48 protein-coding genes, 1 other RNA gene and 1 riboswitch (2 of these 50 running past the window's edge) are annotated in these 57,671 nt (G+C 63.3%); of the genes, 34 read left to right on the forward strand and 15 right to left on the reverse strand.

Translation table 11 applies throughout. From position 1 onward, the window contains the following. A protein-coding gene (secA, locus tag ACH488_RS03515; protein ID WP_397322302.1) for a preprotein translocase subunit SecA crosses the window boundary here: on the forward strand, positions 1-1,417 show its 3' portion. 1,325 nt of this gene lie to the left of the window's left edge; only the last 1,417 of its 2,742 coding nucleotides appear in the window; its start codon lies off the left edge, out of view; the stop codon is at positions 1,415-1,417. 90 nt (positions 1,418-1,507) lie between these two features. On the opposite strand, the gene ACH488_RS03520 is transcribed toward secA, so the two are convergent. After that, positions 1,508-1,930 carry an Rv3235 family protein gene (locus ACH488_RS03520; protein WP_397322303.1) on the reverse strand — a complete coding sequence of 141 codons (423 nt, stop codon included), beginning with the start codon at positions 1,928-1,930 and terminating at the stop codon, positions 1,508-1,510. A 131-nt stretch (positions 1,931-2,061) separates the two neighbouring features. Next, positions 2,062-2,727 (reverse strand): LysM peptidoglycan-binding domain-containing protein, encoded by a 666-nt coding sequence (locus ACH488_RS03525; protein WP_397322305.1) that lies wholly within the window; start codon positions 2,725-2,727, stop codon positions 2,062-2,064. Between the two features lie 265 nt (positions 2,728-2,992). On the opposite strand from ACH488_RS03525, the gene ACH488_RS03530 reads away from it, so the two are divergent. Then, positions 2,993-3,502, forward strand: coding sequence for a hypothetical protein (locus ACH488_RS03530; protein ID WP_397322306.1), 510 nt, complete (start codon positions 2,993-2,995; stop codon positions 3,500-3,502). Between the two features lie 41 nt (positions 3,503-3,543). On the opposite strand, the gene ACH488_RS03535 is transcribed toward ACH488_RS03530, so the two are convergent. Continuing rightward, on the reverse strand, positions 3,544-3,759 hold the full coding sequence (locus tag ACH488_RS03535) for a helix-turn-helix domain-containing protein (RefSeq protein ID WP_397322307.1): 216 nt from the start codon (positions 3,757-3,759) through the stop codon (positions 3,544-3,546). Between the two features lie 149 nt (positions 3,760-3,908). On the opposite strand from ACH488_RS03535, the gene ACH488_RS03540 reads away from it, so the two are divergent. Genes ACH488_RS03540 through ACH488_RS03555 form a run of 4 tightly spaced genes read left to right on the forward strand, consistent with a single transcriptional unit; the run spans position 3,909 to position 12,271 of the window. Next, positions 3,909-4,553, forward strand: coding sequence for an SAF domain-containing protein (locus ACH488_RS03540; protein ID WP_397322308.1), 645 nt, complete (start codon positions 3,909-3,911; stop codon positions 4,551-4,553). After that, entirely contained in the window at positions 4,550-5,857 is a 1,308-nt protein-coding gene (locus ACH488_RS03545; protein ID WP_397322309.1) for a CpaE family protein, read from the forward strand. The genes ACH488_RS03540 and ACH488_RS03545 overlap by 4 nt, the downstream gene beginning before the upstream one ends. A gap of 57 nt (positions 5,858-5,914) precedes the next feature. Continuing rightward, complete coding sequence (locus ACH488_RS03550; RefSeq protein ID WP_397322310.1) at positions 5,915-10,771, forward strand: NAD-glutamate dehydrogenase; 4,857 nt, start codon at positions 5,915-5,917, stop codon at positions 10,769-10,771. Between the two features lie 30 nt (positions 10,772-10,801). Further along, a complete protein-coding gene (locus tag ACH488_RS03555; protein ID WP_397322312.1) occupies positions 10,802-12,271 on the forward strand; it encodes a sensor histidine kinase in 1,470 nt (489 codons plus the stop codon). Positions 12,272-12,346: 75 nt separating this feature from the next. On the opposite strand, the gene ACH488_RS03560 is transcribed toward ACH488_RS03555, so the two are convergent. Then, positions 12,347-12,595: a WhiB family transcriptional regulator gene (locus ACH488_RS03560; protein ID WP_003804966.1), complete on the reverse strand. Its 249-nt coding sequence runs from the start codon at positions 12,593-12,595 to the stop codon at positions 12,347-12,349. 242 nt (positions 12,596-12,837) lie between these two features. Between ACH488_RS03560 and ACH488_RS03565 the strand changes: the two genes are divergently transcribed. Continuing rightward, entirely contained in the window at positions 12,838-13,347 is a 510-nt protein-coding gene (locus ACH488_RS03565; protein WP_397322313.1) for a hypothetical protein, read from the forward strand. On the opposite strand, the gene ACH488_RS03570 is transcribed toward ACH488_RS03565, so the two are convergent. Beyond that, positions 13,344-17,429, reverse strand: coding sequence for an FtsK/SpoIIIE domain-containing protein (locus tag ACH488_RS03570; protein WP_397322314.1), 4,086 nt, complete (start codon positions 17,427-17,429; stop codon positions 13,344-13,346). The two genes, ACH488_RS03565 and ACH488_RS03570, sit on opposite strands and share 4 nt — an antisense overlap. Before the next feature lie 185 nt (positions 17,430-17,614). Here ACH488_RS03570 and ACH488_RS03575 point away from each other — a divergent pair, with 185 nt between their 5' ends. The 10 genes from ACH488_RS03575 (at position 17,615) to ACH488_RS03620 (ending at position 28,900) form a co-directional block, all read left to right on the forward strand. Then, the gene (locus tag ACH488_RS03575) at positions 17,615-18,232 is read left to right on the forward strand and encodes an acyltransferase (RefSeq protein WP_397322315.1); all 618 of its coding nucleotides are present in this window, start codon (positions 17,615-17,617) and stop codon (positions 18,230-18,232) included. Beyond that, positions 18,229-19,320 (forward strand): DegT/DnrJ/EryC1/StrS family aminotransferase, encoded by a 1,092-nt coding sequence (locus ACH488_RS03580; protein ID WP_397322316.1) that lies wholly within the window; start codon positions 18,229-18,231, stop codon positions 19,318-19,320. Before ACH488_RS03575 ends, ACH488_RS03580 begins: the two co-directional genes overlap by 4 nt. Further along, entirely contained in the window at positions 19,320-20,306 is a 987-nt protein-coding gene (locus tag ACH488_RS03585; protein ID WP_397322318.1) for a Gfo/Idh/MocA family oxidoreductase, read from the forward strand. Before ACH488_RS03580 ends, ACH488_RS03585 begins: the two co-directional genes overlap by 1 nt. A gap of 184 nt (positions 20,307-20,490) precedes the next feature. Beyond that, complete coding sequence (glf, locus tag ACH488_RS03590) at positions 20,491-21,675, forward strand: UDP-galactopyranose mutase (protein ID WP_397322319.1); 1,185 nt, start codon at positions 20,491-20,493, stop codon at positions 21,673-21,675. Next, positions 21,672-23,672 (forward strand): glycosyltransferase, encoded by a 2,001-nt coding sequence (locus ACH488_RS03595; protein WP_397322321.1) that lies wholly within the window; start codon positions 21,672-21,674, stop codon positions 23,670-23,672. Before glf ends, ACH488_RS03595 begins: the two co-directional genes overlap by 4 nt. A gap of 2 nt (positions 23,673-23,674) precedes the next feature. Further along, entirely contained in the window at positions 23,675-24,532 is an 858-nt protein-coding gene (locus tag ACH488_RS03600) for an ABC transporter permease (protein ID WP_397322322.1), read from the forward strand. Beyond that, entirely contained in the window at positions 24,533-25,264 is a 732-nt protein-coding gene (locus tag ACH488_RS03605; RefSeq protein WP_397322323.1) for an ABC transporter ATP-binding protein, read from the forward strand. A 73-nt stretch (positions 25,265-25,337) separates the two neighbouring features. Further along, positions 25,338-27,452, forward strand: coding sequence for a DUF6541 family protein (locus tag ACH488_RS03610; protein WP_397322325.1), 2,115 nt, complete (start codon positions 25,338-25,340; stop codon positions 27,450-27,452). A 2-nt stretch (positions 27,453-27,454) separates the two neighbouring features. Next, a complete protein-coding gene (locus ACH488_RS03615; protein ID WP_397322326.1) occupies positions 27,455-27,940 on the forward strand; it encodes a GtrA family protein in 486 nt (161 codons plus the stop codon). A 3-nt stretch (positions 27,941-27,943) separates the two neighbouring features. Then, positions 27,944-28,900: a glycosyltransferase family 2 protein gene (locus tag ACH488_RS03620; RefSeq protein ID WP_397322327.1), complete on the forward strand. Its 957-nt coding sequence runs from the start codon at positions 27,944-27,946 to the stop codon at positions 28,898-28,900. 98 nt (positions 28,901-28,998) lie between these two features. On the opposite strand, the gene ACH488_RS03625 is transcribed toward ACH488_RS03620, so the two are convergent. Beyond that, entirely contained in the window at positions 28,999-32,343 is a 3,345-nt protein-coding gene (locus ACH488_RS03625; protein WP_397322329.1) for a chitobiase/beta-hexosaminidase C-terminal domain-containing protein, read from the reverse strand. Between the two features lie 321 nt (positions 32,344-32,664). On the opposite strand from ACH488_RS03625, the gene ACH488_RS03630 reads away from it, so the two are divergent. Both ACH488_RS03630 and ACH488_RS03635 read left to right on the forward strand, forming a co-directional pair. After that, a complete protein-coding gene (locus ACH488_RS03630; RefSeq protein ID WP_397322330.1) occupies positions 32,665-33,459 on the forward strand; it encodes a hypothetical protein in 795 nt (264 codons plus the stop codon). 116 nt (positions 33,460-33,575) lie between these two features. Then, entirely contained in the window at positions 33,576-34,082 is a 507-nt protein-coding gene (locus tag ACH488_RS03635; protein WP_397322331.1) for a hypothetical protein, read from the forward strand. A gap of 71 nt (positions 34,083-34,153) precedes the next feature. Here ACH488_RS03635 and ACH488_RS03640 read toward each other — a convergent pair whose 3' ends face one another. Together ACH488_RS03640 and ACH488_RS03645 are read right to left on the reverse strand one after the other, a co-directional pair. Next, the gene (locus tag ACH488_RS03640) at positions 34,154-35,500 is read right to left on the reverse strand and encodes a neutral/alkaline non-lysosomal ceramidase N-terminal domain-containing protein (RefSeq protein WP_397322332.1); all 1,347 of its coding nucleotides are present in this window, start codon (positions 35,498-35,500) and stop codon (positions 34,154-34,156) included. A gap of 249 nt (positions 35,501-35,749) precedes the next feature. Next, positions 35,750-38,473 carry a GH25 family lysozyme gene (locus tag ACH488_RS03645; RefSeq protein ID WP_397322334.1) on the reverse strand — a complete coding sequence of 908 codons (2,724 nt, stop codon included), beginning with the start codon at positions 38,471-38,473 and terminating at the stop codon, positions 35,750-35,752. Positions 38,474-38,762: 289 nt separating this feature from the next. Here ACH488_RS03645 and ACH488_RS03650 point away from each other — a divergent pair, with 289 nt between their 5' ends. The 14 genes from ACH488_RS03650 to ACH488_RS03715 all read left to right on the forward strand — a co-directional run bounded on the left by ACH488_RS03650 (position 38,763) and on the right by ACH488_RS03715 (position 50,089). Further along, on the forward strand, positions 38,763-39,986 hold the full coding sequence (locus ACH488_RS03650; RefSeq protein ID WP_397322335.1) for a CpaF family protein: 1,224 nt from the start codon (positions 38,763-38,765) through the stop codon (positions 39,984-39,986). Beyond that, positions 39,986-40,843 (forward strand): type II secretion system F family protein, encoded by an 858-nt coding sequence (locus ACH488_RS03655; protein WP_397322336.1) that lies wholly within the window; start codon positions 39,986-39,988, stop codon positions 40,841-40,843. Before ACH488_RS03650 ends, ACH488_RS03655 begins: the two co-directional genes overlap by 1 nt. After that, positions 40,840-41,781 carry a type II secretion system F family protein gene (locus ACH488_RS03660; RefSeq protein ID WP_397322337.1) on the forward strand — a complete coding sequence of 314 codons (942 nt, stop codon included), beginning with the start codon at positions 40,840-40,842 and terminating at the stop codon, positions 41,779-41,781. The genes ACH488_RS03655 and ACH488_RS03660 overlap by 4 nt, the downstream gene beginning before the upstream one ends. Before the next feature lie 66 nt (positions 41,782-41,847). Next, the gene (locus ACH488_RS03665) at positions 41,848-42,087 is read left to right on the forward strand and encodes a hypothetical protein (RefSeq protein ID WP_397322530.1); all 240 of its coding nucleotides are present in this window, start codon (positions 41,848-41,850) and stop codon (positions 42,085-42,087) included. 98 nt (positions 42,088-42,185) lie between these two features. After that, the gene (locus ACH488_RS03670) at positions 42,186-42,530 is read left to right on the forward strand and encodes a TadE/TadG family type IV pilus assembly protein (protein ID WP_397322521.1); all 345 of its coding nucleotides are present in this window, start codon (positions 42,186-42,188) and stop codon (positions 42,528-42,530) included. 22 nt (positions 42,531-42,552) lie between these two features. Continuing rightward, complete coding sequence (locus ACH488_RS03675) at positions 42,553-42,942, forward strand: hypothetical protein (protein ID WP_397322338.1); 390 nt, start codon at positions 42,553-42,555, stop codon at positions 42,940-42,942. Continuing rightward, a complete protein-coding gene (locus ACH488_RS03680; protein ID WP_397322340.1) occupies positions 42,939-43,427 on the forward strand; it encodes a pilus assembly protein TadG-related protein in 489 nt (162 codons plus the stop codon). Before ACH488_RS03675 ends, ACH488_RS03680 begins: the two co-directional genes overlap by 4 nt. Positions 43,428-43,475: 48 nt before the next feature. Further along, complete coding sequence (gene prfB / locus ACH488_RS03685; RefSeq protein WP_397322342.1) at positions 43,476-44,591, forward strand: peptide chain release factor 2; 1,116 nt, start codon at positions 43,476-43,478, stop codon at positions 44,589-44,591. 173 nt (positions 44,592-44,764) lie between these two features. Beyond that, positions 44,765-45,529, forward strand: a complete 765-nt coding sequence (ftsE, locus tag ACH488_RS03690) for a cell division ATP-binding protein FtsE (protein ID WP_397322344.1) — start codon at positions 44,765-44,767, stop codon at positions 45,527-45,529. Then, entirely contained in the window at positions 45,526-46,440 is a 915-nt protein-coding gene (gene ftsX, locus ACH488_RS03695; protein ID WP_397322345.1) for a permease-like cell division protein FtsX, read from the forward strand. Before ftsE ends, ftsX begins: the two co-directional genes overlap by 4 nt. 55 nt (positions 46,441-46,495) lie before the next feature. Continuing rightward, a complete protein-coding gene (locus ACH488_RS03700; RefSeq protein WP_397322522.1) occupies positions 46,496-47,908 on the forward strand; it encodes a peptidoglycan DD-metalloendopeptidase family protein in 1,413 nt (470 codons plus the stop codon). 99 nt (positions 47,909-48,007) lie between these two features. Further along, on the forward strand, positions 48,008-48,478 hold the full coding sequence (smpB, locus tag ACH488_RS03705) for an SsrA-binding protein SmpB (protein WP_364158310.1): 471 nt from the start codon (positions 48,008-48,010) through the stop codon (positions 48,476-48,478). 99 nt (positions 48,479-48,577) lie between these two features. After that, positions 48,578-48,945, forward strand: a transfer-messenger RNA (tmRNA) gene (gene ssrA / locus ACH488_RS03710). 154 nt (positions 48,946-49,099) lie between these two features. Continuing rightward, entirely contained in the window at positions 49,100-50,089 is a 990-nt protein-coding gene (locus ACH488_RS03715; RefSeq protein ID WP_397322346.1) for a S1C family serine protease, read from the forward strand. Here ACH488_RS03715 and ACH488_RS03720 read toward each other — a convergent pair. Beyond that, positions 50,086-50,412: a hypothetical protein gene (locus tag ACH488_RS03720; protein WP_397322523.1), complete on the reverse strand. Its 327-nt coding sequence runs from the start codon at positions 50,410-50,412 to the stop codon at positions 50,086-50,088. The genes ACH488_RS03715 and ACH488_RS03720 overlap by 4 nt on opposite strands. A gap of 75 nt (positions 50,413-50,487) precedes the next feature. Between ACH488_RS03720 and ACH488_RS03725 the strand changes: the two genes are divergently transcribed. After that, positions 50,488-51,930, forward strand: a complete 1,443-nt coding sequence (locus ACH488_RS03725; protein WP_397322347.1) for an MFS transporter — start codon at positions 50,488-50,490, stop codon at positions 51,928-51,930. Positions 51,931-51,948: 18 nt separating this feature from the next. On the opposite strand, the gene ACH488_RS03730 is transcribed toward ACH488_RS03725, so the two are convergent. The 6 genes from ACH488_RS03730 to aroA all read right to left on the reverse strand — a co-directional run. Next, positions 51,949-52,662 carry a metal-dependent transcriptional regulator gene (locus ACH488_RS03730; protein ID WP_397322348.1) on the reverse strand — a complete coding sequence of 238 codons (714 nt, stop codon included), beginning with the start codon at positions 52,660-52,662 and terminating at the stop codon, positions 51,949-51,951. A 27-nt stretch (positions 52,663-52,689) separates the two neighbouring features. After that, positions 52,690-53,478, reverse strand: a complete 789-nt coding sequence (locus ACH488_RS03735) for a class I SAM-dependent methyltransferase (protein ID WP_397322349.1) — start codon at positions 53,476-53,478, stop codon at positions 52,690-52,692. A gap of 89 nt (positions 53,479-53,567) precedes the next feature. Next, on the reverse strand, positions 53,568-54,962 hold the full coding sequence (locus ACH488_RS03740; protein WP_397322350.1) for an aminotransferase class V-fold PLP-dependent enzyme: 1,395 nt from the start codon (positions 54,960-54,962) through the stop codon (positions 53,568-53,570). 33 nt (positions 54,963-54,995) lie between these two features. Then, a riboswitch (SAM riboswitch) is annotated at positions 54,996-55,109 on the reverse strand. Positions 55,110-55,254: 145 nt separating this feature from the next. Further along, complete coding sequence (gene hisN / locus ACH488_RS03745) at positions 55,255-56,067, reverse strand: histidinol-phosphatase (RefSeq protein ID WP_397322351.1); 813 nt, start codon at positions 56,065-56,067, stop codon at positions 55,255-55,257. Positions 56,068-56,121: 54 nt separating this feature from the next. Continuing rightward, the gene (locus ACH488_RS03750; RefSeq protein WP_397322352.1) at positions 56,122-57,237 is read right to left on the reverse strand and encodes a ribosome small subunit-dependent GTPase A; all 1,116 of its coding nucleotides are present in this window, start codon (positions 57,235-57,237) and stop codon (positions 56,122-56,124) included. A gap of 2 nt (positions 57,238-57,239) precedes the next feature. Next, a protein-coding gene (gene aroA / locus ACH488_RS03755) for a 3-phosphoshikimate 1-carboxyvinyltransferase (protein WP_397322353.1) crosses the window boundary here: on the reverse strand, positions 57,240-57,671 show its final stretch. 948 nt of this gene lie beyond the right edge of the window; 432 of the gene's 1,380 nt are visible here — the last part of the coding sequence; the start codon falls outside the window, past its right edge; it ends in the stop codon at positions 57,240-57,242.

A 57,671-nucleotide genomic window follows, 5' to 3' on the forward strand; every position in this document is an offset into this window, starting at 1 on the left:
AAAGAGTGAGTACCTCTCCAAGCTCCTGGCCAAGGAGGGCATCCGCCACGAGGTCCTCAATGCGAAAAACCACGCGCGGGAAGCTTCCATTGTGGCGCAAGCCGGCCGCAAGGGCGCCGTCACCGTGGCAACCAACATGGCCGGCCGCGGTACGGACATCATGCTGGGCGGCAACGCGGAATTCACCGCCATCGCCGAACTGGCTAAGAGGGGCCTCGACCCGGAGGAAAACTCGGAGGCCTATGAGGCCGCCTGGCCTGAGGCGCTGTCCGCCGCCAAGCAGGCTGTCAAGGACGAGCACGAGGAAGTCCTGGACCTCGGGGGCCTGTACGTCCTGGGCACGGAACGCCACGAATCCCGGCGCATCGACAACCAGTTGCGTGGACGTTCCGGCCGCCAGGGCGACCCCGGCGAGTCGCGGTTCTATCTCTCCCTCACGGACGACCTCATGCGGTTGTTCAACTCCGGCGCCGCCGAGAGGCTGATGAACAGTTCGGTTCCGGACGACGTCGCGTTGGAGTCCAAACTGGTGTCCCGTGCCATTGCGTCGGCCCAGGGCCAGGTGGAAGCCCGCAATGCTGAACAGCGCAAGAACGTCCTCAAATACGACGACGTCCTGAACCGGCAGCGTGAGGCCATCTACGGGGACCGCCGCAGGATCCTTGAAGGTGACGACCTCCACGAGAAGGTCCAGTACTTCCTGGAAGACACCATCAATTCCCTCATCGACGCTGCCACAGCAGAGGGAACGGGCGACGATTGGGACTTCAACCAGCTGTGGTCCAACCTGAAGACGCTGTACCCGGCAACGGTCACTGCCCAGGAGATCATTGACGAGGCCGGTGGCAAGTCGAAGGTCACACCGGAGTTCCTTCGTGAAGAGATCCTTTCCGACGCACGGCTGGTCTACCAGGCACGCGAAGAAGCCATCGGCGCCGAGAGCATGCGCGAGCTGGAACGTCGCGTGGTGCTTTCCGTGTTGGGCCGCAAGTGGCAGGAACACCTCTACGAGATGGATTACCTCAAGGAGGGCATCGGCTTGAGGGCGATGGCACAGCGTGACCCGTTGGTGGAGTACCAGCGTGAGGGCTTCACCATGTTCCAAGGCATGATGGAAGCCATCCGCGAGGAGAGCATTGGCTTCCTGTACAACCTGGAGGTGGAAGTCACCCCGGCCGAAGACGTCGTAGTGGCGGACGACACCGCCGCAGGCGCCCACACGGAACACCACGATCCGCAGATCCGCGCGGCTGGGTTGCAAGCGCCCGAACGCCCCGCGCAGCTGCAGTACACCGCGCCCGGTGAAGACGGAGCTACCCAGACGCGCATCGAGGCCAGGTCCTCCGGACGTTCTGGAAATCCTGCCAAGGCAGCTGCCCAGGAGCAGCGTAAGCCTGCAAAGAAGAAGCGCCGGTAGCTTTTCACAAGCGCCTTGCGTGAAAACAGGAGGCCCGTAGCCGTCCAGGTTGGACGGTCACGGGCCTTCCTTCCGTCAATCGAGCGTGCCTCAGCCGATCTCCAGCGCTGTTACTTGCCACGCGCTGGCGGAGAGCTCCAGCCTCATGGCTATCGCCCGGCACCGCAGATCCTCTGCAACCACGATTGTGGCCTCGTGGATCTCGTCAGATATGCGGCAAACACGGACGGAACGGACCATTGGACTCAGGTGGATCCGTTGCGGGGCCCGGGACCGGACGACGAAGTCCCTTGTCAGGCCAGCCCTGTGCTGGAGCGCAAGATAGCAGTCGGCATCCAGGAATCGTGCGAGTTGTTGCACGGGCCGGGTGCCGGCCAGGACTTCGACCGCTGCTTGTGCGATGCTGCGTGCCACCAAGCGGACATCGACATTTGCCGCACCGGCGCCTTGCGTGGCGGCCGTTCGTGCCGGCGTCGGGACAGCCGTGAGACGGCGAGCCGTGGTTGCAGTCATGGTCAATCCTCAGGAGTAGGCATTCAGAGCCCGGCGTGGGGATTGCCTGGCTCAAGTGGCTTCTTCTGGGATTGGCTTTGGATGCGTGAACGGTGTCCCTGAGCGGACAGTCTTCAGCTGATGACGGTGGCTCAGCCCATTGGCGGTGGCTGCAGCACTTGGCCCGGACGGAGGACAGCGGGATCATCGCCGATGGTGGACCGGTTGGCCTCGTACCAGCGGGGCCATTCCCTTGCGATTTCCACGTCAGTTGCCAGCGGTCCGGAGCGGTGGGCTGCGATGGACCAGAGGGTATCTCCGTCCATGACAACGATGCCGGCCTTCCGGGGAGTGCTTGAGGCGTTGTCCCGGGAAGCCGAGCGGCTCAGTAGTCCAGGTTCGACGATTTGCGGACTTGGCATCCACTGCGGGGTGGGCTGACCTTCGGAACGTTGCCATTCGGGCGCTCCGTGTGCTGGTGTGCTTGAGATGCCGGGATGCCAGCCGGGTTCCGGTGGTGTGTCGGAGTGAGCTGCTGCCACGCCGAGCAAGTTGACGCTCAGCAAAGCAAACGTGAGGCGCAGCATGAACCCGGGGCTGTACTTCGCTACGACCCTGGCCTTGGATCTCCGACCCGACCTTTGCAATGTGGCGGCCAGGAAAGCAAGCACGAAGGTCAAGAGCCACCAGGCCACAACGACCAGTCCAAGGACGTTGGCCGTGAGGCCAAGAAGTTGTTCCACACTGAGGGCTTGCGGTGCGCCAGCATGGCCGCGGTCCGTCAGGAGCTGCCCCGCAAGTACCAAGAGGACGCCCAAGACGAGAATTGTCCCGGCGACAGCAACGTCGTTCCGTTGTGGAGCTTTACCCTTGCCCATTCAGTCCCTGCCCGTATCATGCGTTTTGATGATGTTTGATGCATTTAGGCCATTCTTGACATGTTTGGTTGCTTTGTCCAATCGCCATGTCAGGCTTTTGGGCGTCGCCTTGGTGCGGGCCTGGTGTAGAGCCTACTCTGGGCAGATGAGATGGGACTCTCTATTTGAGGACTTGGAAGCACAATTTTCCGGGGAACACACGCGGATGCAGGAAGCGGAAATCACCGAACGGGCCCGCGTTGAACTGGCACAGCTTGCGCTCGGAGACCGGCTGCGAGGTGCTGTTGGCCACGAATTGGTGTTGGTACTTGTTAGTGGCGAGCGCATTGCGGGAGTCCTTGGACATTTGGGCAAGGACTGGTTGGTTATTTCCCAGGGCACCCGGCAATGGCTGGTGCCTTGGTGGTCTGTCAGCTTTCTCGAAGGCTTGGGTCGGTTGGTCCGGAAGCCGTCCCCGGGTGTCGGAGGAAGCCTGGTTATGGCCAGTGCCCTCAGGGGCCTGGCCAGGAACCGGGCGGAGGTTGCTGTGCATGTCGCTTCGGCAGGTCAGGTCAGCCGCGTCTTTGAGGGTGTCATTGACAGGGTTGGGTCGGACCATCTTGATGTGGCTGTGACCAGGGGCGAGGCGCGGCGGGCGGGTGCCGTGGTCTCGGTTGTCACCGTGCCCTTCGCAGCTTTGGTGGCGGTCCGTTCCCTGGGAGGACAGGACTACTAAGGCTGCCTGCCGGCCGTCAGGCAGCCACGAGCGACTAATGCCTAAGCGCTTTTGGTCTTGGATCTTTCGATCATCCGGCTGGCTTCGGCGTATCGCTCCTCAATGTACTGCTCAAGCATCTTCTCTTCGATGCGCCATTGGCCGCGGCCTCCCACTTGGATGGCCTTCAATTCTCCGCTGCGCACCAGCGCATACGCCTGGGGTGAGTTGATCTGCAATTGTTCGGCGACATCCGCCAGAGTCAGGAAACGGGGCATGGGTATATTTTGCCACTGGTTGGCTGGTTTGGTGCAGTTATCCACAATTTCCGGCACTTTGCCCCCATTGGCTTTGGTGCTCCCGATCGGCCCGGCAAGAATGGGTAGGCCCGACGACATCCTGCATGAGCTGACTGGGAGCGCCACGAATGGACCAAGACAACACGAGCGCCGGCGGAAGGCTGAAGAAGCCCTCGTGGAAGGATCCGCGCCTCCTTATTGGACTCCTGCTGGTTCTTGTATCGGTATCGGGGGTGGTCGCGGTTGTCGGTTCGGCGGACAAGACCACGCCGATGTTTTCCGCGCGGGAACCAATCGCCGTGGGCCAGCTGGTCACCCGCGATGACCTCAAGGTAGTCAATGTGCGCCTGGACGAGGTAGAGCCGGAGTATATGACCGTTGCGGATGGACTGACGGAAGGCAAGGTAGCGCTTCAGCGGGTAGAGAAGGATCAGCTCGTTCCACGCAGGAGCCTCGGGCAGCCGGAGTCCCTGAACCGTAAACCGGTAGCCATTTCAGTGGAGGAACCGCTGCCTGTGCAGGTGGTCGCCGGTGCCCGGGTGGACGTCTGGGTGGCGATGCCGGGTTCCAAACGGGCTTACGACCAGCCAACCCTGTTGCTGCCTGGGGCCGAGATATCGCAGGTAACTCCGGGCTCTACTACTCTGGGCGGTTCAAAGGCCACCGTTGTCCTGGTGCTCGTGACAGACCAGCAGATGCCCGCGTTGTTGGGGGCGCAAGCCAATGCCGCCAAGGTGTCGGTGGTGTGGAACCCCTCGGGTGTTGGCCGATGAGTATTGCAGTTGTCACTTTTGGACAGGCGACCGAAGCCCTGGTGGGCGGACTTGAACGCTTGCACGGACCAGTCACGGTTGTTCGGCGCTGCTCCGAATTGGCTGAGCTCATGGCGGCCTGCCAGAGCGGGCTGGCCCAGGCCGCTGTGGTGTCGGAAGGCTCGGGAGATCTGACTGCTTCCTTGGTGGCCCGGATGGATATTGTCGGGGTTTCCATAGTTGCGCTGACCGACGATCCAGCCGAGGCTGCGCGCCTGCAGTCCTTTGGCGTCACTCCGGCGGCGGTGGGTATCGGGCCAAGCGAGTTGGCCGGGAAGATATCCGAAGCAGTGGAGATGCACCGGGAGCGGGGCTGGCAGGGGTCCGTCATGGATGCCGGATTCGCCGAACTGTCTGTCCACCCGTCGGGTCCGGCGGAGCCGGCCGTTCCGGAGGATGGGTCGGAGCCTGGCCGGGTTATCGCGGTGTGGGGGCCTGTGGGAGCGCCAGGGCGTACCACCGTTGCCATCAACATTGCTGCCGAACTTTCTGCGGCAGGAGACACCGTGATCTTGATTGATGCTGACAGCTATGGAGCGAGCGCGGCGGCAATGCTTGGCCTCCTCGACGAATCGGCCGGGCTCGCCCAGGCCTGTCGTTTCGCGGACCAGGGAATCCTGGATGGGGCGGCCTTCGACCGCGCGGCCACCCATGTCCACACCTCGGCCGGGAGCTTCCGGATCCTCAGTGGCATTACGCGCTCGGATCGCTGGACGGAACTGAGGGCCCCGGCCTTGTCCGTCGTCCTCGAACGTGCAAGGCACGCGGCAAGCGTGGTGGTGGTGGACGTGGGATTCTGTCTTGAAGCAGACGAGGAGTTGAGCTTTGACACGATGGCGCCGCGCAGGAATGGGGCGACCCTCCGGTGCCTGGAGTTGGCCGATGAGGTTATAGCCGTTGGTGCGGCCGACGCTGTGGGCGTCCCCAGGCTGGTCCGTGGCCTCGCCGATCTGGAGATGGCCGCTCCGCACCTCTCACCGAGGATCGTCCTGAACAAGGTTCGGCAGGCGTCGGTGGGGAGGTCGCCCCGTCGACAATTGGCTGAGGCGTGGCAGCGCTTTGGGCCGCTGCGGGGCATCGAGGCGTATCTCCCGGCGGACTTTCCTGCTTGTGATGCTGCCTTGCTCTCCGGGACCGTCCTGCTGGAGTCTGCTCCCGGTTCCTCCCTGCGGTTGGCCATCGCTGGACTGGTCTGTGCACCCAACCAGCAAAATCGCAAATCTGCTGGACGATCTACCAGAGCCATACACCTGCTTAAGCGCTAGGCTCACCATGTGGGCTGCAGAGTCGCAGCAATCGACAGGTAATGGAGGCGTTTGTAGATGTCGTCAGGGTCCAGCGTGGAGGATCGGTCCGATGCAGCAGTTGTCCGGGAAGGGTTCTTCGGTGACTACTACGAGCACCTCGCCGAAGATGACTCCCGGGGTTATTCCCCCGAACTGCTGATTGCCCGGGCCAACAAGCACAAGAAGATCGCGGAGTCCCGCCGGCCCGGCAGCCCGATTGTCGAAGTGGACAGCGAAGCCGACCGAAGTGTCGTTTACATCGTCACCGACGACATGCCTTTCCTGGTGGACTCAGTCAACGCCGAACTGGTACGTCAGAACTGCGCCATCCGCCTGGTGATGCACCCCCTCTTCGTGGTGACGCGCGACCGCGTGTCCGGTGCTTTGAGCAAGGTCTCGCGGGTGCCGTCCAACATTGGCATTTCCAGTGGCGACACTGCCGCCCTGCCCAGCGTTGCCCACCTGCTTGGCGACGGTGACAACGCTTCCCACATGGAGTCGTGGATTGCAGTGGAAATCGACCGGGTCAGCGACGATGCCCGCAGTGAGCTGGTCGCCGGGCTGGTAAGGGTCCTGGGAGACGTCAGGGCCGCCGTCGAAGACTGGCCAAAGATGCGGAGCAAGGCCCGTGAGTTGGCTGAAGCGTTGGGGACAGTCGCCCACCCCGAACAAATCGCCGAACTCCGGCAGGCGCAGGACCTGCTGCGGTGGTTGGACAACGGGAACTTTACCTTTCTCGGTTACCGGGAGTATGACCTCATTGACGACAATGGCGAGGATGTCCTGGAACTTCGGGAAGACAGCGGCCTCGGCCTGCTCCGCGCTGGCGACAACACCCGTCAAATCCAACACCTGACGGACGCCGGCCGCAAGCGGGCACGCGAAAAGCGTGCCCTGGTGATCACCAAGGCAAACTCGCGGTCAACCGTTCATCGCCCGGCCTACCTTGACTACATCGGCGTCAAGAGCTTCGATGCCGCGGGCAACGTGAACGGCGAACGCAGGTTCATTGGTTTGTTCGCCACCAGTGCCTACACAGGATCGGTCCGCAGCATCCCTATTGTCCGGGACAAGGTGGACGCCGTGCTTCGCAATGCGGGGTTCCCCACCGATTCGCACTCGGGCAAGGACCTCCTGGGCATCCTGGAAACGTACCCCCGCGACGAGTTGTTCCAAATCGAGATCCCCGACCTCGCGGCGACCGCAACGGGAATCCAGAGGCTCCAGGAACGGCGCCGGACCAAGCTCTTCCTCCGGCCCGACATCTACGGCCGGTTCATGTCCGCCGTCGTTTATTTGCCACGTGACAGGTACACCACCAGCGTTCGGCTCAGGATCGAGCAGGAGCTTCGGGAGACCTTCCACGCAGAAAGCATCGACTACGAGGCCAGGATTACGGAGTCAGCCCTCGCCCGCGTGTTCTTCCGCATCCGGCTGCCCCGCACCGCCGAACTCGCCGACGTTAACGTCCAGGAGCTGGAGCACAGGCTGATGCGTGCATCCCGTTCCTGGAGCGAGGGCATCGCCGAGGTCCTCAGGGAAAACCGGCCCGGCGACGAAGCTGAAGTGTTGTCAACGTTGTGGGCGGAAGCTTTCCCGGCGGGTTACCGCGTGGACTACGAGGTGGAAGACGCTCTTGAGGATATTGAGCGTTTCGAAAACTATGGAGCCCAGGCCAAACGCACAGGCGCGGCTGACGCCGGGATCCGTCCAGGCGTGCACGTCTACCTCCCGGAAGGGGCAGGGGAGTCCCTCGAGGAAGACGCCCGGGTAAAGCTCTACCTCATGGAGCCCAAGAGCCTGAGCCAAATCCTTCCCTACTTCCACAACCTGGGCCTGGAAGTCCTGGACGAGCGTCCGTTTGAGATCGAAACAGCCGACCACCGCGACTTCTTCCTTTACGACCTCGGCTTGAAGTACCCGGCGGGGATCGATCCGCTCGCAACGGGTGACCTCCTTGCCGACTCCTTCGGTGCTGCGGTGACGGGCTCGGTCGAATCGGACAACTTTGACCGGCTGGTGCTGCGCGAAGGCATTCACTGGCGGCAGGTGACGGTGCTGCGTGCTTATGCCAAGTACATGCGGCAGATGGGCAACACCAACTCGTTTGGGTTCATCGCCGACACGCTCCTGGCCAATCCGGACGTCGCCCGCGGACTGATGGTGTTGTTCGCGGCCCGGTTTGACCCGGCCGTGGAAGACGGGCAGCGCTCCGCCCGCCAGGCCGCCGCCCGCCTGGCGCTCGCCGAGGCAATCGAGGAGGTCGCCACGCTTGACGCAGACCGGGTGCTGCGCACGTTCGTCAACCTGATCGAATCGACGCTGCGGACCAACTACTTCCAGGACAAGGGCTACCTGAGCTTCAAGCTCGATCCCACCACCATCGATGGGCTGCCCTTCCCGCGTCCCATGTACGAGATTTGGGTTTACTCGCCCCGCGTCGAAGGCGTCCACCTTCGTTTTGGCAAGGTGGCCCGTGGCGGCTTGCGGTGGTCGGACCGCCGGGAAGACTTCCGGACCGAAATCCTGGGCCTCGTGAAGGCGCAGACCGTCAAGAACGCAGTGATCGTTCCGACAGGAGCGAAGGGCGGGTTCTTCGCCAAGAAACTGCCCAACCCGGCCGTCGACCGTGCGGCCTGGATGGCCGAGGGCATCGAAAGCTACAAGACGTTCATCCGTGGGCTGCTGGACATTACGGACAACCTCGTGACGTCCTCCGACGGCGAGCGGCTTGTCCCGCCGTCGGACGTTGTCCGTCACGACGGCGACGATTCCTACCTGGTGGTCGCGGCGGACAAGGGAACGGCAACGTTCTCCGACACAGCCAACGGGCTCGCCGCCGAGTACGGTTTCTGGCTTGGTGACGCTTTTGCGTCCGGCGGCTCGGTGGGTTACGACCACAAGGCCATGGGCATCACAGCCCGCGGTGCGTGGGAATCCGTCAAGCGACACTTCAGTGAACTTGACCTTGATACCCAGACCGAAGAATTCACTGTGGTGGGCGTAGGCGACATGTCAGGCGATGTCTTCGGCAATGGCATGCTGTTGTCACGCCACATCCGGCTCGTGGCTGCCTTCGATCACCGGCACATCTTCCTCGACCCTGCCCCTGATGCAGCCTCCTCGTTTGCCGAGAGGCAGCGCTTGTTTGAACTGCCGCGCTCATCATGGGATGACTACGACCGTTCGCTCATCAGCGAAGGCGGCGGTGTCTACGCGCGCCAGGCCAAGACCATCCCTGTTTCCGAGCAGGTCCGCCAGGCGCTGGGACTGCCCGAAGGCACCACCCAACTGAGCCCGCCGGAGTTGCTCCGGGCGATCCTCCTGGCCCCGGCAGACCTGCTGTACAACGGCGGGATCGGCACCTACGTCAAGGCCAGCACCGAAACCAATGCCGTGGTGGGCGACAAGGCCAACGACTCCATCCGGGTGGACGGCAAGGACCTGCGTGTCAAGGTTGTCGGCGAGGGCGGAAACCTGGGCTTGACCCAGCGGGGACGCATCGAGGCCGCCTTGCAGGGCGTCATCCTCAACACCGACGCGATCGACAACTCTGCCGGAGTGGACTGCTCGGACCATGAGGTCAACATCAAGATCTTCGTGGACCGCATGGTTTCGGCCGGCAAGCTGGACGCGTCCGAAAGGGCTGCGTTCCTGGCCGACATGACCGACGAGGTGGGCCGCCTGGTCCTGCAGGACAACATCGACCAGAACATCCTGTTGCTCAACGACCGGACCCGTGTTGCCGAATGGAGCCCCAGTTATGAGCGGCTCATGGACTGGCTCGAGAAGTCGGCCGACCTTAAGCGCGACCTTGAGGCACTGCCGTCCACCGAGACGCTGCGGCAGCGGCTCGAACAAGGCCAAGGACTGACGTCTCCGGAACTGTCCGTCCTGGCGGCCTACGCCAAGATCGAACTCGGAGCGGCGCTCCGCGACAGCAACCTCGCGGATGATCCTTGGTTCAAGGACACCATCCGCTCGTATTTCCCCAAGCAGCTTCGCGACAAATTCGACGCCGAACTGGACACCCATCCGCTGCGCCGGGAAATCATCGCCACTGTGGTGGCGAACGACATCATCAACCTGGGCGGAATCACCTTCGCCTTCCGGGCCATCGAGGAGACCTCGGCAAACGAGGTGGCTGTTGCCAAGGCGTTCGTGGCCTTGCGCGAGATCTACGACCTTGACTCGATGATTGACGAACTGAATGCCCTCCCGGCCTCGTTCCCCACCGAGCACTGGAGCGAAGTCCACTTGGACATCCGGCGCCTCCTGGACCGTGCCGTCCGTTGGGTACTGGGCCAGAGCATCGCTTCGCAGCCGATTGCCGAGGTGGTGGAGTCCTTCAAACCGATGATGGCGCCGTTGCGGGGCCGGTTGCTGGATTACCTGCGCGGTGAGGATAAGGAACGCATTTCCGGTTGGCTGGACAAAGCCCATGGCTGGGAACTTCCGGATCACTTGGCTCACAGGTGGGCGGAACTCTTCGAAAGCTACGCGCTTCTGGACATCGCAAGGATTGCCCAGGCCCGCGGCACCAGCGTCGAGGACGTGGCACAGGTCTACTACACCGTGTTCAACCGGTTCCACGCCGACTCGCTGCTGGAACGCATCAGCGCCTTGCCCCGTGATGACCGGTGGCAGGCGTTGGCCCGCGCTGCCTTGCGTGACGACCTCTACTCCACCGTGGCGGATATGACGACGTCGGTCCTCGAGTCGAGCGACGCGGCAACCGCCGCCGAGGATCGCCTCAAGTCGTGGGAGGGACAGAACGCCGAGCAACTTGGACGCGCGAAGACCATGTTCGATGAGGTGAATGCCCTCGAAGCCGACGACATGGCCTCACTGTCGGTAGCATTAAGGCTCTTGAGGTCAATCGTCCGACGCTAGCGTTGTGCCCGCGTCGTAACTGGAGGTGCAGTGGCAATCTTTACGGACCCCATCAGGGAACATGCTGATTTCGGGCCGGGAGATGCTGAATGGCTGCACCTCCTGGTCGGCGACTGGCAAATGGTCGCCGACTTGGCGTTCGCGGACCTCGCTTTGTGGTTTCCGCATCCCGAGCTCGGTTACATAGCCCTCGCCCACGTCCGTCCGTCGACATCCCACACGGTGTTCCACGCGGACTTCGTTGGCGAGGGCATCCGCTCCGACCTGCGTCCCTTGGTGGACAAGGCTTGGAACAGCCGCTCGATCGAGCGCTCCAGCGAGACAAGCTGGAGCAGCGAAATGGCCTTGCGCGTTGAGGCCGTTCCGATGGTCCGCAACGGCCGGACCCTCGCTGTGGTGACCTCGCACATGGATTTGTCGAGCTCCCGTATGCCGTCGCGGCTCGAACTGACCTATCGCCAGTGTGCCTACGACCTCCTCCGCATGGGAACCCTTGGGCTCTGGCCGGACTTCGCCTCGCCCACGGGTTCCCGCCGTGGCGCCCCGCGCGTGGGTGACGGCTTGATTCGGCTCGATGCTGACGGCGTGGTGCAGTACGCGAGCCCCAATGGAGTCTCCGCTTTCCGCCGGCTTGGCGAAGTGGAATCGCTGGAGGGCAGGTCCCTGGCCGAGGTTACCGCCGGGCTGCTGAAGGACCGCCGGATGGTCGATGAGACGTTGCCCTTGGTGGTCACTGGACGCATGCCTTGGCGCAGCGAAATTGAGTCCCGCGGCGTCAGCCTCTCACTGAGGGCCATTCCCTTGCGGGACGAGCAGCATCGCTTTGGCGCCCTGGTCCTGTGCCGTGACGTCTCGGAACTGCGGCGGCGGGAAATGGAGCTGGTGACCAAGGACGCCACCATCCGCGAAATCCATCACCGGGTGAAGAACAACCTCCAGACGGTGGCTGCCCTCCTCCGGATGCAATCCCGACGCATGGTCAGCGACGAGGCAAAACAGGGGTTGGAGCAAGCGATGCGCCGCGTGGCGACCATTGCGCTGGTCCACGAGACGCTGTCCCAGGGGTTGACGCAGAGTGTGGACTTCGATGAGCTCATTGGCCGGCAGTTCAGGCTCTCGGCAGAGGTTGCTTCACCGTCGCAGCATGTCCGCACTGAGCGGTCCGGCCTGTTCGGTGAATTGCCCAGCGATTTTGCCACGCCTTTGGCGCTGGTCATCAATGAACTTGTGACCAACGCCGTTGAGCATGGCCTGGAAGGGCGGACCGGGACTGTTTGGCTGTTGGCCGACCGTACGGCCGGCGATGGAAATGACGAATTCCTGACCGTAACCGTCGCCGACGATGGCGTGGGGCTTCCGGACGGACAGTATGCCGAAGGCCTGGGTCTCCAGATCGTGCGAACCCTCGTCACCAGCGAACTGGGGGGCACCATCCAGTGGAGCCCGCGCGACGGTGGGGGTACCGCCGTCGACATTGTCCTCAACCTGGCCCGGGGTTAGGCCCGGCGCAGTTGCCTTAATGCGAAAGACCGCGGACCAGTTTGGTCCGCGGTCTTTCTTTGTTTGTTCGAGTGCCTAGGAAGCCCGGCGTGCGCGGGCTGCGCGGCGCTTGAGGGCGCGGCGCTCGTCTTCGCTCATGCCGCCCCAGACGCCGGCATCCTGTCCGGACTCGAGGGCCCACTGCAAGCAGGTGTCCACAACGGGGCAGCGGCGGCAAACACTCTTGGCTTCTTCTATCTGGAGAAGTGCAGGCCCCGTGTTTCCGACTGGGAAGAAGAGTTCCGGGTCCTTGTCGAGGCAGGCTGCGCGATTACGCCAATCCATGCTGATCAGTCACTCCATTCGTGTGAGAACTAGGTGAGCGGCTCTTGTGAAAACATTCACGAGAGGCTCCAAAGGAAAGGGGCCCGCATGGGCCCCCTTGGTCGTCTGAGTCAAGCGTTTCATGTTAACGCCTTGTAAACAAGGGGTTTTAGTTGTTGAAATGCCCGGAATCCGTGAGCGATGCATCACATCAGCTGCCAGTGCCCTCACTGCTCAATGACTATCTCGGGTAGTGTGCCAGTGTGTCAAGACCTCCCGCCAACCCTGCCCAGCCATCCTCAGGCCACGATGGAAACGACGATTCAACCCGCCCTCCGGCCACGGCAAAATCCGCAGGTCCAGAACAGGGCCGGGGCGGCCGGCCCGCAGGCATCGTGGTCATCTCCCTGGTGGTGGTGCTTGAGGCACTTGCCCTCTTGGGAGCTGCGGCCTGGTATGCCTTTGAACTGCTGAGCGGTGCGCCCGTCCTTACCTTCTGGGGGGCTGTCTTCACGTTGGGGCTGCTGCTGGCTTTCTCTGCCTGGTTGTTCGCGGTGGGACACTTCCTCTTCCGCGGGTACAGATGGACCAGGGCAGCTGCACTGGTTGCGCAGTTGTTCGTCCTGACCATCGGATTCCCGACGATGTCCGGCGGGTTGCTCCTCCCCGGCCTGGCCATGATTGTTCCGGCGCTTGCCGCGCTGGTGTTCCTGTTCCAGCGCCCAGTGATTTCCTACGCGTCACGGACCGGCGGTTCGCAAGGCGCCATTTAGCCCTGCCGGCTGTGGTCGAAGACTGCTTGGAAGGGCAGCAGCTCGTTGCCGCTGATCCGGAGTCCGCGGCCGGGGATGGCCTGGCCTTCCACCGGCAACCGGACGCCGAGAATATCGGCGTCCAGGGGAGACCCCGGTGCCAGGACAATCCCCATCCGGCTGGCTTGCACGTCATCAATAAGGGGCAACCTTCGGTGTAGAGCCGGGCTTGTGGTCGCGGTCAGGATGATGCCGCGCGTCTGTCCCATGAGGCTGGCTAGTGCTTGGCGTGCCTCCGGGTCCAAGGTGTCCGCGTCGTCAACCAGCAACAGGCATTCCGGATCGCAGCTTTCGGACTGGAAATCCGTGGCTGCCTTGGCCCAGAAAGGTCCGGGTTGTTCTCCGGGCCCGGGACGGATCCACCGAGCGTGAGGGTTGAGGGCCTGAAGGGTGTTGAGGATGGATGTCTTTCCTGAACCGGGAGCGCCGAGCACAAGGCTCAGGCCCTTTGGCTTGAGTGGCAGTGCCACCGGAACTGCCTCGTCTCCGCCCAGTCCGATCCAGAGGTTCCGGGGATCAAGCGAAGCAGTGTTGGAAACCTTGAGCTCAAACAGCGCCCGATCGAGCCGGCGCGGAAGGGCCCGGACGCGGAACGGTGGTTCTGATGTGCTGGTCCGTTGTTGAAGTGGCCCTGTGGGTCCGGTCGGGGCATCGCGGAATTGGGCGGTGGAGGGTTCACCATGGGCGATGGCTCCGAAGACCACGGCCCTTCCGGGGACCTGTTGTGTCTCCGGGAGCCGGGGCCAATGAAACCGTGATTCGTCTGTTGATGCGGTGGGAAAGAAGGCACGGCTTGGAATTGCGGCAAAGAAGCGGGAGCCTACCAGCTCGCGCTCGCCACAGACCAACACGGTGACTCCGAGCGCAGTGCCATCCCGGACGATATCGCGGAAAAGGTCTTCCGCCCCAGCCCACTGGCTGGCCCTGAAAGCGGCTTGCCATGCGCACCAACCGGCCACAACAAGGACCAACGGTGGATGTTGCCTTCCGGGATGCGCGGAGCTGCGTCGTTCGGCCATCTCTTGGGATAACCGCTCCAGGACCCGGGCTGCCAACGGCAGTTCGTGAAGCCCGGCGGTGGCGCCGCACAGGCGTGACTCTCCGGCCGGTCCGAGGATGCCAACGGCGTCGAGGATGTAGAGGTGGGGACCCGCAGGGTTGCCCTCAAGAGCGGCAGTTACTGCCAGGAAGCTTTGGGGCATGCCGCTGGCTCCGCTGCCGATCATGGCCAGATGCCCATCGGACTGCGGTGCCCACTGAAGGATCTGAACCGACTGGCGTTCCGGTCTGTCCAACAGGCCGAGATCGACCAGCAGTTCGGAATCCTGACAGAACGAACCGTCACCCGGGCTTTCCGGACCACGCGGTGCGGCAAGTGCAGACAAGTCCGCGTCCCATGGAATGCTGGCCGGGAGTGGAACGTGTATGGGATGGCGCGGAGTACTGCCGCCATGAGCGTGCCATGCCGTCCCGATGGCGGACACCACCGTGGCAAGGCCCGTGGTGGCGGCGTGACCAGGTCCATCAGGACGTGCCGAGGGCGGGTGTCCCGAGTTCAGGGCGTTGCGGGCAGACTTCACCAACGACGCGTCGACGGCCGTGCCGGGGGAGTCCCCGCCGGGGACATCCAGGCAGGCTGATTGGAACTCCTCCGGGGGCCCGGAAGCCCGCACCAGGAAGGCGCGCCCGGGGAAGCGGACGGGGATGGCCGCTGCGGCCTTGGAATTGATGATGTCCATGGACTCGCCGTCGGACTGGACGCGAAGGGCGATGCTGGACGTTACGTTTGCGCGGATATCGGAGGTCAAGGCACCTTGGGGTTTCTGCGTGGCCATCACCAGGTGGATGCCCAGCGACCGGCCGATCGTGGCGATGCGCATAAGTTCGCTCAAGGCCGCAGGGGCGTCGTCCACCAACATCCTGAATTCGTCGACAACGAGCATCAGATGGGGGATGGGCAAAGAGTCCGCGTGCTGCGAACGCAGATACCCGGCAAGATCCGCGGCTCCGGCTGCGGACAGGCGTTCCTCGCGGTACCTGATTTCAGCCCGCAGGGAGGCCAATGCCCGCTCCAGCTCGTAACTGGCGAGGTCCGTGAAGATGCCGACGCAGTGGGGCAGTGATGTCAATGGCCCCAGCCCTGACCCGCCTTTGAAGTCGATGAAAACGAAGACGACGTGCTCCGGCGTGTATTTGAGCGCCAGTGAGGCTACGAGTGTCCGCAGCAATTCCGACTTGCCGGAGCCCGTAGTACCGGCGATCAACAGATGGGGTCCGTCCACGTGGAAGTCGAACGTCAGCGGACGGTGCGCGTCCCTGCCGAGGATTGCCTCCAGGGCCTTGCGCCGGCTTTCCGATGTCCAGCGCCGGACCACGCTCCGGGACCTGATTGATGCAAGTTCTTCGAGTGAACACTGTGCGGGTATGACGGGGTGGTGCCCGGTGGTTTCCCTCGGTTCCCTGCCCGCGAGATGGCGGCATGCGCGATCGAAAGTGCGTTCCGACACCAAATCCGGAACGAATGGCAGCACCGTTCCACCGGTTTTGAGCCTGGCCGACACTCCGGAGGCTTCGAGTTGGACGACGTTGGCAGGTTCGTCGCCCGCTCCGCTGCCATGGATGATGAGCTGCCACGAGGCAGCTTTCGCTGCAGAGATGAGGTTCTCGTAGTCGTCGACCGTAGGGCCGGGGTCCAGGATGAACAGTTTCCCGGCACGCCTGCCCTCAAACCGGCCGAGGGCGTCCAACGCCGAGGAATTGTCTGGGACAAGAACACATCCATCCAGGAACCGCGCGGACAAGGGTAGCCGGTGGGCTTTGCCGAGCAAGATCACCGGGATGCCCGAGGCCAGGGGGAAGCTGGCCAACTGCACCACCAGTAAGCGGACCAGTCCGTCTACGTGGTGGCGTGGTCCTAGGAGGGTCACGATTGGCAGTGACGGATCCAACGTCACGGGAGCGGCTTCAAGTGCGGGCGGACTGAAAGAGGGGTCCGGTGGTACCACCCGGATGTTGGATACCACCCTTCCCACCCCAAGCCGGAGCCAGACGTGGACTTCCCTGGTGCCCAGGTAAGGGTCTGCCGGGCCGGTCTCCGTCGCGGAGGAGGATAAAGCAACGGGTAAGGGACCAACTTGCCAACAGGACCCTTCGCACACGTGACCGGCAGCGACGCTGATCTCTGCCGCAGATGGCGAGCACCGCCTTCGTCGCTCTGCGTCTTCGCGGACGGCCCGCTCCAGCGCCGTCCGGAATTCCTGGTTTCCTTTCCTGCCCGCCATAGCCGGAACCAGGAGACTGGCAGCGGAGATGGCCGTAAAGCCGAGGAACATCCACATTCCGGTTGCCACTGCAAGCCCCACCCCAACAAGCAGGGGGAGCAGGGCGCCGATGGCAGTCGCCCAACGGTTTCGCGGGGGAGTCCTCCGGCTGACATCGAGCGGTTCCTGCACGGATCTGCCGGCTTCGGTCGGTAGGCTTGGCCTGCCCCCGGTGGACGCGTGGATCGAGAATTCCGAGTTGCCGCAGTGCACCTTCGACGACGAGGTTAAAGTGGAGCGGCGGGCACGCCTGCCGTCTACGTGCACTAAGCCGGACGTCTCCTTCAGGCGTAGCGCCGTTGCAGAAACTTCCAACAGGGCATGATCCCGCGACATGCCAGGATCCGGGAGTGAGACATCGCAGCTTCCCCGACCGATGGCGTAGCGTCCGCGCGTCAGGAAGAACACGGCACCGGCGTCGGGGCCCGAGTGCGTCAGCAGCATCAACGCCGAAGGCTGACCCATATCCCGTGGGGCACCTGTCCCACGCTTGCTGACAGCGCCGTCCACCAGTACCGCGCCATTCACCAACGGGGGCTTTCCCACTGTCAACGCCGCCACGTCCACTCCCGCGACGGACAGCGCGCCGGAGTGGCGCGCCACTGTCAGCAGCTTCTGCAGCCGGTCACCGGGGGTGCCGTCGGCGACATCGATGGAAAGTTCCTCAGGCTGCGATTGAAACGCCGCTGCAGGGCCGCGAACAAGGGTGCACTCAAGGGGCATCGGCTGTTCCTTTCGATTGCGCCGGGGGTGGGAGCGGGACCGTTGCTTTCGACGCTACGCAGCCCTTGCCCTTGTTTTCCTTCGCTGGGAGCGGCTATGTGGACAACTTTGCTGTGTTTTGCCGCGCAAAGCCGCCTTGACGCGGGTGCATGGTGTCTCGGCTAAGATGAAACTCGTTGTCGCGTGTGCTCAATGAGGAAGGACCTTCACCGGTGATAGTGGTTGCAGAGAGCGCCGATGTTTCAGACGAGGCCGTAATTGGTGAGGGATCCAAGATTTGGCACCTCGCACAAGTCCGCGAAAAGGCCGAATTGGGCACCAATTGCATTGTCGGACGTGGTGCCTACATTGGTACAGGCGTAAAAATGGGAGACAACTGCAAGGTCCAGAATTACGCGCTCGTCTATGAGCCCGCCGAGCTTGAAGCCGGCGTCTTCATTGGTCCCGCCGTGGTCTTGACGAACGATACGTACCCCCGTGCTGTTGGCCCCGACGGGAGCCTGAAGAGTGCCCACGATTGGGAACCGGTGGGGGTGACCATCCGCGAGGGTGCGTCCATCGGCGCCCGCGCCGTCTGCGTGGCACCGGTAACCATCGGCCGGTGGGCCACCGTTGCCGCGGGAGCCGTCGTGGCCAAGGACGTGCCCGACTTTGCCTTGATGGTTGGCGTTCCCGCGAAGCGGCATGGTTGGGTTGGCAAGGCAGGTTTCCCGTTGCAGCGCAGTGGTGAGCACTGGGTATGTCCAGAAACGGGCGCCACATATGTTGAACAGAACGAGACTCTTCGAGAGGTAGAGGCATGAGCCCCGAATTCATTCCCCCCGCCAAGCCCATCATCGGCGACGACGAGGCGAAAGCCGTCACGGCTGTCATGGCCACCGGTCAGCTCGCCCAGGGCACCGAGGTTGCGGCGTTCGAGCAGGAGTTTTCCCAGGTCCTCCTGGATGGCCGGGCAGCAGTTGCCGTCAACTCCGGCACCTCGGGGCTCCACCTCGGCCTGCTTGCTGCCGGGATTGGTCCGGGCGACGAAGTGATCGTTCCCTCCTTCACTTTCGCGGCCACAGCGAACTCCGTCGCCCTCACGGGAGCAACACCCGTTTTCGCGGACGTCGATCCCGATTACTACACGCTTGACCCTGCTTCAGTTGAGTCCAGGATTACGGACCGCACCGCGGCCATCATGCCGGTCCACCTTTATGGACACCCCTTCAATGTGGACGCGATCGGCGCGTTGGCTGCCAAGCACGGCGTCAAGGTCTTCGAAGACGCAGCACAGGCCCACGGCGCTGCCGTAAACGGCCGCAAAGTTGGTACTTTCGGTGACTTCGCCATGTTCAGCCTCTACCCGACCAAGAACATGACCTCCGGCGAAGGCGGCATGGTCAGCACCGGTTTGGCCGACGTCGAACGACGCCTCCGCCTCCTCCGGAACCAGGGCATGGAGCGCCAGTACGAAAACGAACTGGTTGGCTTCAACTGCCGCATGACCAACATCCATGCAGCAATCGGACGGGTCCAGCTGACCAAGGTGGAAGCCTGGACCAAGACCCGTCAGGAAAACGCAGCCTTCTTCGACGCCAACATCGAAGGCGTTGTGACCCCGAAGGTCGCTGAAGGCTACGAGCACGTGTACCACCAGTACACCATCCGAATTGCTGACGACCGGGATGGCTTCGCCAAGGCGCTGCGCGAGGAGTACCAGGTGGGCTGCGGTGTCTACTACCCGATCCCCAACCACCAGCTCGCCCCGTTCCGGACTTCTGACGATCTTCCCGTCACCGAGGAAGCCGCCACCCACGTGCTGTCCATTCCGGTCCACCCCTCGCTGAGCCAGGATGACCTTGAGCGCATCGTCGCGGCGGTCAATGCTGTTGCGAAGGCAGGTAGCTAGTGGCGAACCTTCGCGCGGGGCTCATTGGGCTGGGCATGATGGGCCGCCATCACGCCCGCGTTATTCGTGAGCTCGAAGGCGTGGACCTGGTTGCAGTGGCGGATTCATTTGGTGATCCGCACAATGTTGCCGATGGCCTCACCGTATACAACACGGTGGAGGAGCTCATCGCGCAGGGGATCGACATGGCAGTTGCCGCCGTTCCCACCATCCTGCACGAAGAAGTGGCCCTCCAGCTGGCTGATGCGGGCATCCACTGCCTGGTGGAGAAGCCCATTGCGAATGACTCCGAGTCGGGCCGGCGCATTGCCGAGGCGTTCGAGTCCAAGGGCCTCATTGGCGCAGTGGGACACATCGAACGCTTCAACCCCTCCCTGCAGAGCCTCCGCGACAGGCTGGAGAACGGAGACCTCGGCGAGGTCTACCAGATCAGCACCCGTCGCCAGGGGCCGTTCCCGGCACGCATCGCGGACGTCGGCGTGGTCAAGGACCTTGCCACGCACGACATCGACCTCACCGCCTGGCTGGCCCAGAGCAACTTCGTCAACGTCGTGGCCCACACGACATCCAGGAGTGGCCGCGAGCACGAGGACATGGTTACGGCCATTGGCCACCTCAAGAGCGGCGTCGTCACCAACCACATCGTGAACTGGTTGTCACCGATGAAGGAGCGCACCACGGTGGTCCTCGGCGAGCGTGGAGCCTTCATTGCAGACACTATCTCCGCAGACCTCACGTTTGTTGAGAATGGGACGTTCCAGACTGACTGGGATTCCATCGCGGCATTCCGCGGTGTCTCCGAGGGATCGTCCACGCGATTCGCCCTGGCCAAGCGGGAGCCCCTCAAGATGGAGCACGAGGCTTTCCGCGACGCCGTGCTTGGCAAGTCGCTGAACATTGTCACCATGGCGGAAGGTCTGGAAACCCTGCGGGTTGCGGAGGCCGTCCTGGACTCGGCAAAGTCGGGTTCCGTCATCGCCCTTTGAGCTGCCAACCCGGCTGAGGGTTGTGGGGGAGGCTGGCTTTTGCCAGCCTCCCTTTGCTGTTCAGGGACCTCCCAGGTCCCTGCCCGGCAGTGCCCCGGATACGGGGAACCCGCGTCCCGTCGGGTAGCCTTGACCAGTAGACGTGGGCACTTCTGTGCCCGCACGCCAATACACAGGAGAGTTTGTGAACGCTGATCTCGTCGTCGTCGGCTCGGGTTTCTTTGGCCTGACCATTGCAGAACGCGCCGCTACCGAGTTGGGGCTGAAGGTCGCGGTGCTTGATCGCCGCCACCATATTGGAGGAAACGCCTACAGCGAGAATGAAGAGAAGACGGGAATCGAGGTCCACCGCTACGGCGCGCACCTCTTCCACACTTCCAACGAACGTGTTTGGGACTACGTGAACAACTTCACCAAGTTCACCAGCTACCAGCACAAGGTGTACACCAGCCACAAGGGCGAGGTGTACCCCATGCCCATCAACCTGGGCACCATCAACCAGTTCTTCCGTTCCGCGATGAGCCCGGCGGAGGCCCGTGCCCTGATCAACGAACAGGCCGGCGAGTTGGCCGGTACTGACCCGCAGAACCTCAACGACAAAGGCATCCAGCTTATTGGCCGCCCGCTGTATGAGGCGTTCATCAAGCACTACACGGGCAAGCAGTGGCAGACGGATCCCAAGGACCTGCCCGCAGAGATCATCTCCCGGCTCCCCGTCCGCTACAACTACGACAACCGGTACTTCAACGACACCTACGAAGGCCTTCCGGTTGACGGCTACACGGCATGGATCGAGCGGATGGCGGACCACCCGAACATCGAGGTCATCCTGAACACCGACTTCTTCGACGACGGCGAATTTGGCCGCTCGTCCGTGCTGGGCCAGGTTCCGGTCATCTACACGGGGCCGGTGGACCGGTACTTCGACTACGCGGAAGGCGATTTGTCCTGGCGGACCATCGACCTTGAGGAAGAAGTCCTTCCCATTGAGGACTTCCAGGGCTGCGCCGTCATGAACTATCCGGACGCCGATGCCTCCTTCACCCGCATCCACGAGTTCCGCCACTTCCACCCCGAGCGGGACTACACGAAGGACGCCACGGTCATCATGCGGGAATTCTCGCGCTTTGCGGAGAAGGGCGACGAACCCTACTACCCCGTGAACACTTCCGATGACCGCAGCAAACTGCTTGCCTACCGCGACCTTGCACGCGGCGAGAAGTCGGTGCTGTTCGGTGGCCGGCTCGGAACCTACAAGTACCTGGACATGCACATGGCCATCGGTTCTGCGCTGTCCATGTTCGACAACAAGATCAAGCCGCACTTCACAGGCGGCGCCAAGCTGGAAAGCGGTGGAGTGGACGCATGACCGCCACGACTAACGAAAGCCAGGAGACTTCCATGACCGTTGCCCAAGCCGAGGCCGGCGACCAGGACCTTCGGATCGTCCAGCGCGTGGTCTTCCCCGCCAACCGGGACCTCGACACCCTGCCTCTTTACGTTGACCCTGACACGAACAAGGTCCGCAAACAGGACGAGAACGGCACAGCGGTCATCCAGGCCGTAGGCATGGCCCGCAAGCTTCACCCGGAAGACATCCTGGACCGTGGATCCGTGCAGGTCCGGAGGGGCGAGCGACTCTCCTTCGGCTCGTACTTCAATGCTTTCCCGGCCAGCTACTGGCGTAAGTGGACCATTGCCACCAAGACGGTCCTGCACATCGAAACCGCAGGCGAAGGCACGGTCATCGTCTATCGCTCCAACGCCAGGGGAGCCTCACAGCGTGTGGACTCCATCCTGGTGGAGGGCCAGGCGTCAAACGACGTTGAACTGACCCTGGCGCCCTTCGGTGACGGCGGGTGGTACTGGTTCGACCTGATCGCCGGCGGCGACGGAATGACGCTGAAGAAGGCCCACTGGGCCGTTCCGTCCGAGGGCCGTCCGCAGGGCAAGGTGACCCTTGGTGTCACCACCTTCAACCGTGCGGATTACTGCCTCGAGACCATCAAGTCGATCGACGCCGACGCCGGACTTCGCCAGATCCTGGCCGAGTTGATCATCGTGGACCAGGGCAACAAAAAGGTTGCCGACGAGGACGGTTTTGATGCCGTTGCAGCCTCCATGGGAGACCAGCTGCGCATCATCAACCAGGGAAACCTCGGCGGTTCCGGTGGTTTTGCCCGGAACATGTACGAGACCCTGGTCACCGACAAGAGCGACTACGTCATGTTGCTCGACGACGACATCGAACTGGAAACCGAGGGCGTACTCCGCGCAGTTGCCTTCGCCGACCTCTGCCGCAAGCCAACGATCGTTGGCGGCCACATGTTCGATATGTACAACAAGTCTGTGCTTCACGCCTACGCCGAAGTGGTGAACTTCTACCGGTTCCTCTGGGGTCCCGTCGAGGGCCTTGGCAACCATGACTTCTCGGCTGAGGGGCTGCGCTCCACGCCACTCCTGCACCGTCGTTGGGATGCCGACTACAACGGCTGGTGGATGTGCCTGATTCCGAAGACGGTCATTGAGAAGATTGGCCTTTCGCTTCCCGTCTTCATCAAGTGGGACGACGCTGAGTACTCCCTGCGTGCCCGTGCAGCCGGTTTCCCGACAGTCACCCTTCCCGGTGCGGCCGTTTGGCACGTTTCCTGGGCCGACAAGGACGACTCCGTGGACTGGCAGGCGTACTACCACGAGCGCAACCGCCTCATCGCGACGCTCCTGCATTCCCCGTTCCCCAAGGGCGGACGAATCTTCCGGGAGAGCCTGAACACCGACATCAAGCACCTTGTGTCCATGCAGTACTACCCGGAGCAGGCGCGCATCATGGCCCTCAAGGACGTCCTTGAAGGACCAGGGAAGCTGCACGAGCAGCTGCCCACAACCATGCCCAAACTCCGGGCCATGCGCGAGGACTTCGTCGACTCACAGGTAAAGACTGATCCGGGAGCCTTCCCCGAAGTTTTCCGGAAGCGTCCCCCGAAGAAGCCCCAGACGTACAAGCAGCCGGGTGCCCTCGGCCTGCTTCCGTGGGCGGTTAAGACTGTCCTGAAGCAGACCATCGCACCGGTCCGCGAATCGGCTGGAACCAACCCCGAAGCCCACGTCGCGCACCAAGACGGCAAATGGTGGAGCCTCGCGCACCTTGACAGTGCCGTCGTGTCGAACGCTGACGGCACGGGTGCGTCGTGGTACCGGCGTGATCCGAAGCTCGTCCGCCGCATGCTTGTGGAAAGCGCCCAGCTCCACGCGCAGCTTTTCTCGAACTGGGAAGCCCTGCGCGCAGAGTACCGCGAAGCCCTGCACGAGATCACCTCGATGGATTCATGGCGCGAAACCTTCGACGCTTCGGAGCCCAAACAGTAGCGATGGCCGAGTCGACTGATACATATGCTGTTCCCGGGGTTGGTGCCGGGCTGCTGGATGTCTTCCGGCGCCGGTACCTCCTCAAACTGATCGTCCGCAAGGAACTGCGGGTCCGCTACCGGGGTTCGGTGCTGGGACTGGCCTGGTCCTACGTCAAACCCCTGGTCCAGTACTTGGTCCTGTTCCTGGCCCTCGGCATCGTCCTTCGGGTAGGCGACCAGATCCCCAACTACGCCCTGTACATGTTCTCGGGCGTGATCGTGGTGAATTTCTTCACCGAAGCGTTCTCCAACGCCACGCGTTCCATCGTGTGGAATGCCGCCTTGGTGAAGAAGATCTACCTTCCGCGGGAGCTGTTTCCTGTGGCTTCGGTCTGGGTTGCCGCAGTGCACTTCCTGCCGCAGTTGGTGGTCCTGTTGGCGGCAGCGCTGCTCAACGGGTGGCGCCCGGACGCCCTCCAGCTTTTCGGAGCGTTGCTCGGCTTCATCATCGTTGCCGTCACAGCCACCGGCCTGGGTCTGCTCGCTGGCGCCATCAACGTGTTCTTCCGCGATGCCGAGAACATCGTGGACATGCTCATGATGGTTGTTACCTGGACGTCCCCGGTCCTCTATGACTGGACCATGATCCGCCGCCTCGCTCCCGATTGGGCGCTGACGATCTACCAATTGAACCCGGTGACCGTCGCGGTGGAATTGTTCCACTGGGCCTTCTGGTACCCGACCGTCACCAAGCCGGTTGAATTGCCGCCGCACCTCCTCATGACTGGTTTCGCCGGGCTGGGGATGGCCGCTGTGTTCCTTATTATTGGCCAGCTGGTGTTCCGCCGGCTTGAGGGCCACTTTGCGCAGGAGGTCTGAGTGGGCGCCGCAATCATCGTCAAGAACCTGAAGAAGACCTTCAACCTCCGCCATTCACACTCCTTGAAGGAGACGCTGGTATGGCTGGTCAAAGGACGCAAGGGCGAACTGACCAAGAAATTCGATGCCCTGCATGACGTGAGCTTCGAGATCCAGCCTGGCGAGACGGTTGCACTGCTGGGCTTCAACGGTTCCGGCAAGTCAACGTTGCTGAAGCTGATTTCGGGCGTGATCCTTCCGGACAAGGGGACGGTCCGTACCAAGGGCCGGGTTGCCGGCCTGATCGAAGTTGGCGCCGGGTTCCACCCTGACCTCTCGGGACGGGAGAACGTGTTCCTGAATGCTGCGATCCTCGGGATGACCGAGGAGGAAATCAACGCGAAATTCGACGAGATCGTCGCTTTCTCGGAGATCGAGCAGTTCATCGACACGGAAGTGAAGTTCTACTCTTCGGGAATGTTCCTGCGCCTGGCGTTTGCCGTGGCGGTGCACACCCAGCCGGATATCTTCCTTGTGGACGAGATCCTCGCGGTGGGCGACGAGCCGTTCCAGCGCAAATGCCTGGCGAAAATCAAGCAGTTGTCCGATGAGGGCCGCACCCTTGTGGTGGTCAGCCACGACCTGGACATGATCGCCCGCATTTGTGACAGGGGAGTAGTCCTCTCATCCGGTACCGTGCAATTCGAAGGTCCAGCAGACCAAGCCGTGGCTTGGTTGAGGGAACGCAACTAGTCCGGCCTCCAACTGCATAAGTCGTCTGTCACCGGATGGCTGGTGGAAGCATCTAAGAAAGGCGACCGTAGGAATGGCTATCGGCCCTCTGCTGTTGTGTGTACTCCTGATCGTTGTGCTGTGGTGGGGTCCCGGCTGGCTGCTCGGGGAGGCACTGGGAGTCCGTCGGACCATCCTGCCCGTGGTTGCACCGTTGTTGGGAATGGGTGCCCTGACGGTCATCGGCGTCATGGGCCATGGGCTTGGCATGAGCTGGCAACTGCTGCCTGTTGCTGGTGTGCTGGTGATTCTGGCCGGAGTTCTTCTGGCCTTGCGCTTGACGCTGCAGCGCCGGTTCCCCGCCAGGTTCGGGTTGCCGGTCCCGTCCGGTCCCGGAATCTTCGGCAAGCACCACATTTCGGGAGCCTGGTGGATCCTGCTTGCCGGCCTGGTGGCCGGCGGGGCTGTGGCGGCAGTGTCCTGGACTGTTGGTACCGAGGGGCTCCTTGGCATCAACCAGGACTGGGACATTCCCTGGCACGCCAACATGATCCGTTTGATCTCGGTCAACCACGAGTGGGATCCGGGCATTGCGGGTAACTTTGCCTACTACGACACGTCCATTGCCGATGCGCCGATCCGCAGCTACCCCATTGCGTTCCATGCTTTGCTGTCCCTGGTATGGCCCCTGACCGGGGTGAGCATCCCGGTTTTCCTGAACGTTTTCGTGTTGGTGATGATGGCGGTCCAGTTGCCGTTGAGCACTATGGCCCTGACCATGGTGGTTACGCGCCGTCCGATTGCCGTTGCCGCTGCCGGAGCCGTGTCCGGGTGGTTTACGGTCTATCCCTACGACCTCCTGTGGCGTGGTCCACTGATTCCGTTCTTCGCCGGCATGCTGCTGGTGGGCCCCTTCGCTTTCCTTGCCATCAAGGGGGCGCTGGAGGGCAGGAAGTTCTGGATCCCCGGAATCGCGTTCGGTGCCGTCGGCTTGATTGCCGTCCATCCCTCCCTTGCGTTCGTCGTCCTGCCGTTGCTGGTCTTCTGGTTCCTTTCGGCCGCGATCAGGCGAAGGGGCCGGATCCTTGGCATCACGGTCTACCTGGCAGTTGCCGGGGTGCTCGCCGCCGTGCTTGGCCTGCCGATCATCCAGCAGATGCTCAAGGAGTCCGAACGGGTCTCCAAGATGATGTGGGCGCCGGATACGGACCGCAACGGGGCCATCCAGAACATCATCTTCCTGCACCATGGATCCATTGCGATGCCGATCCTCACTGTCATGGTGGCTTTGGGCTGCCTGGCGGTGGTGCTCCGCATCCGCATGTGGTGGTATTTCGGACCGGTCCTGGCTTTCGCTTTCCTTTCGGTCTACACCATGGGCAGTGAGAGTCCCCGGTTCCTGAACCTGACGGCTCCCTTCTACGATGACCAGTGGCGGATCTTCGGTATCCTCGTCATGCTCCTGGTGCCGTTGGCCGGCCTGGGCGTTGCCCAGGCTGCCGAGGCAGTCGAATGGCTGGCAGGCAAAATCCGTGCGCGGCGGTCGTCGCCGTCGGAAGACGGCAGTGACGCACGACGGCGGCCCAGTCGCCTGGTGACGGTGGCCGCGCCGTTCGTCGTGCTGCTGGCCGCAGGAATCGGTGCCACGCCGTACTTCAAGCAGAACGCCGAGCGGATCAACATCAACACCAAAGTGGATGGCGCCACGCTGAGTGCTGCGGAGGTGGACCTCCTCAGCAAAATGGACCAGTACGTCCCGCAGGATGCCACCGTACTCAACGATTCGTGTGACGGTTCTGTGTGGATGTACGCCCTGGGCAACCGCATGCCCATGATCCGGCACTTCGAGGTCCTTCCCACCAACAGGCAGCTTCTGGTCCTGCAAAAACTTCCGGAACTGGCCACTGATGCCCAAGCGCGTGCGGCGGCTTCCGAACTCGGCATCGAGTGGGTTTACATCGCTGACGGACGCATCCGCGCCTGGGATGAACCGAAGCCCGGCCTGACCCAGCCGGATTCCATCCCGTACCTGAAGCTGGTCACGCGCGAAGGCAACGCTGCGCTCTACCAGATCGACTGGTCCCAGTTGCCCGGCGGCAAGGAAGCCTTTGACGCCGACGCCAAGGACAGGGTCCAACTTGACGGCGTGCCAGGCATCCTCGAAAACCGAAACCCTGACGGCATCGCCCCGCTCGGAAGGATTTGCTGACCATGAAGGCATTCATCGCTAAGTTCCTGGCGTCGAGCCTTTTCAGGTTCCTTTTGATCGGTGGCCTGAGCTTCCTGGTTGACCTGGGACTGCTCGCATTGTGTTTCCAGGTCTTTGGCTGGCCGCTCTGGCTCGCCACTGGCGCCGGATTCTGGGGCAGCTTCTTCTTCAATTACTTCCTTCAGCGGCACTTCGCTTTCGGCGGCGGGGGCACGGCCATTGGCGGCGTGCTCCGTTATTCGGGGCTCCTGGTTTTCAACACCCTGGCGGTCATGGGAATCGTGGAGCTCTTCCAGTTCCTTGGCGCGGGCTACGTTGCCGGTAAAGTGGTGGCGACCGCGGTGACCATGGCCTGGAACTACTTCATTTACAAGCACTGGGTCTTCCCGCAGAAGAAGCACGTGAAGGACACCAGCCACAAGACCGATGGCGCGACAGACACCGACGCGCCACCACAGAACCTCACACCAAAGAGCAGCGAAGGATAAGCGATGTATCGAGGCGTTCGAATTGCCGCGGTAGTACCGGCCTACAAAGAAGAGAACCATATCGCGCAGGTCATCCAGACCATGCCGGAGTTTGTCGATCACATCGTCATCGTCGATGACTGCAGCCCCGACGACACATCCGGCGCTGCCCGGCGCGCCGACGACGGCAGGGTCACCCTGATCCGTCACGAAGTCAACCAGGGAGTCGGCGGCGCTGTCCTGACTGCGCACAAGGCTGCAATGGAGCTCGGTGCCGACATCAATGTGGTCATGGCCGGTGACGCCCAGATGGACCCGGAGTACCTTCCCCAGTTGCTTGATCCCGTGGTTGACGGTTACGGTTTCGCGAAGGCCAACAGGTTCTTCTCCGGTGAATCCTTCGCCGGCATGCCCGGCTACCGGATTTTCGGCAACATCGTCTTGTCCTTCATGACCAAGCTTGCCTCCGGATACTGGCACATCTTCGATCCCCAGAACGGCTACACCGCAATCCGGACAGAGGTTCTTCGCCGCCTGCCGATGAACAAGGTGGCGGCCCGTTACAGCTTCGAGAACGACCTCCTGATCCACTTGAACATCCTGGATGTGCCTATCGTCGACGTTCCGATTCCGGCTGTTTACGGAAACGAAGTCTCCAGCATCAAGCTGCGCAAGGTCATTCCGGAACTGTTGGCCATGTTGTTTGGTGGCTTCTGGCGGCGGGTCTGGTGGAAGTACATGGTGTGGTCCTTCTCCGCCGTGGCCTTGCTCCTGATCGCCGGACTCGTCCTGATCGTCATGGGGCTCGGCGTCGGCGCCTGGGTCCTCGCTGCCAGCGTCGGATCGCCGACGGCGGGGTCGGTGATGCTTGCTGTGGTGCCCTTTGTGCTGGGTGTCCAGATGTTGCTGGTCTCGCTCCAGCTGGATATCCAGGCCAGCCCGGACAGGCCAACCATGCATCCCATGAAGGAACGCGCCTGACAAGTTACAAAAAACGGCCCGGACGCAGTGACTGCGTCCGGGCCGTTTTCTTATGAGCCACAGGGCAGGTAGCCCCGTCCTGCCCTATGTGGCTCTGGTCAGGGGAGCGATGTGAAACCTCCCCATCCCCAGCCGACCTGGCTGCGGGACAGCCAGCCGGACGTTCCATTGCCCGGGTAGAGGAACAGATTGCCGCCGGCGTCCCTGGCCAGGACGTCATTCTTGCCGTCCCCGTTGAAATCACCGGGGCCCAGGATGGCAGTCATCGAGGACCAGCCACTGCCCACTTGCACCCTGCTGAGCCAGCCGCCGGTACCGTTGCCCGGGTAGAGCCAGAGGATGCCGGAGGTGTCCCTGGCCAGCACATCTGTTTTCCCGTCGCCGTTGAAGTCGCCGGTGCTCAGGATGGCGTTCATGGCGTTCCAGCCCGAGCCGACTTGCGTCACCGTGCCGAAGCCGCCCGTCCCGTTGCCGCGGTAGAGCCAGAGGGCGCCGGCGGAGTCCCGCGCGAGGAGGTCTGCCTTGCCGTCGCCGCTGAAATCGCCGGGCGCCAGGATGAGCGTCATGGCGTTCCAGCCTGTTCCGGCCTGGATCCGCGGTTGGAGTCCACCGGCGCCGTTTCCGGGGTACAGCCAGAGGACACCGTTGGCGTCCCGGGCCAGGACGTCGCTGCGGCCATCACCGTTGAAGTCCTTGGTGGGAACGATCGCGGTGAGCGTGTTCCACCCCGTTCCGAGGGACTTCTGGGTCAACCATCCGCCGGCCCCATTGCCCGGGTAGAGCCAGAGCGTGCCGCCGTTGTCGCGGGCAATCACATCGTTCTTGGCATCCCCGGTGTAGTCCTTCCAGGTGTTGGCCGGTGGGGCGGCCACGGAGTAGGCCTGGCTGACGATTGCCGAACTGTTGTTGGCCGGATCCACCGCAAAGTACTTCAGCGTCATGGCTGCGGTCAGTGTGATCGGCGTGGAGTACTTGTTGGCGGCCGTGGCCGTCGGATTGGTCCCGTTGGTGGTGAAGTAGATACTGGAGCCGGCTTCATTGGCCGTCAGCGTGATTTGCTGGTTCGCAGGGTAACTGCCCGCGGCCGGATTGGCTGTGACCACCGGTGGCGTTGTATCCAGCACTGTGTAGGCGGTGGACTGGACTGCCGAGGCGTTGCCGTAGGCGTCCACGGCGAGGGATTTCACGGTGGTGTTACCCGTCAGCGCGAACGGCGCAGTGTACGCCTTGGTGCTTCCAGTGGCTGCCGTGCCAGGTGTGGTGCCGTCGGTAGTGTAGAAGATACCCCCGGCCTCGCTGGATGTCATCGTCACGAGTTGGCCGGAGGGATAGCCACCGGGCGCCGGTGACACCGTCAGCACAGGCGCGGTGTTGTCCACCGTGTAAGCCTGGGTGGCGACGGCCGAGGAGTTGCCGGCCGTGTCTTTGGCGAAGTACTTCAGGGACATGGTCTGCAATGGCAGGGGTGCCGAGTACACGGAGCTGGCGACAGTGGGGGTGCTTCCATCAGTGGTGTAGTAGATGGTTGCAGCCTCGTTGACGGACAGCGCAACGGTCTTGTTGGGACCATAGGTGCCGCCCGCTGGATTGACCGAAACCACCGGGGCCGTGGTGTCCGCAGCGGACACCGTGACCGTTCGGGTGGCTGTGGACGTATTTCCTGCTGCGTCCCTGGCTTCGACCGTGAACGTTGCCGTTCCGTTGGGCAGGTTGGTGTACGCCTTGGGCGACGTGCATTCAGTGAAGGCATTGTTTCCGAGCTTGCAGCGGTAGCCCGCGATGTCGCTTGACGTCGACGTAAAGACAAACGACGGCGAGGCGCCCACCGTTGCTCCCTGCGCCGGTGAGGTGATGCTCACCTGGGGAGCGGTCAGGTCTGCCGTCACTGTCACCGAGGCGACGGGGCTGACGTTTCCGGCCATGTCTGTTGCCCTGACCCGGATCACATGCTGGCCTGCCGTGGCAAGGTTCAGTGTCTGCGCATTGGCGCAGGCCGTAAACGCGGTAGTGGAATCAATGGAGCAGGAAAGTGCCGAGTCCGGATCCGACGTCACCCCCAGAACCGGAGAGCCGTTGACCGTTGACCCGTCAGCCGGTGCGGTGATGACCGGCGCCTTCGGAGCCGTCAGGTCGATGGTGAAGGAACGGGAAACCGGAACACCGGATGGTGCGGCCCTGACGGAGAAGGTGTAGGCACCGGCCGCCAAGGCGGTGGCGGGCGTAAAGCTTCCGCTGGTGCAGCCGTTCCAGACCGGTGCAGCCGTGCTCAGCTGCAGGCTGCAGTCGAGGGCGCCGCCCGGAGGCGTCGAGGCCACAGTGAAGGTGGGCGTGGAGTCGTTGGTGAAGGCGGGGTTGGCCGCCTGGGTGCCGTTTGCCGCCGTCGGGCCGCTGACGATGGACGGCACGATGCCGCCGAGGCTCTGCAGCCTGCCCTGTCCGCTCGGCTTGGCCGGGTCCAGTTGGCCGGGATCGTCCATGACCAGGACCTTGCCGTCCCGCATGGTGATGCCGCCGACCTTGCTGAAGCCAAGCGCCCACTGGTTGTCCACCGAATCGTTGCTCAAGTCGATCCGGGAGATCTTGTCCTTGCCGGCATCGGCAATGCCGGTGCCTCCGCCGGTCCCGGTGTAGAGCACCAGGGGCGTCTGCCAATCGTAGTAGATGGCCGTCGGCTTGCCGACGTTGTACAGGGCTGTTGGTACGTAGTTGGTCAAGACGCCATCGTCCGGTGCAGTGAAGACTGTCAGGCCCGATGTTTCCGCGACATACACTACGACGTTGCCGCCGCTGTTGCGGTGGGTTGCCGCGATCCCCAGCGAGCTGGAATTGACCGAGGCAATGGACTCGATGCTGGGGTGGAGTGCCGTTGGATCGACGATCTTGACGATGGACCTGGCATTGGCAAAGGACAAGTAGATGTTGCCGTCTGGACCGTCGCTGGCAGCGTTCGGCCGGAGGTCGCCATCGAAAATGGTCAGCTGGCTCTTGTAGTTGAAGACGCTGCTCCCTGCGTTCCACACGGCACGGTATACCTCGGAGCTTCCGACGGCGGCATCCGGAATGAACGCGATTTCGTCACCGCTGCCCGGGTTGCCCGGCGTTGGATCGATGATTGCCGGGGTGCCGGCGAGGGCGGGGCCCGTCTTATGGCCGGTGAGGGTTCCGCCGAGGCACGTGCTGGTTTCGAGGCCGCCATTGGTTGCACCGGCCGCCTCGGTGACACGGCAGAAGCCGGCCCTGGAATCGGATACCCAGATCCGGCCCTTCGGGTCCACGACTGCGCCGGCAGCCTTGGTCAGGCCAACGGCTACGGTTTGGCGGGCCTGGTCAGCTGCGGCGGGACCGGCTGCCAGCATTCCCGTCAGTGCCGCCGTGGCAAGGCTTGCTGCCGCAACGACGGCGGTTGCTTTCCGACGCCGGAGCCGTTCGCCCTTGGTGCCCAAGGCAGTATGGCGGGAGGTTTCATGAGAGGTTCTTGAGCGACCGGAGAGGGCAAGGCATGCCAAACCAAGCTGAAGAACACTGCGATTGCGCGTGTCCACCGAGGGATCCCCACTTCATTCGGATGCTCCCCAGCTCCGCATGCATTGGTTATTCGCCCCACGCCGTTTCCGGCTGCGTCTTAGTACATCTTCCCCCAATTTTCACATTTGTCACTAGTGGATTTTTTCGGCACCGTCCGGAACCTGGCCCGTCCCCGGTTTTGACCGCGCCCTGTCTTGACCGCCGATTACGTGCCACCGACGATTGAGGTGGAGGTAGCGATGCGCAGAATGATCCCTTTGGCAGTGTTCCTGGTGATGCTCGTGGGCGGATGCACCGCCCCTGCGCCACAGCCCTCTGCCAGTTCCAGCCCGTCGGCTTCCACGGGCGGCACCGTGACCGCGGCACCCAGCCCGTCGCCGTCGTCCGTTCCGTTGAGTGACCCACCCGGCCAAGGTGACATCGGCCCCGGTGACGACGAACCTGGCCGCTACTCCTTCCGTTGCACCAGCTTGGACGCATCTCCGGAAGTGCAGCTGTCCAGCCTTGCGGAGGTCTGGGCCGCAACCAACTACACCCGCATGGGTTCCTGCGACGTCGGCTACGAAGGCCAGCAGCCGTTCGAAGCGACACCCCGTGAAGCCGAAGCAGTTTCCGCCGCCGGCCAGCAGGACGCTGAAGATGGGGGATTGGCCGTGATGCTGGACATCCTCCGGCTGTGCACCAGGATCAGCGACGAGGCGGGGCCGGACGGGTTTGCGGGAACTGCCAAGGCAACGCTCCTTGCTGCGGCCCAGTACTGCCCCGACGCCCCGCAGGGGAAGATCCTCGCCGGCTGGGCCAACGGAACACGCGTAGGCGATGGTAGCCATGCAGTCGGGGAACAGATGGAACCGGGCAGCTACCAACTGGTCAAGCAAGGGGTTTCCACCGACGGATGCGCCTGGTCGGTCAAGGCGCCAGGCGGAAGCGTCGTAGCCAGCGGCGGCCTTCCCGAGGCCTCCAAGACCGTGGACCTGGCAGCCGGCCAAAACTTTACTAGTGACAAATGCGGAATTTGGGGGAAGATGTACTAAGACGCAGCCGGAAACGGCGTGGGGCGAATAACCAATGCATGCGGAGCTGGGGAGCATCCGAATGAAGTGGGGATCCCTCGGTGGACATGCGCAGGCGCAGTGTTCTTCAGCTTGGTGTGGCAACAATTGCCCTGGCCGGTTGCTCAGGAACCAAAGTAGAAACTTCCCAAACCTCCGCCCTTGACGTGGCGCCGGCCGTCGCGAAAGACGACCATGTGGCCAGGGAAAAGCCCGAGCCGTTGGTGAGGTACCAATTCACGTGCCTGGCCGCAGACGGCAGCCTCATTGGCAAGTTCTCAAGCCTGGAAGAGGTGTGGGCTTCCACCCGCTACATGCACATCACGGACTGCCAAGTGGCCTATGTTGGTTCGGGTCCGCACGTGCTGACATCCGAAGAGACTGCTGCCGTGAATGCCGCGGTGGCTGCCGGAGCCCCGGGTGGACAGGCCTCCGAGCTCTGCCTCCGGATCATCCGTGCCTCTACCCGGACCGATCCGCGGAACCTGGCCGCCTCTCTTGCGGCCTACGGCGTTCCCGTGGTGAAAGGGTCCCTGACGCTGGCGCCCCTGGCGCCTCAGGCGGCCATTTTTACGCGATGGCTGAAGACTGCCGTGGTTTCCTAGCAATTATTCTTGTTGCACAAACAAATGGCGCGGACCCTTTTCGGGTCCGCGCCATTGCCGCTGCCTGAATTCTAGGCGAGCAGTGAATTCATGGCATTGATCAGCGTGGTTTCCACGCCATTTGCGCCGGACTTGAAATGGGCAATATGCCCATAGACTGTCATGGAACCGCCGGCAATTCCCGGATAATCCGGCTCCCAGCCACCCTCGTAGCTGCCCAGGGGCATTGACGGTGGAAAGAATTCATTGCTGGGAATGTAGCAGCAGGACTCGTTGGCGTATCCACCTACGATGATTCCGTTGGTCCCGCCGTTCCTGTTGCGGAAGTAGGCGGCGTAGCCGCTCACAAGTTCGCCACCGATCATGGCGATCTTCAATTGGGGACTGCCGTTGAACTTCCAGACCTGGAACGGGGACGGCACGGATGTGGCGTAGCTGTTGCTGTCGATCCGCCCGATCATCACCTGGGCATGGCGTTGGTACCACTGGGGCTGCCCGTTCGGGTTCGGGAGGCGGGAGACGTAGGCGGCCCGCACGGCGGCGAGGTTCGCCGCCGTCGGGGTGATGTCCAGCGGCAACTGGACCTCCTGGTACCGGGTGACCATGGGGCCGGCCAAGGCGCGGCCTGCGGACTGCATATTGTTGTTGACCGTGGCTCCCAGCGCGTCGCCATGCTGGTCCCGCAGTTCCCAACTGCGGACGCCGCCGGGATCCTGGTCGCCGGCGGGCCCCTGGATGAACATCGCGAAGCAATTCGGGTTGCGGTTCTCGATATAGTTGCAGGCGCCGGCGGCGAAGTCCCCGTCGAAAAGCGTCCGCAGCCCGGCGCTGATGGGGTGGCAGCCATAGCTGAAGATCACGGCTGCCGGCGTGCCGTTGCCCCGTCTTGCTACCAGGATTGGTACAGCCGTCTCGGTATAAGGCAGGCCCACGCGGTTCGCCGAGAAATTCTGGGTGGAGACCTTGTAGTCGAACGTTACGGCTGTCTCGTCAGCGTCCAGGGCTTCCTGTGCGAGGTTCACGATGGTGTCCTCCAGGTCCGCGCTGTAGGACCGGACCAGGCCCAGGTCGGAGAGCCCGTAGGCCATGAAGGGATGCAAAGTGTCGATCAAGGCGGGGCCGTTGTGGGTGTGCGTGGCCTGGATGAGGATGTCACTGGTGGACCAGGCCGCCAGATCCAAGATCCGGTCCCTGATGCGTTGGTGCATGGCCCGCGGCAAGGCCAGCACATCCAGGCTGATGATGATGTGGGGATTGGCGTCTTCCCAGATGAGGATGGCCCGGGCGTAGAGGGGCTCGAACGGCGAACTGCTGGTGGCTTCGCGCCCGCCATCGGTAGTCCCATATCCCGCCATATACGGATTGGTGCTCAGGGACGGCGTAATGTCAGCGATGGCAGTTCCAACTCTAAACGCCATAAAAGATCACTCCTTGATTGCGCGCTGCAGGATGTTCTTCGTTTGCCCCCAAACAAAGTCCGTTTCCCGAATGCGCTGAACAGCCAATACGTGAGACCACCTTCATTAGAACATGTGATGGAGGAATTTAGGCCGGTTCAAGCCGGATTAATATTGCGTGCGGCCAACGTCTCGTGGGACAAACGCATGAGGGCCCGTCCACGCGGAGAATTTCCGTGGACGGGCCCTTCATGACGTACCGCCGGGTGGTTACCTGGCGGCGGGGGCGAGGATGGTCAGGCCGTTCCATCCGGTCCCGACCCTTGACGGGGTGCCCCAGGTGCTGTTGGAACCAACCGGATAGTAGCGGAGCTCGCCGCCAGTGGTGCGGCCAATGATCCCGGTGGACCCTGCCCCGGCAAAACTGCGGATCGCACCGAAACTGGAAATGACATCCCACCCCGTGCCCACCACGCGCGGCGTTTCGGCGATGAAATTGCCGGTTCCGTTGCTTCGGTACAGTTTGAGGTCACCCGTGGGGGTCTTGGCCACGAGGTCGGCGTTCGAATCCTTGTCGAAATCCATTTGAACGATGTCCAGTCCCGACCAGCCGACGCCGATGGAGACTCCGGTGGAAACCGTCTTGCCGCTGGGGTTGGCGAAGTAGTAGAGGCGGCCGTTGGCGTCGTAGCCCACGATGGACGGATTCGCATCGGCCTTCTTCCATGTGCCCACCGTCAACGTCCAGTTCTTCCAGTTGCTTCCGAGGGAGATGGGAGCGCTAAAACCGCTGCCGCTCCTGCCCGGGTAGACGCTCAGGCGTCCGTCGGACCACTGGGCCACAATGTCCAGCGCACCGTCGCCGTTCCAGTCGGTGACGAAACCTGCTTGGAGCCCGGCCCACCCGGTTCCGACGAGGTCCTCGGGCAGCAGTGCCGTTGTTCCCGTTCCGGGGTAGCGGTAAAGGTTGGCGTCCGGGCGGACGGCCAGGATGTCCTCCTCATCGATGCCCAGCGTGCTCTCCACATCCAGGGGTGCGCCGCTGATGAGCGTGGCGTCATTCCATCCAAGGCCAATAAGGCTGCGGTTGCCCCAGGAACCGGACATGGCCGGGTAGTAGTAGAGGTCGCCGTTGGCCGCCCGGGCTTGGAGGCCCTGGGAAGCTGCGCCGTTGAAGTTGATGGCGGAGCTGACCGCGGTCATGCCGGACCAGCCGGTACCGATGGTCCTCGCGGGCTCGTTGATGAAGCTGCCCACACCATTGGACCGGTAGAGCCGCAATGTGCCGTCAGTGGTTCGTGTGACCAGGTCCTGGTTGCCGTCGCCGTCGAAGTCGATCTGGTTCAGTTGGTGCCCGCTGAATCCCGTGCCGATCCTGACACCGCTGCCCAGGGCTCCGCCTCCGGAATTCGGGTAGCGGTAGAGGTTGCCAAGGTAGTCCTGCCCGATCACGCCGGGATACGGATCCTTGGAGTTCCACCACCCGACGGTAAGGGACATCTCCTGCCAGCCGGCGCCCACTTGGATGGGAGCGTAGAACCCCCCGCCGGGAGCGCCCCTGAGCACTTTCAACGTGCCGTCGGACCATTGCGAAAGGATGTCCTGGACACCGTCCTGGTTCCAGTCCACCACGTAGGCCGCCTTTGCGCCGGACCAGCCCGAACCTATGGTGACCGGGCCCGTGATCCTGCCGTTGCCATCTGCCGGGAAATTGTCGAGCCTGCCCGCCGCGCTGGTGGTGAGGACGTCGGCTCCAGACTTGATGGACGGATTGGAGGGGTAGGAAACGCCACGGGCGAATGTCCGCAGTTGGTCATAGCTGCCGTTGAAGATGTTGGAGTCGCCCTCGAAAGGACCCGTGCTGCTGTACTGCCACATGCTGTAGTTGCCCCAGCTCGCGGGCATGGTGCCGGGGGAGTTGGTGGGGTTGGACCAGTAGGAGGCGATCCAGAGGGGGTAGCTGCCGAAGGTGGAGTTCCCTACACAGGTATTCCACCAGTCGGTGGTGCTGTAGATGACGGGGAAGCGTCCGGTCAGTGCCTTGACGGTGTTGCCGAAGTCCGCTGCCCATTGCCCCAGCTGGGCCTTGGACATGTCGTAGCACGTGTTGCCGAAGTAGAAACCGTTGATGGTTCGGCCGGCGTAGGGGTTGTATTCGATGTCCAGCACCGGAGGCAGCGTGTAGCCGTCAGCTGTCCATCCACCACCATTGGCCACGAAATAACGTGCCTGGTCTGCGCCGGATGACCAATTGGGGATGGCGAAATGGTAGGCGCCGCGGACCATGCCGACGTTGCGTGAGCCGTTGTACTGCTGTGAGTAGTTTTCGTTGACGTAGTAATTGCCCTCCGAGGCCTTGACGTACGCCCAACGGGAACCCTGGTTCCACTGGCTTTGCCAGTCCACATTGCCTTGGTGGGCGCTGACGTCCTGCCCCTGGACGCCCACCGTCGGCTGCCAGTGGCCGGGATCCGGAGCCATGGGCACCACGCTGCCAACACCGCGCGATCCAGCGGGGCCCGCGGTTCCGGCTTCCTGCTTCGAAGAAGCAACACGTGGCGAGCGCTGGCCCATCTCGGCACCTCCGGCCGGAATAGCAGCCCTCATGGCGGCTTTCAGGGCCTCCGCATCCGGAGCTGTGCCCGGCTTCGCGCGCTCGGCCAGGGGAGTGGGCGCAGCATCGGAAGAAGGTGGCGCAGCTGCCGGACTTCCGGCCGTTGAAGGTTCGACGGCGGTGTTCGCGGCAGGCGTGTTGCCCGCCGGCGTCTTCGCAGACTGCGGGGCGTCCTTGCTTGGCGACGAACCGATGGGCGGATACTCCGCCTTCGGAGCTGCCGGTTGCCCGCTCACCGAGGGCGGCACCGGGCGCGGGCCGGAGCCGTCAGCCCAGGCCGGCGTTACCAGGAAGGTACCGGCCGCAAGGGCAAGTGTGAGGGCAAACCCCGCTTTGGCCAGGGGAATGCGACGGATCGACCGTACTGGGTTGCTTGTCATATCCCTATTTCCGGCCCTGTGCCGCGGCTCAGCGGCGCATGGTGATGGCTTGCGGACAAGCTCCGGGGCGGGCGCCTGCGCATGAGACCAAAGGCCAGCTCCTAACGGGCATTACCCTAACACCTCCGAAACTGGAGTGACTAGTGGTGCTGGAGCTACCAAAGGGGTAAATGGTGCTGACTTATCCACAGCTCCCACGGAGCTGCTTGGAAGGGCGGTCCTCCTCGCCTAGCGTAAATAACTCGAGATGCGCCTCTCGTTTACAAATCACTGGGTTATTGGGGGTCTGATGGAAGCACTGCGGATCGTCGAGGGGGAGGTCCGCGAGCTCATCAGGCGAAGCGGTCTGGATCCTTTGGAAAAGGGGACGGATGTACGGCAACTGGTGGATGCGGCAGTTCGCGACTACGACGACAGGGCCCTCCTGGGAGCGTTGCCTCCGCTTGGCCCGTTGGAAGAGGCCCGCCGGCACGTTTTCGACGCCGTCGCTGGATTCGGTCCCTTGCAGCCTTTGCTTGACGATCCCGGCATAGAGGAAATCTGGATCAATGCACCAAGCCAGATATTCGTGGCCCGCAACGGTGAGTCCGAACTGACAGCCATCACCTTGAACGGTCAACAGATCAGCGATCTTGTGGAGCGCATGCTCAAGAGCTCCGGGCGCAGGCTGGATTTGTCCACCCCTTTTGTCGACGCCTCCTTGCCCGACGGCTCCCGCCTGCACGTGGCCATACCGGATGTCACAAGGGAGCACTGGGCCGTCAATATCCGGAAGTTCATTGCACGGGCCAGCAAGCTGGACCATCTGGTGGACATGGGAAGCCTGACGCCGCAATCGGCGAGGTTCCTTTCCGCGGCGGTAGCCAGTGGGCTGAACATCCTTGTGTCCGGGGCAACCCAAGCAGGAAAGACGACGCTCTTGAACTGCCTGGCGGCGGCCATCGGTTCCCGGGAACGGGTCATCACCGTGGAAGAGATCTTCGAGCTGCAGTTGCCGCTGAGGGACGTTGTGGGGCTGCAGTGCCGGCAGCCAAACCTCGAAGGGGAGGGTGAAATACCCATGAGGCGGCTGGTCAAGGAGGCCTTGCGCATGCGGCCGGACCGGCTGGTGGTGGGGGAAGTCCGGGAAGCCGAAAGCCTGGACATGCTTATTGCCTTGAACTCGGGACTCCCCGGTATGTGCACGGTGCACGCCAACTCCGCCCATGATGCGGTGACCAAGATTTGTACCCTGCCGCTCCTGGCCGGGGCAAACATCTCCAACGCTTTTGTTGTGCCCACCGTCGCTTCGTGCCTTGACCTCGTGGTGCATTGCAGCCGGCATTCCACCGGGCGAAGGCAGGTAACTGAAATCCTGGCCCTTGGCCGCCGGGTGGAGAACGGCGTGATCGAATCCTCGCCGGTGTTCCAGATGGCCGAGGGCCGGCTGGTGCCCAACGGCACCTCGCTGCCCGCCGTCGACAAGTTTGCTCGCTCGGGCTTCGACGTCGCGGCCCTGCTGGAATTGAACTGATGGCTCCCTTGCTGGGCGTTGTGGGTGGCGTAGGCATGTTCCTGGTGTGGTGGTCTGCCTGGGAGAAGCCCAACCCGCAGCCGCGTCGAAACCACGTTCCGCGGAAGCTGGAACTCCTGCTGCTCTCAGCGGGAATCGAAAAGGTTTCCGGCGCTGGCCTGCTGCTTTGTTGCGCGGGCGCTGGCCTGCTGGCGTTCCTGGTTTTCCTCCTGGTCACGGGGTCGCTTCCCGTGTCCGCCTGCTTTGGGGTCTTTGGTGCCTGGCTGCCCCTCGCCGTTGTGCGCAGGCGGGCGCGGAGGCGGCGTGCCGTGCTTCGGCAGTTGTGGCCGGACGTTGTGGACCACCTCCGTTCGGCTATCCGCGCCGGACTTTCCCTTCCTGATGCCTTGATCCAGCTTGGCACCAAGGGCCCGGAAGAACTGCGCCACGTCTTCACGGACTTCGGCTCCGACTACAGGTCGGGAGGCCGGTTCGATGCTGCCTTGACCAATGTGAAAGCGAGACTGGCGGATCCCGTTGCTGACCGCATCATCGAAGCCCTGCGGATGACACGTGAGGTTGGCGGATCCGACCTCGGCCGCATGCTGGGAACCCTGGCCGCCTTCCTCAGGGAGAGTGCGCGAACCCGCAATGAATTGGAGGCCCGGCAGTCCTGGACCGTCAACGGGGCGAGGCTGGCGGTGGCTGCGCCGTGGGTCGTCCTGGTGGTCATGGCCGGAAGGCCTGAAGCCATGCTCGCGTTCAACACACCCACCGGGGCCATGGTCCTCTTGGGTGGCCTTGTTGTTTCCGCAGTCTGTTATACCGCCATGCTGCGGATTGGTGCCCTTCCCGAGGACGAAAGGGTGCTCGGATGAACGCTTCCACAACCACTGCTGTCCTCCTGGGCCTGCTGTTGGGAACCGGGGCATGGTTGGTGGTTGCCCGACTGCCATTCATGCGCCCCATGACGTTTTCGGACAGGTTGGAACCGCAGCTCAGGACGCTCAACCTCGAATCGAGGTTGCTGCGGGCTTCGGCCACTGCTGGTACCCCCTTTGGTGCGCTGGAGCGGATTCTTCGCCCCGTCATAGGCGATGGATTGGCTTTCGTCAGCCGTTTCAACCCTGGTGGAGCTGCCTTGGCCAAGCGGTTGGCCCGGGCTGGTTCCGCAAAGTCGGTCCTGGATTTCAGGGCCGAACAATTGGTGTGGGCGGCCGCGGGGTTCATGGTCGCCCTGATCGGTGTTGCAGTGAACGCTGCCGCAGGCCGATTCAATCCCGTGGGTGGCGTCGCCTTGATCTGGGGAGCCGCGCTGGGTGGCTACTTGCTCAGGGACCAGGTGTTGGGCCAAGCCATCAAGCGGCGCGATGCTGCCCTGTTGTCCCAGTTTCCCGGCCTTGCGGAACTCATGGCGCTCGCGGTGGCCGCAGGGGAGAGCGCCGCAGGGGCGTTGGACCGGATCTGCCGCACGTCCCGGGGCGCCTTGGCGGAGGAGTTTGCCGCCGTGCTGGCCGATACCCGTGCAGGCAAACCACTGGCCGAGGCACTCCAGGCACTTTCTGCCAGGACGGACCTTCCTCCACTTATCAGGTTCGTGGATGGATTGGTGGTGGCAGTAGAACGGGGTACGCCCTTGGCAGAGGTGCTGAGGGCGCAGGCAGCTGACGTCCGGGACGCCGCAAAACGCGAGCTCATGGAATCGGCGGGACGCAAGGAAATCGGAATGATGGTCCCTCTCGTCTTCGGCATTCTGCCCCTGACGGTCATCTTTGCTGCCTTCCCGGCCGTCACGGCTTTGGACTTGAGCTTCTAAGGAGCACCGGCCACAACCGGCAAGCACCACAGTTTCCACTCTCAACAACGAAGAATCGGGGATCCCTTGACCAACCACTTCTCCACCCGCGCCGCAGGAAGCTTCAGCACGCGGAAGCTCTCCGCCTGGGTCCTGGCACTTGTGCTGCGGGCCACCCCTTTGGACGACGAAGCCGAGCGGGGCGACGTGCCCGGGTGGGTGATGATCACTCTAATGTCCGCGATCCTCGTGGCGGGTCTCCTGGCCATCGCATCGCCGGCGCTGGAAAACCTCTTCAACCAGGCGATGTCCAAGGTGGGCAACTAGTGCCGGAAGACTGTGCGAAAACCGGAACGGGAGTCCACAGAAAGAAGGTCACGCGGGGACCCGCCCACCATGCCGCGGCTGACGAGCGGGGGGCTGCGGTGGTGGACTTCGTCCTGGTGGGTTCGGTGATGACCCTCCTGTTCGTTGCCGTGGTCCAACTGATGCTGGTCCTCCACGTTCGCAATACGCTGATTGACGCCGCTGCTTCCGGCGCACGCTATGGTGCCATGGCGGACCGTACGGCGGCCGATGCCGAGGACAGGACCACCGAACTGATCACCGGTGTCCTCAACGAAAGGTTCGCGGAGGACGTCACGACGGCGGTGGTCGAAGCAGGGGGCATACGCACGCTTGAAGTGAGGGTCACTGCGCCGATGCCCGTGGTTGGACTGCTCGGTCCCGGAGGCACGCTGAAAGTGACCGGTCATGCCGTGGTCCGTTGAGGCCCAGCGGGGGAACGCCTCCGTGGAATTCATACTGCTTGGCCTGTTGCTCATGGTTCCGCTCATCTATTTCGTAGTGACTGTCGGCCAGATCCAAGGGGGAATGTTTGCCGTGGTTGGTGCGGCTGACCAAGCCGCGAAGGCCTACGTGCAACAGACCGAACCGGCTGCGGCGCGCGCTGCTGCCGAGGAGGCCGCTCTGGTTGCCGCGACGGATTACGGATTCAGGCCGGACGCCGTTGCCTTGGATGTTTCATGCGATCGTCAAAACTGCCTGTCTGCTGGTACCGCTGTCACGGTCTCCATCCAGCTCACTGTTGCCCTGCCCATGGCGCCCTTTGGGGATGCGCTGCACCTGGATGCCGCCCGGCTTCATGCTTCAGCAACCCAAAAAGTCGGGCGCTTCCGTTGAGTACCGTACCGGCAGCGAACGCCGCGGCCCCTGCCCGCCGAAGTCTCTCCCGTAGAGAACGTGAAGCAGGACAGATCACTGTCCTTACGGTCGGATTCCTCCTGCTGGCCTTGGTCCTGGCAAGCGTTGTCATGGCCGTATCCGCCGTTTACGTGGAACATCAGAGGCTTCTCTCGTTGGCCGATGGTGCAGCTCTCGCTGCGGCAGATACGTTCAGGCCCGAAGACATCGGCGCCCAGGAGGTGCCGGGCGCCTTCCTGGTGGACGAACGCGTGGTGGCCGCAGCGGGGTCGTACCTGATCGACATTGATGCCTATGCCAGCCATGATCGGCTGTCCGTTGGGCCGGGAACCGGCAGCTTTGCCGGCGGTACCGCGGTGGTGGTTCTCACCGCCGTCGCGCATCCTCCGGTGGTCAGTTTCCTCCTGCCGGAGGGAATACGCGTTGAGGCGCGGTCCACATCGAGGTCCCGCCTGACGCAATAGCGACGCCCAGCCGGGGGAGCGGCGCCGATAGCGTACGCTGGAAAGATCATGGCTGAGATCGACTTTCCCGCAGAAATCCGCGCGCTTCGCGCAACCTACAGTTCCATCGAGAACGTCAGTGATGTCGATGCCTTGAAGGCCGAGATCGCCGAGCTGAGCGAACAGGCCGGAGCGCCGGACCTGTGGGACGACCCCGCTTCCGCGCAGGTGGTCACTTCCCGGTTATCGCACCGGCAGTCTGAATTGGAACGCCTCACCAGGCTCTCTGCACGGATTGACGACGTTGAGGTACTGGTTGAACTCGGCCAGGACGAAGGCGACGAGGCCTCCCTGGCCGAAGCCGAAAAGGAACTGGCCTCGATCGGCAAGGCGTTGGCGGACCTTGAAGTGGTCACCCTGCTCTCGGGTGAGTACGACGAACGCGAGGCCGTGGTGACCATCCGGGCCGGCGCGGGTGGCGTTGATGCCGCAGACTTCGCGGAGATGCTGCTCCGCATGTACCTACGGTGGGCCGAACGCCACGGCTATCCCACCACGGTGATGGATACGTCCTATGCCGAAGAGGCCGGGCTGAAGTCCGCCACCTTTGAAGTGAAGGCACCTTATGCCTTCGGCACGCTCAGCGTGGAGGCGGGAACACACCGCCTGGTCAGGATCAGCCCGTTCGATAACCAAGGCCGGCGCCAGACGTCGTTCGCGGCTGTGGAAGTCATTCCGTTGATCGAGCAGACCGACTCCATCGAGATCCCGGACAACGAGATCCGTGTGGATGTCTTCAGGTCCTCGGGGCCGGGCGGGCAATCCGTTAACACCACGGACTCCGCCGTCCGGCTGACGCACATTCCCACGGGGATCGTGGTGTCCATGCAGAACGAAAAGTCGCAGCTGCAGAACCGGGCGGCCGCGCTCCGCGTCCTTCAGTCCAGGCTCCTGCTGTTGAAGAAGGAGCAGGAAGACGCTGAAAAGAAGGCGCTTGCGGGAGACGTCAAGGCATCATGGGGCGACCAGATGCGTTCTTACGTGCTCAATCCCTACCAGATGGTCAAGGATCTGCGGACCGAGCACGAAGTGGGCAACACCTCCGCAGTGCTCGACGGTGACATCGACGACTTCATCGACGCCGGAATCCGCTGGCGGACCAGCAACCGCAACGCCGCCGACTAAGCACACGTTCGGGGCTTGGGCCCGTTTTGGCGACACGCCCCCGAAAGCCCCGAAATCACCGTGGGGTCGTGCGTATAGTCGGAAGGCCGGTGCTCTCACTTCCCCCACCGAAAGCCCGCGCTCCGGCTGTTGGACTGGGCCAATCAGTCATGTCCGGCGGGGTCAAAAGGGCCATGATCAGATTTGAGAATGTCACCAAGGTCTATGAGCAGAATGCCCGACCGGCGCTCGACGCTGTAAGCCTTGAGATAAACCGCGGCGAATTCACCTTCCTGGTGGGGGCGTCGGGATCAGGCAAATCCACTTTCCTTCGCCTGATCCTTAAAGAGGACAAGGCCTCCTCGGGTTCCGTCTATGTGGCCGGCCAGAACGTGGCCAATATTTCCAGCTGGCGCGTGCCCAAACTGCGGCGCGGCATTGGCGTGGTTTTCCAGGACTTCCGCCTGCTGCCCCAGAAGAATGTCTTCGCCAACGTGGCTTTCGCCATGCAGGTGATCGGCAAGAGCCGCTCGATCATCAGGGAAACCGTTCCCGAGGTCCTGAAGACGGTGGGCCTGGAAGGCAAGGAACGCCGCATGCCCCATGAACTGTCCGGCGGTGAACAGCAGCGCGTGGCGATAGCCCGGGCAGTGGTGAACCGTCCAGGTATCCTCTTGGCGGACGAACCGACGGGAAACCTGGACCCGATCACCTCCATGGGCATAATGGGCGTCCTGGACAAGATCAACCAGAATGGGACAACCGTGGTCATGGCAACCCACGACGACGACATCGTCAATGAGATGCGTCGCCGCGTTGTGGAACTCAAGGACGGCAAAGTGATCCGCGACGAAGCCAAGGCGCTGTATACCTCCATGATTCCCGTGGTGGGCGAATCGCGACGCCTGCGCGATGCCAGCGACGAGGAAATCACCCGCGCTCAGGGGGCACAGCTGTGAGGTTCCTGTTTATCCTGGGGGAAATCGGCAGCGGCCTGCGCCGGAACCTGTCCATGGTGATCTCCGTGGTGCTGGTGACGTTCGTGTCGCTGACGTTCGTGGGCGCCGCCGGCATGCTCCAGATGCAGATCAACCAGATGAAGGGCTACTGGTACGACAAGGTCCAGGTGGCTGTCTTCCTGTGCAACGATGGCTCGACCACCGTGGGCTGCGCATCGGGTCCGGCTACGAAGGAACAGCAGGCCAACATCCAGGCCATGCTGGAATCGCCGGCGGTCAAGCAGTACATCAACGACTTCCAATTCGAGTCCCAGGCCGAGGCCTACAAACACTTCAAAGAGCAGTTCTCCAATTCGCCGATCGTTGACTCCGTGTCCGAGGACCAGTTGCCCGCCTCCTTCCGGATCAACATGAAGAACCCGGAGAAGTACCAGATCATCAGCGAAACGTTCTCTTCGCAGCCGGGCGTTGAAACGGTCAGCGACCAGCGCCAGGTCCTGGAAAGAATCTTCTCCTGGATGAACGGTGCCTCTGTGGTGGCCGTGGGCATCGCCGCCGTGATGATTTTCTGCGCGGTGCTCCTGATAACCACCACCATCCGGCTCTCCGCCTTCAGCCGTCGTCGCGAGACGGGCATCATGCGGTTGGTCGGGGCGTCGAAGGCGGTGATCCAGTTGCCGTTCATCCTCGAAGGGGTGATTGCCGCCGTGGTCGGCGCGCTGCTGGCTTCCGTGACGTTGTGGCTCATGGCCCACTTCTGGCTCAACGGAGATCTTTCACGGCAGTTCCTGAACACGCCCTTCATCTCTTCCACCCAGGTCCTGGTGATCGCTCCTGTGCTCATCGCCCTGGGCGGTGGGCTGGCCGGGATATCCTCGTTGTTAACCCTCCGGCGCTACTTGAAGGTTTAGCATGGCCAACGGACGGAACAACACAGACCATGCCGGTGAATGTAAAGGACTCATGATGACCACGTTGGACCGGATTTCCCTTCGCCGGCGCCTGGCAGGCGGGCAAGCCCGGATTCTCGGCGCAGTCCTGGCCGTGGGTTTGGCTGCCAGCATCCTTTCAGGTGCACCCGCTGCCCAGGCCGACAACCTGGACGACCAGCAAGCGGCGCTTGAGGCGGAGGCTGCGCGGGTCCAGGCCTCCCTGGAGTTCGTGGACGCCAAGATTGCCAAAGCGGCTGCTGACCTGGTGGTCTACCAAGGGCGGCTTCCCGGTGCCCAGCAGGCGCTGCTGGAGGCACAGGGCCGGGTAGCGAGCGCCGTCAAGGAAGTTGAGGCCCTGGCTGCAAGGGTGGAACTGGCCCAGCAGAACAAGGCGAAGATCACCGAGCAGCTGGAAAGCGACAAGCAGAAGATCACCGATACGAAGAAATTGATCGGCCAGATCGCGTCGCAGGCCTACAAGTCCGGCGGCGTCCCCACCAACATCGCGCTGTTGTTCGGCTCGAACGAGTCCGGCAGCCTCACTGAGTCCATGGACCTCGCCGACCAGGCCATGCGGAGCCAGAACGCCGCCATGACCAAGTTGACGCAGCAGAACGCCACCAACGTGAACTCGCAGGCGCGTCTTGCGGCTGTCGAGGCCGAGATCCAGGACCTCAAGGCGAAAGCGGACGAGGCTTTGAACAGGGAGAAGGCGGCCCGCGATGAAGCTGCCAGCAAAAAGGCCGAGGTGGACAAACTCATCGAGGACACCACCCGGCTGAACGGGCAGCTTCAAGCCGCCAAGCCCGGAATTGAAGCCGACTTGGCCCGCGTGAAGTCGGAACAGGATTCGGTGGCGGCGGAAATCGCTGAACGTGACCGCAAACTTCGCGAAGCATGGGAAGCGGAACAGCGCAGGCTCGCTGCCGAGGCGGCAGCCGCCGCGGCCGCTGCCGCAGCTGCCCAAGGCAAGCCGGCACCGCCGGAAACCCCGTTCGTCCCGCCGGTGGGCTCGCCGTCGTCCTTTGGCCTGCGGCACCCCTTCGCCAGTTACGTTCCCATCACCTCGGGATTCGGATGGCGTGCGACGCCGCCCGGCACCATCGATTTCTACGGCACCGGCGGCTACATGCACACGGGCATCGACTTCGGAGCGCCTTGTGGAACGCCCGTGTACGCAGCTGCGGCTGGTGAAGTTTTCAACTCCGGGTGGAATTCGGCTGACGGCGGCGGCTGGCGCGTCAAGCTGTCCCACGGTGTGGTGCAAGGCAACTCGCTGACCACCATCTACTACCACAACAGCAGCATCGTGGTGGCGAACGGACAACGGGTCTCACAGGGCCAGCTCATCGCCTACTCGGGAAGCACGGGCAACTCCACCGGCTGCCACGCGCACTTCGAGACCTGGCTCAACGGAGTTGCCGTGGACCCCATGACGCTGCTCTAAAGGCTTACCCCGTCAGCGAAACTGTTTCCGCTATGGCGCGGAGCCGTCCCGGCCCTGGCGTACACTAAGTGGAATCCGCATCTAACAAGGAGTTCTACCGTGCCCAAGGAAAGTGGCCGTAAGGTAGTGGCCACCAATCGGAAGGCCCGGCATAACTACCATGTCCTGGATACCTATGAGGCAGGCATTGCCCTCATGGGTACCGAGGTGAAGTCCCTCCGGGAGGGCCATGCCTCAATGGTGGATGGGTTCTGTACCTTCTACAACGACGAGTTGTGGATGGAAGGTATCCACATCCCCGAGTACAACCAGGGGAGCTGGACCAACCACGCCGCCCGCCGTCGTCGTAAGCTTTTGCTGCACCGCGAAGAACTGGACAAAATCTCGCACAAAATCCGTGAGTCCGGCTTCACTGTGGTTCCTTTGCAGCTGTACTTCCTGGACGGCCGCGCGAAGGTGGAGATCGCCATAGCGCGCGGTAAGAAGGATTACGACAAGCGCCAGACGCTGCGTGAGCAGCAGGACAAACGTGAGTCGTTGCGGGAACTCCGGGAGCGTAACAGGCGCTGACCGTTCACGGCGTGTCCGGGGAATGAACGTTCCGGAAGATGCGTTATGATGGATAGTCCGGCGGAGCTTGGTGAGGCCGTCGGTTTGGTAACAAAATACGGGGATGATCGGTTTCGACGATGTTAGTCGCGACAGGTGAAGCGGGCCGAGGATGCAGAATTATCTCGTAAACGCTGTCTGCAAACCAATAAGTGCCGAATCTAAGCGCACTGACTTCGCTCTCGCTGCCTAAGCAGTAAGACAGTCCGTCAGCCCGGGGTTGCTATCGCCCCGGTTCCTGGCGTCATTTAGATAGCCACTGCTGTTTGCCTTCGTCATTGGGGTAAACGGGACTTTAGATGACTGGGCCCGGATCAGCCACCTGTTTGCAGGATGGCTGGGGCCGAGAAAATCCGACGCAAACTGCGCCCGGAGAAGCCCTGACAACACGACATCGGACGGGGGTTCAATTCCCCCCATCTCCACTGCGAAAGCCCTCGGACATTGTCCGGGGGCTTTTTGCATTAATGCCGATGCCAACAAGCGGCAGCCCCGTTCACCGACGGCGTATCCAAACGTGGACTACCAACCCCTTCCTGCTGGTTGTAGTGGATAAGCACGGTGGGTGGCAGGAGGCGTGTGATGAGCACCGAGCCGGAAGAACTCTATCCAAAGGGGCAGCAGGACGATGACCGGGCCCTTGACGACTACTCGGAGACGGTGATCCGTGTAGCGGACACTGTCACGCCCCATGTCGCCGCCATAGAGATGACCAGCAAGAGCCGCGCGGGCCGTGTGCGGATGGGCAGTGGCTCTGCAGTGGTTTTCACTGACGACGGCTACATGCTGACCAACGCCCACGTGGTGGCCGGGATCCAATCAGGCAGGGCCGTGTTTGCCAACGGGAAGCACAGCGAAGTCGAACTGGTGGGTGCCGATCCGTTGTCTGACCTGGCCGTGGTGCGTGGACTGAAGTCAACGCCGCCGCCAGCGATGCTGGGCAACGCGGACTCCCTGAGGGTGGGCCAGTTGGTGATTGCGGTTGGCAACCCCCTGGGCCTGGCGGGCTCGGTGACTGCGGGCGTGGTGAGCGGCCTTGGCCGTTCCATCCCTGTCCGCGCGGGAGAACACCGGCGGGTGATCGAGGATGTGATCCAGACGGATGCCGCGCTGAACCCCGGCAATTCCGGAGGGGCGTTGGCGGATACAAGGGGGCGGATCGTGGGCATCAACACCGCGGTTGCTGGATTGGGGCTGGGGCTCGCGGTGCCCATCAATGCCACGACGCGGCGCATCATCGCCTCGTTGCGAAAGGACGGGCGCGTGCGGCGGGCCTACCTCGGATTGGTCAGTACGCCCATTCCGCTCGATGCCAGTGCAGTGGTCCGCACGGGCCAAAAGGAAGGCCTTCGCGTGGTGGAGGTCATGGCAGGCTCTCCGGCCGAACAGTCCGGACTGGAACCGGGTGACCTGGTGCTCCAAGCGCAAGGCCGGGCGGTATCGAGCGCCGAGAGCCTCCAGAAACTGCTCTTTGCCGACGCGATCGGCCAGCCCTTCCCGTTGACGGTGCTCCGCGACGGCCGGGTAGTCCAGCTCCTCGCTGTTCCGTCCGAGATGGGGGAGTTGGGCTAACGGTCCTCGCGGACGTCCACGACCCCGACAAAGCGGCTGCCGATGCCCTCGTATTCGCTCCGGACATCACCCAGGAAAAGTTCCGGAAGCTCGGAATTTCTGTGGTGCCCGCAATAGACGAAGGAGAAGTCGGGCCACCACTTCTTGGGCCGGGCCGCCTCGGAAAAACCGCAGACAGCGCACGTGAGCTGTACCCAGACAGGACGCTTCCCGGTCCGGTTGGCACGGGACTGCACCAGCCACGGCGGCGGGTTGTCCTGGAGCTCGCGGAGGTCTGCCTCGGGCAGGCGCGACGGGATGCCGTGGCGCTGGGCCATTTCCATGGAGATATCGAGGGCCACGGCCACATCACGTCTGCTGATCACCACTCAACGATACGGCAAGCGTAGGCTGTGCTCATGACTGAACGGGAGGCCCTACAGCCGAGCACGCCCCTGCAGAAGAAGGTGCTGCTGGTGGCTATCGTGGCTTCCTTCATCGCCATCCTCGACGGTTTCGTGGTCAATCTCGCTTTGCCGGCCATCGGGCGTGAACTGGGCGGCGGATTGGTGATCCAACAATGGGTGGTGGATGCGTACCTCCTCACCCTCGGTGCCCTCATCCTGGTGGCCGGTTCCCTGTCCGACCATTTTGGCCGCGCCCGGATCCTCCAGTGGGGCCTGGCAGGCTTCGCACTGACCTCGGTAATGTGTGGACTTGCCTGGAATGGCGAGGTGCTGGTGGTTTCCCGGGCTTTGCAGGGTATTGCGGGGGCGCTGCTGGTGCCCAGCTCCCTCGCAATGATCGTCACGTCCTTTTCCGGTCCGGCGCAGTCCAAAGCGATCGGCCAGTGGTCCGGGTGGACCAGTGCCGCGGCGATCGTGGCACCGTTGATCGGTGGAGTTTCAGTAGACCTCTTGTCTTGGCGGTTGATCTTCTTCATCAACGTTGTTCCGGCCGCCGCAATCTGGCCCATGTTGGCTGGCCTGCGGGCATCGGATGCGGCCCGGGACAAGAGCAAGAGGATCGACTACCGAGGCGCCTTGCTGGCCATGATCGGCTTGGGCGGCCCTGTCTTCGCGTTCATCGAACAGGGCAGGCTGGGGTGGACCAGCCCCTTCGTGTGGGTACCGTTGCTGCTGGGCGGCGTGGCTTTGGGGTTCTTCCTGGTCCACGAGGGCAGGACCTCCGAGCCGATGCTCCCGTTAAGGCTCTTCGCGATCCGGAATTTTGGCTGGGGCAATCTCGCCACGTTGGCCATCTACGGTGGTATTTCCCTGGGCTTCTTCATCCTGGGCATCTACCTGCAGCAGGTGGGCGGCATGGGTGCCACGGCGGCGGGAATAGCGCTGTTGCCCGGGACCGTGATCCTGATGCTCGCCGCTTCCTACTTTGGCGGCCTTGCCGGAAAGTATGGTCCGCGGTGGTTCATGACCGCTGGACCCTTGTTGTGCGGGACTGGATTCCTGATGTCGTTGTCTGTCCAGGAGCCACTCAACTACTGGACACAGGTGTTTCCCGGCCAAGTGGTCTTCGGACTGGGCCTGGCGATTCTCGTGGCACCGTTGACGGCTGCCATCCTGGGCGCCGTTCCACCTGAAGAGGCGGGGATCGGCTCCGCGGTCAACAACGCAGTGGCCCGCATCGCCGGCCTGATCTGCATCGCCTTCGCAGGCTTGATCGTGGGTCCGGTCTTCACCCGGGAGGGCCTGGACAACGCCCTGCTGGTCACCGCGGGACTGTTCCTGCTCGGAGCGGTGGCTTCCGCCGTCGGAATCCGCAACCCGGCGCGCGACGCGGCAGGTGCGGCCGTTCCGGATCAAGCGTCCGACGACGGCGGTCCGCTGGGGGCGGCGTCCTGACCTTGGGCGGTGGCCGGCTCAGCGGTCGGCGAGGACGCAGCCTTCGTGCACGTCGGTGCTCTGCACCCACAGGGCCGAGGTGATTTCGTCCGCGAGGTCGTATTCCCGGCGCTGGGCACCGCTGCCGATCCTTACCACCAAGGCACCTCCGAAGGGCTTGCGGCCTACAACCTCGATGCGGGCGTCCAGGGCAATATCCTCGGCGGCCAAGTAGCGAAGCAGGTCCGGGTTCTCGTCGCTGATGCGCGTGATGCGGCCGGCGTGCCCTTGATCCAGTTCGATCATCCGGTAGGCGTGCGGGAGCTCCACGGAGCCATCGGACGACGGAATGGGGTCTCCGTGCGGGTCCCGGACCGGGTGGCCCAGCTTGGCGGACATGCGTTCAATGAAGGTGTCCGAGACTGCGTGCTCCAACATTTCCGCTTCGTCGTGGACCTCGTCCCAGCGGTAGCCGAGTTCCTCCACAAGGTACGTCTCGATGAGCCGGTGCCTCCGCACCATGGCCAAGGCCAGACGCATGCCGTCGGGCGTCAGGCGGATGGCGCTGTAGGGCTGGTGGTCCACCAGGCCTTGGTCCTTGAGCTTGCGCACCATTTCGGACACCGAGGAATTGGCTACGCCCAGCCGTTGGGCCAGCTGGGAGGACGTGATGGGCTTGTCCTGCCACTCAGTGAAGGAGTAGATGACCTTGACGTAGTCCTCGATCGAGGAGGAGGGCGTACTGGTCTTCACGCTCCAAGCCTACCGTGGCAGGGCGCCTCAGGCCTTGCGGGCCCGCCACGTCTGCGTCACGTACGGCAGGGCCAGGGTTTGGCCAGGGGCGTGGCCGAGGTGTTCGTAGAGGTACCACTCCAGGTTTCCCATGACCTTGGCACGGGTAGCCTCGTTGGCTCGAAGGTAATAGCTGCGCGACTTGGTCAATTCCATGATGTCCTCGGGGGACACCGGGTCCTCCCAATGGGTGACATGGCATTCCAAACCGGTGAACTCCGGACCGATGGCCGGCCGGAAGCCCGGTTTGTGTACGTCGCCGGCATGCATGATGCGTGAAAGGCGGTGCACCCAGGGGACGGAAGTATCCAATTGGTTCCAGATCAGGCCCAGGACGCCATGCGGACGGAGCACCCGGGCGATTTCCGTGCTGGCTTTGACGGGATCGCACCAATGCCAGGCCTGGGCAACACTGACGACGTCGAAAGCTGAGTCCGCCAGTCCGCTCGCCTCGGCGGTGCCCTCCAACGCATTGACCTTGGGGCACGACAGGCGCAACTGCGCCAGCATGTCCGTGGAAGGATCGACGGCGGCCACCTCAAGGCCGCGGTCCACGAGCAGCGTGGTGAATTTCCCCGTGCCCGCGCCGATGTCGGCCGCGGACTTCGCTCCGGCAGGAAGGAGCCAATCCACGGAGTCTGCAGGGTAGCCGGGACGCACCACATGGTAGTGCTCGCCGCCATCCTGGAAACTTTGCCCCAGTTCCTTGCGCCGGACCGCGTGCAGCTTGGGACCGCCGGGTTGTCGCGTACCGCTGGAAGGGCCTTGGGACCGCATGGTGTGTACAGACTCCTTTACCGCGAACGCCGGAAATACCCTACGAATTTACAGCAAGGCAGGGCTGGCCGGGTTCCGGCAAAGTGAGGTCAGTCCACGGTGCAGGGAGCAGCGCCCGCGGTACCTGGAGTGTTGGGGGCCCATTCGGGGTAGCTGCGGTGGTCGTTCGCGGGAACCCAGCGGCCCTCGTCCACCACGTAGTCCCAGCCCAACCCGGTACCCTTCAGCTCCTGGATTCCCTTGAGCAGCCGGGCAGCGTCCTCCAGCCGGGAGCCCACGCCGAAGCTGGCGCGAAGGGAACCGGACGGCAGGCCCAGGCGCTTGAGGAGCGGGTGTGCGCAGAACCGGCCATCGCGAAGGCCCACTCCGTGTTCCGCGGACAGGTAGGCGGCAACCAGGCCGGCGTCGAATCCCTCCACCGAGAAGTTGACCACGCCGATGGTGTCCGTGGAATCGCTGAAGATCTGGTGGACGGTGACCCCATCGATGGCCTGCAGGCCCTCCACAAGGAAGGAGCGGATGGCGGCCTCGTGGTCGTGCCAGGCTTGCTGGTCAAGGCCGGCCAGGACCTGCGTGGCCCGGGCCAAGGTGGCGGCGCCGAGGACGTTGGGGGATCCACCTTCATGGCGGGCCGGACCCGTCGCCCAACTGACGGAGTCCAGACGGGCTTCACGGACTGCGCCACCGCCGGCAAGGTGCGGCGTTCCGGCGTCGAGCCAATCGGGACGGCCTACTACTACGCCGGCACCGAAGGGTGCGTACAGTTTGTGGCCGGAGAAGACCACGTAGTCCACGTCAGCTTCGGCGATGTTGATCCGGCGGTGCGGTGCGAGCTGGGCAGCGTCAACCACGATGCGGGCACCGAATTCGTGGGCAAGGGAGGCCAGTTCCGCGATGGGCAGGATTTCACCTGTCACGTTGGAGGCGCCGGTGACTGCGAGCAGGGAGACTCCGCCTTGGGCCAGCTCGTGGCGCAGGTTGGCGATGGTCGCAGCAAGAGTGGAAGCGGCCACGACGCTGCGGTGCGGTACGCCCTGCCACGGCAGCAGGTTGGCGTGGTGTTCGATGTCCAGGTACAGGACCTCGCCGGTTGGCGTACCGTCGATCTGCGGAAGGCAGCCGGCCAGCAGGTTCAGGGAGTCGGTGGTGTTGCGGGTGAAGATGACGGAGTCGTCGGGGCGTCCGCCGACGAAGTCGCGCACGATGTCGCGGGAGTTTTCATAGACCGACGTGCTGATTTGGGAAGCGAAGCCGGCACCGCGGTGCACGCTCGCGTAGTACGGCAGGACCTCATTCAGGTACGCGGACACGATGGTCAGCGCCGGTGCGGAAGCTCCGTAGTCGAGGTTGGCGTAGCGGACGTGGCCGCCTTGGATCAGCGGGGCCTGCAGTTCTGCGCCAGTCACCGCGGCAAGGGGCCTGGCGGCCGCGGCTTCCTGCGTCACAGTGGGAAGGACGGTGGATTCGAACGTAACAGTGCTCATGGGACCTCACTCAAGAGGGACCCCCTTGCGGGGGATCCGCGCTTGCCGCATCCGTTCCGGACCGGCCTGGTCGTCACCCGGGGCACCCCACCGCGAATGGAGGGTTGCCGGCCAGCAAACCGGGGTTTAGCGCTGGCACTCGTGACCTGTAGTAGACATTAAGGCACCCCGCACGCCGGACACAAAGCCGTCCACTTTGTTAAGCACATTGTTACGAAGGATGCGGAAATGGCAGTTTTGGCGAATAAAGTGCGGCGGGCACCTCCCAGGGGAGGTGCCCGCCGTCGAAAATTCAGAGGAGATCGTCGATTCCCGGATTGAGGCGCTTCAGGACCTCGGAGTGCAGGATCGAGTTGGTTGCCAGTGCGTTTCCGCCGAAGGGGCCATCCTCACCTTCCAGGGAAGTGAACCTGCCACCGGCCTCCGTGACGATCGGTACGAGCGCCGCCATGTCATAGAGGTTCAGTTCGGGCTCGCAGGCGATGTCCACGGCGCCTTCGGCCACCAGGCAGTAGGACCAGAAGTCCCCGTAGGCGCGCGTGCGCCAAATGTCCTCGGTGAGGCCGAGGAACTCGTCAAGGTTGCCGCGTTCCTTCCAGCCGGAGAGGCTCGAGTAGGACATGGACGCGTCCGCGAGCGTGGAAACGTTGGAAACCTTCAGCCGGGTGGCCGAGGCCAACGAGCGGCCCATGTAGGCGCCCATGCTTTTGGCCGCCCACCAGCGCTTGCCCAAGGCTGGTGCGCTGACCACGCCCACCACCGGTTCGCCTTCGTCGATCAGGGCGATCAGGGTTGCCCACACGGGGACGCCCCTGACGAAATTCTTGGTGCCGTCGATGGGGTCGATGACCCAGCGCCGCGAACCGTGGCCGCTGCTTCCGAATTCCTCGCCGAGGACGGCATCGCGGGGGCGTGAACGGGACAACTGTCCGCGGATGGCTTCCTCGGCGGCCTTGTCCGCATCCGTGACCGGCGTCAGGTCGGGTTTGGTTTCGATCTGCAGGTCCAGGGCCTTGAACCGGTCCATGGTCTGGGCGTCCACGGAATCGGCCAGGACATGGGCCAATCGCAAGTCATCGTTGTAGCTGGAAACGGGTTGGGTCATGCCACCAAACTATCGCGAATCGTTCACGCGCCGGGGGAGGTGGGGCTCCGACCTTCAGTTGACGATGCCCAATTCCTTGGTTTCCTTGGCCTCCAGGCGGGGGTCGGCACCGAGCAGGCGCCTGAGCGAAGCCAGCCGGGCTACGCCTGAGGGGCCGGCGTTGCCTTGGTTGACCCACTCGTCCAGCCCGCAGTTCACTGCACTGGCGTCATGCTTGCAGCCGCGGTCGCAGGCTTCCGTGCCAGGCTCCAGGTCGGGGAAGGAATGCAGGATGCGGTCCGCGTCCACGTGGGCCAGGCCGAACGAACGGATGCCCGGGGTGTCGATGATCCAACTGCCGGAAGGAGCGTCCGCCAGTTTGAGGGCCAAGGCAGAGGACGAGGTGTGGCGTCCGCGGCCTGTGACGGCATTGACCCCGCCGGTTGCCCGTTCGGCACCTGTGAGGGCATTGACCATGGTGGATTTGCCGACGCCCGAGTGCCCCAGCATGACGGTCACCTTGCCGTCGAGGTGGGAACGCAGGCGGGAGACGGCGTCGCTGTCCAAACGTGCGGAGAGCCCGTCGTCTGAACGTGCGTCGATGCCGGAGGCCTGCGAATCCGCCGTGCGGCTGATGATGACCGGAAAGTCGAGGCTGAGGTAATTGGCCAACAGTTCGGCAGGATCCTTGACGTCCGCCTTGGTGACGAGGAGCAGCGGCTCGATGCCGGCGTCGTACGCTGCCACCAGGGCGCGGTCGATGAAGCCGGTGCGGGGCTCCGGGTTGGCTGCTGCCACCACCACCACCAATTGGTCCGCGTTGGCCACCACCACGCGCTCGATGGGATCGGTGTCGTCCGCGCTGCGGCGCAGGAGCGTCCGGCGTTCCTCGACGCGGACCAGCCGGGCGAGGGTGTCCGGGCCACCGGAAACATCACCCACGAGTGCCACGAAATCACCCGGGACCACCGGGTTCCGGCGCAGTTCGCGGGCACGTGCGGCGATGACCACGCGCTCATTGTCGGTGTCCTCACCAACCACGGCGGTATAGCGGCCGCGGTCCACCGTGATGATCCTGCCGATCACGGCGTCGTCGTGGCTGGGCCGGTCCTTGGTGCGGGGGCGTGAACCCTTCTTGTTGGGCCGGATCCGTACGTCAGATTCGTCCCAGGAGCGTGCGTCGCGGCCCATGGTCAGTTCGTGGCCCCGCCCGATGAAGCCTCCACCGGGGTCCGGCCCAGCATGGATTCCCACATCTGCGGGAACTCCGGCATGGTCTTCGACGTCGTTGCGATGTCCTCCACTTGAACGCCCTCAACGGCGAGGCCCAGGATGGCCCCGGCCGTGGCCATGCGGTGGTCGGCATAGCTGTGGACTACACCGCCATGCAGGGTGGCCGGGTGGATGATGAGGCCGTCGGCCGTCTCTTCGGCGTTCCCGCCGAGTCGGTTGATTTCGGCCACAAGGGCGGCAAGGCGGTCTGTCTCGTGGCCCCGGAGGTGCGCAATGCCTGTGAGGCGGGAGGGGCCCGTGGCCAGCGCGCACAAGGCGGCGACGGTAGGGGCGAGCTCGCTGGTTTCGTCGAAATCGGCGCCCAGGATCTCGGGTCCGCCCGTGACCGTCAG

The organism is Paenarthrobacter sp. NPDC018779 (assembly GCF_044391085.1).
Classification (GTDB): Bacteria; Actinomycetota; Actinomycetes; order Actinomycetales; family Micrococcaceae; genus Arthrobacter.

Excerpts from the sequence above, each read along its gene's own strand:
- ACH488_RS03535 (WP_397322307.1), bottom strand. The coding sequence starts at position 3,759 with ATGCCCCGTTTCCTGACTCTGGCGGATGTCGCCGAACAATTGCAGATC.
- hisN (WP_397322351.1), bottom strand. The coding sequence starts at position 56,067 with ATGACCCAACCCGTTTCCAGCTACAACGATGACTTGCGATTGGCCCAT.
- ACH488_RS03645 (WP_397322334.1), bottom strand. The coding sequence starts at position 38,473 with ATGACAAGCAACCCAGTACGGTCGATCCGTCGCATTCCCCTGGCCAAA.
- ACH488_RS03620 (WP_397322327.1), top strand. The coding sequence starts at position 27,944 with ATGTATCGAGGCGTTCGAATTGCCGCGGTAGTACCGGCCTACAAAGAA.
- ACH488_RS03750 (WP_397322352.1), bottom strand. The coding sequence starts at position 57,237 with ATGGGCCGCGACGCACGCTCCTGGGACGAATCTGACGTACGGATCCGG.
- ACH488_RS03570 (WP_397322314.1), bottom strand. The coding sequence starts at position 17,429 with ATGCCCCTTGAGTGCACCCTTGTTCGCGGCCCTGCAGCGGCGTTTCAA.
- prfB (WP_397322342.1), top strand. The coding sequence starts at position 43,476 with ATGGCTGAGATCGACTTTCCCGCAGAAATCCGCGCGCTTCGCGCAACC.
- ACH488_RS03540 (WP_397322308.1), top strand. The coding sequence starts at position 3,909 with ATGGACCAAGACAACACGAGCGCCGGCGGAAGGCTGAAGAAGCCCTCG.
- ftsE (WP_397322344.1), top strand. The coding sequence starts at position 44,765 with ATGATCAGATTTGAGAATGTCACCAAGGTCTATGAGCAGAATGCCCGA.
- ACH488_RS03650 (WP_397322335.1), top strand. The coding sequence starts at position 38,763 with ATGGAAGCACTGCGGATCGTCGAGGGGGAGGTCCGCGAGCTCATCAGG.
- ACH488_RS03715 (WP_397322346.1), top strand. The coding sequence starts at position 49,100 with ATGAGCACCGAGCCGGAAGAACTCTATCCAAAGGGGCAGCAGGACGAT.
- ACH488_RS03655 (WP_397322336.1), top strand. The coding sequence starts at position 39,986 with ATGGCTCCCTTGCTGGGCGTTGTGGGTGGCGTAGGCATGTTCCTGGTG.
- ACH488_RS03700 (WP_397322522.1), top strand. The coding sequence starts at position 46,496 with ATGACCACGTTGGACCGGATTTCCCTTCGCCGGCGCCTGGCAGGCGGG.
- ACH488_RS03720 (WP_397322523.1), bottom strand. The coding sequence starts at position 50,412 with ATGGAAATGGCCCAGCGCCACGGCATCCCGTCGCGCCTGCCCGAGGCA.
- ACH488_RS03725 (WP_397322347.1), top strand. The coding sequence starts at position 50,488 with ATGACTGAACGGGAGGCCCTACAGCCGAGCACGCCCCTGCAGAAGAAG.
- ACH488_RS03595 (WP_397322321.1), top strand. The coding sequence starts at position 21,672 with ATGACCGCCACGACTAACGAAAGCCAGGAGACTTCCATGACCGTTGCC.
- ACH488_RS03640 (WP_397322332.1), bottom strand. The coding sequence starts at position 35,500 with ATGGCGTTTAGAGTTGGAACTGCCATCGCTGACATTACGCCGTCCCTG.
- ACH488_RS03660 (WP_397322337.1), top strand. The coding sequence starts at position 40,840 with ATGAACGCTTCCACAACCACTGCTGTCCTCCTGGGCCTGCTGTTGGGA.
- ACH488_RS03530 (WP_397322306.1), top strand. The coding sequence starts at position 2,993 with ATGCAGGAAGCGGAAATCACCGAACGGGCCCGCGTTGAACTGGCACAG.
- ACH488_RS03545 (WP_397322309.1), top strand. The coding sequence starts at position 4,550 with ATGAGTATTGCAGTTGTCACTTTTGGACAGGCGACCGAAGCCCTGGTG.
- ACH488_RS03580 (WP_397322316.1), top strand. The coding sequence starts at position 18,229 with ATGAGCCCCGAATTCATTCCCCCCGCCAAGCCCATCATCGGCGACGAC.
- ACH488_RS03615 (WP_397322326.1), top strand. The coding sequence starts at position 27,455 with ATGAAGGCATTCATCGCTAAGTTCCTGGCGTCGAGCCTTTTCAGGTTC.
- ACH488_RS03735 (WP_397322349.1), bottom strand. The coding sequence starts at position 53,478 with ATGCGGTCCCAAGGCCCTTCCAGCGGTACGCGACAACCCGGCGGTCCC.
- ACH488_RS03630 (WP_397322330.1), top strand. The coding sequence starts at position 32,665 with ATGCGCAGAATGATCCCTTTGGCAGTGTTCCTGGTGATGCTCGTGGGC.
- ACH488_RS03600 (WP_397322322.1), top strand. The coding sequence starts at position 23,675 with ATGGCCGAGTCGACTGATACATATGCTGTTCCCGGGGTTGGTGCCGGG.
- ACH488_RS03560 (WP_003804966.1), bottom strand. The coding sequence starts at position 12,595 with ATGGATTGGCGTAATCGCGCAGCCTGCCTCGACAAGGACCCGGAACTC.
- ACH488_RS03610 (WP_397322325.1), top strand. The coding sequence starts at position 25,338 with ATGGCTATCGGCCCTCTGCTGTTGTGTGTACTCCTGATCGTTGTGCTG.
- ACH488_RS03550 (WP_397322310.1), top strand. The coding sequence starts at position 5,915 with ATGTCGTCAGGGTCCAGCGTGGAGGATCGGTCCGATGCAGCAGTTGTC.
- ACH488_RS03740 (WP_397322350.1), bottom strand. The coding sequence starts at position 54,962 with ATGAGCACTGTTACGTTCGAATCCACCGTCCTTCCCACTGTGACGCAG.
- ACH488_RS03520 (WP_397322303.1), bottom strand. The coding sequence starts at position 1,930 with ATGACTGCAACCACGGCTCGCCGTCTCACGGCTGTCCCGACGCCGGCA.